59 protein-coding genes, 1 other RNA gene and 13 pseudogenes are annotated in these 57671 nt (G+C 39.6%); 61 read left to right on the forward strand and 12 right to left on the reverse strand.

Translation table 11 applies throughout. The annotated features are described in order from the left end of the window. From JCM19055_RS25735 to JCM19055_RS16195, 9 genes and pseudogenes are all read left to right on the forward strand, one after another. Positions 1-244, forward strand: a pseudogene (locus JCM19055_RS25735) (hypothetical protein); the annotation flags it as partial. Positions 245-444: 200 nt separating this feature from the next. Next, a complete protein-coding gene (locus JCM19055_RS16170; RefSeq protein WP_042360455.1) occupies positions 445-804 on the forward strand; it encodes a hypothetical protein in 360 nt (119 codons plus the stop codon). A gap of 4 nt (positions 805-808) precedes the next feature. Then, complete coding sequence (locus tag JCM19055_RS16175) at positions 809-2050, forward strand: sigma-54-dependent Fis family transcriptional regulator (RefSeq protein ID WP_042360456.1); 1242 nt, start codon at positions 809-811, stop codon at positions 2048-2050. A 192-nt stretch (positions 2051-2242) separates the two neighbouring features. After that, positions 2243-3082, forward strand: coding sequence for a DUF917 domain-containing protein (locus JCM19055_RS16180; protein ID WP_042360457.1), 840 nt, complete (start codon positions 2243-2245; stop codon positions 3080-3082). Beyond that, positions 3006-3284, forward strand: coding sequence for a DUF917 family protein (locus tag JCM19055_RS25740; RefSeq protein ID WP_265182262.1), 279 nt, complete (start codon positions 3006-3008; stop codon positions 3282-3284). Before JCM19055_RS16180 ends, JCM19055_RS25740 begins: the two co-directional genes overlap by 77 nt. A gap of 11 nt (positions 3285-3295) precedes the next feature. Then, positions 3296-3904 (forward strand): hydantoinase/oxoprolinase N-terminal domain-containing protein, encoded by a 609-nt coding sequence (locus JCM19055_RS16185; RefSeq protein WP_042360458.1) that lies wholly within the window; start codon positions 3296-3298, stop codon positions 3902-3904. Continuing rightward, a complete protein-coding gene (locus tag JCM19055_RS16190) occupies positions 3894-4685 on the forward strand; it encodes a hydantoinase/oxoprolinase family protein (RefSeq protein WP_042360459.1) in 792 nt (263 codons plus the stop codon). The genes JCM19055_RS16185 and JCM19055_RS16190 overlap by 11 nt, the downstream gene beginning before the upstream one ends. 200 nt (positions 4686-4885) lie before the next feature. Next, positions 4886-5035 (forward strand): hypothetical protein, encoded by a 150-nt coding sequence (locus tag JCM19055_RS27555; RefSeq protein ID WP_193745472.1) that lies wholly within the window; start codon positions 4886-4888, stop codon positions 5033-5035. A gap of 368 nt (positions 5036-5403) precedes the next feature. Then, a complete protein-coding gene (locus tag JCM19055_RS16195) occupies positions 5404-5787 on the forward strand; it encodes a cytochrome c (protein ID WP_042360460.1) in 384 nt (127 codons plus the stop codon). A 37-nt stretch (positions 5788-5824) separates the two neighbouring features. Here JCM19055_RS16195 and JCM19055_RS16200 read toward each other — a convergent pair whose 3' ends face one another. Continuing rightward, entirely contained in the window at positions 5825-6253 is a 429-nt protein-coding gene (locus JCM19055_RS16200; RefSeq protein WP_042360461.1) for a hypothetical protein, read from the reverse strand. 311 nt (positions 6254-6564) lie between these two features. Here JCM19055_RS16200 and JCM19055_RS16205 point away from each other — a divergent pair, with 311 nt between their 5' ends. After that, positions 6565-7458, forward strand: coding sequence for a nucleoside hydrolase (locus JCM19055_RS16205; protein WP_265182263.1), 894 nt, complete (start codon positions 6565-6567; stop codon positions 7456-7458). Between the two features lie 97 nt (positions 7459-7555). Here the strand turns inward: JCM19055_RS16205 and JCM19055_RS16210 are convergent, their stop codons facing one another. Both JCM19055_RS16210 and JCM19055_RS16215 read right to left on the reverse strand, forming a co-directional pair. Then, entirely contained in the window at positions 7556-8863 is a 1308-nt protein-coding gene (locus JCM19055_RS16210) for an alkaline phosphatase (RefSeq protein WP_042360462.1), read from the reverse strand. Positions 8864-9116: 253 nt separating this feature from the next. Next, complete coding sequence (locus JCM19055_RS16215) at positions 9117-9761, reverse strand: FusB/FusC family EF-G-binding protein (RefSeq protein WP_042360463.1); 645 nt, start codon at positions 9759-9761, stop codon at positions 9117-9119. Positions 9762-9953: 192 nt separating this feature from the next. On the opposite strand from JCM19055_RS16215, the gene JCM19055_RS16220 reads away from it, so the two are divergent. Beyond that, positions 9954-11288, forward strand: coding sequence for an amino acid permease (locus tag JCM19055_RS16220; protein WP_081833791.1), 1335 nt, complete (start codon positions 9954-9956; stop codon positions 11286-11288). Positions 11289-11324: 36 nt separating this feature from the next. Here the strand turns inward: JCM19055_RS16220 and JCM19055_RS16225 are convergent, their stop codons facing one another. Then, a complete protein-coding gene (locus JCM19055_RS16225; protein WP_042360465.1) occupies positions 11325-11516 on the reverse strand; it encodes a hypothetical protein in 192 nt (63 codons plus the stop codon). 226 nt (positions 11517-11742) lie between these two features. On the opposite strand from JCM19055_RS16225, the gene JCM19055_RS16230 reads away from it, so the two are divergent. Together JCM19055_RS16230 and JCM19055_RS16235 are read left to right on the forward strand one after the other, a co-directional pair. Beyond that, on the forward strand, positions 11743-12690 hold the full coding sequence (locus tag JCM19055_RS16230) for a cation diffusion facilitator family transporter (RefSeq protein WP_052366445.1): 948 nt from the start codon (positions 11743-11745) through the stop codon (positions 12688-12690). Between the two features lie 25 nt (positions 12691-12715). Continuing rightward, complete coding sequence (locus tag JCM19055_RS16235) at positions 12716-13039, forward strand: DUF3817 domain-containing protein (RefSeq protein WP_042360466.1); 324 nt, start codon at positions 12716-12718, stop codon at positions 13037-13039. A 43-nt stretch (positions 13040-13082) separates the two neighbouring features. Here JCM19055_RS16235 and JCM19055_RS16240 read toward each other — a convergent pair. After that, a pseudogene (locus JCM19055_RS16240) lies at positions 13083-13515 on the reverse strand (Rrf2 family transcriptional regulator). A 169-nt stretch (positions 13516-13684) separates the two neighbouring features. Here JCM19055_RS16240 and JCM19055_RS16245 point away from each other — a divergent pair. Then, a pseudogene (locus tag JCM19055_RS16245) lies at positions 13685-14321 on the forward strand (NAD(P)-dependent oxidoreductase). A gap of 44 nt (positions 14322-14365) precedes the next feature. Here JCM19055_RS16245 and JCM19055_RS16250 read toward each other — a convergent pair. Further along, a pseudogene (locus JCM19055_RS16250) lies at positions 14366-16176 on the reverse strand (UbiD family decarboxylase). 198 nt (positions 16177-16374) lie between these two features. On the opposite strand from JCM19055_RS16250, the gene JCM19055_RS16255 reads away from it, so the two are divergent. The 29 genes and pseudogenes from JCM19055_RS16255 (at position 16375) to JCM19055_RS16360 (ending at position 38734) form a co-directional block, all read left to right on the forward strand. Beyond that, positions 16375-17520: a TRAP transporter substrate-binding protein gene (locus tag JCM19055_RS16255; protein ID WP_042360467.1), complete on the forward strand. Its 1146-nt coding sequence runs from the start codon at positions 16375-16377 to the stop codon at positions 17518-17520. A 117-nt stretch (positions 17521-17637) separates the two neighbouring features. Continuing rightward, complete coding sequence (locus JCM19055_RS16260; RefSeq protein ID WP_081833780.1) at positions 17638-18003, forward strand: TRAP transporter small permease subunit; 366 nt, start codon at positions 17638-17640, stop codon at positions 18001-18003. 2 nt (positions 18004-18005) lie between these two features. Continuing rightward, positions 18006-18170 (forward strand): hypothetical protein, encoded by a 165-nt coding sequence (locus tag JCM19055_RS27560; RefSeq protein ID WP_193745473.1) that lies wholly within the window; start codon positions 18006-18008, stop codon positions 18168-18170. After that, on the forward strand, positions 18133-19323 hold the full coding sequence (locus tag JCM19055_RS16265) for a TRAP transporter large permease subunit (RefSeq protein WP_081833781.1): 1191 nt from the start codon (positions 18133-18135) through the stop codon (positions 19321-19323). The genes JCM19055_RS27560 and JCM19055_RS16265 overlap by 38 nt, the downstream gene beginning before the upstream one ends. Before the next feature lie 103 nt (positions 19324-19426). Beyond that, positions 19427-20194 carry a 3-hydroxyacyl-CoA dehydrogenase gene (locus tag JCM19055_RS16270; protein WP_042360469.1) on the forward strand — a complete coding sequence of 256 codons (768 nt, stop codon included), beginning with the start codon at positions 19427-19429 and terminating at the stop codon, positions 20192-20194. Between the two features lie 12 nt (positions 20195-20206). Beyond that, a pseudogene (locus JCM19055_RS16275) lies at positions 20207-21350 on the forward strand (acyl-CoA dehydrogenase family protein). A 26-nt stretch (positions 21351-21376) separates the two neighbouring features. Then, positions 21377-22531, forward strand: coding sequence for a thiolase family protein (locus JCM19055_RS16280; RefSeq protein WP_042360470.1), 1155 nt, complete (start codon positions 21377-21379; stop codon positions 22529-22531). 80 nt (positions 22532-22611) lie between these two features. Then, positions 22612-23057 (forward strand): annotated as a pseudogene (locus JCM19055_RS30095) (CoA transferase). Positions 23058-23086: 29 nt separating this feature from the next. After that, on the forward strand, positions 23087-23668 hold the full coding sequence (locus JCM19055_RS30100; RefSeq protein ID WP_265182266.1) for a CoA transferase: 582 nt from the start codon (positions 23087-23089) through the stop codon (positions 23666-23668). A 193-nt stretch (positions 23669-23861) separates the two neighbouring features. After that, a pseudogene (locus tag JCM19055_RS16290) lies at positions 23862-25025 on the forward strand (class I adenylate-forming enzyme family protein); the annotation flags it as partial. Then, positions 25022-25336 (forward strand): hypothetical protein, encoded by a 315-nt coding sequence (locus JCM19055_RS16295; protein ID WP_042360472.1) that lies wholly within the window; start codon positions 25022-25024, stop codon positions 25334-25336. The pseudogene JCM19055_RS16290 and the gene JCM19055_RS16295, both read left to right, overlap by 4 nt. Before the next feature lie 74 nt (positions 25337-25410). Next, entirely contained in the window at positions 25411-26520 is a 1110-nt protein-coding gene (locus tag JCM19055_RS16300; protein WP_052366447.1) for a class I adenylate-forming enzyme family protein, read from the forward strand. A gap of 65 nt (positions 26521-26585) precedes the next feature. Beyond that, on the forward strand, positions 26586-27038 hold the full coding sequence (locus JCM19055_RS24395; RefSeq protein ID WP_052366448.1) for a class I adenylate-forming enzyme family protein: 453 nt from the start codon (positions 26586-26588) through the stop codon (positions 27036-27038). A gap of 232 nt (positions 27039-27270) precedes the next feature. Next, positions 27271-27351, forward strand: a pseudogene (locus JCM19055_RS30105) (TetR/AcrR family transcriptional regulator); the annotation flags it as partial. A gap of 27 nt (positions 27352-27378) precedes the next feature. Beyond that, on the forward strand, positions 27379-27774 hold the full coding sequence (locus tag JCM19055_RS16305) for a TetR/AcrR family transcriptional regulator C-terminal domain-containing protein (RefSeq protein WP_265182284.1): 396 nt from the start codon (positions 27379-27381) through the stop codon (positions 27772-27774). 237 nt (positions 27775-28011) lie between these two features. Next, on the forward strand, positions 28012-28203 hold the full coding sequence (locus JCM19055_RS32060; RefSeq protein WP_370543184.1) for an enoyl-CoA hydratase/isomerase family protein: 192 nt from the start codon (positions 28012-28014) through the stop codon (positions 28201-28203). Next, positions 28200-28673, forward strand: a complete 474-nt coding sequence (locus JCM19055_RS32065) for an enoyl-CoA hydratase/isomerase family protein (RefSeq protein WP_370543185.1) — start codon at positions 28200-28202, stop codon at positions 28671-28673. The genes JCM19055_RS32060 and JCM19055_RS32065 overlap by 4 nt, the downstream gene beginning before the upstream one ends. Positions 28674-28864: 191 nt before the next feature. Continuing rightward, positions 28865-29677, forward strand: a complete 813-nt coding sequence (locus JCM19055_RS16315; RefSeq protein ID WP_042360473.1) for an IclR family transcriptional regulator — start codon at positions 28865-28867, stop codon at positions 29675-29677. A gap of 14 nt (positions 29678-29691) precedes the next feature. Continuing rightward, on the forward strand, positions 29692-30441 hold the full coding sequence (locus JCM19055_RS16320) for an enoyl-CoA hydratase/isomerase family protein (protein WP_042360474.1): 750 nt from the start codon (positions 29692-29694) through the stop codon (positions 30439-30441). Between the two features lie 67 nt (positions 30442-30508). Next, positions 30509-31687: a CaiB/BaiF CoA-transferase family protein gene (locus JCM19055_RS16325; RefSeq protein ID WP_042360475.1), complete on the forward strand. Its 1179-nt coding sequence runs from the start codon at positions 30509-30511 to the stop codon at positions 31685-31687. 16 nt (positions 31688-31703) lie between these two features. Continuing rightward, positions 31704-32873: pseudogene (locus tag JCM19055_RS16330) on the forward strand (acyl-CoA dehydrogenase family protein). After that, positions 32870-34066: a thiolase family protein gene (locus JCM19055_RS16335; protein ID WP_042360476.1), complete on the forward strand. Its 1197-nt coding sequence runs from the start codon at positions 32870-32872 to the stop codon at positions 34064-34066. The pseudogene JCM19055_RS16330 and the gene JCM19055_RS16335 overlap by 4 nt, the downstream one beginning before the upstream one ends. A 3-nt stretch (positions 34067-34069) precedes the next feature. Beyond that, positions 34070-34897, forward strand: coding sequence for a hypothetical protein (locus JCM19055_RS24400; protein WP_052366450.1), 828 nt, complete (start codon positions 34070-34072; stop codon positions 34895-34897). After that, positions 34837-35345, forward strand: a pseudogene (locus JCM19055_RS30110) (acetyl-CoA hydrolase/transferase C-terminal domain-containing protein). The gene JCM19055_RS24400 and the pseudogene JCM19055_RS30110 overlap by 61 nt, the downstream one beginning before the upstream one ends. Before the next feature lie 32 nt (positions 35346-35377). After that, positions 35378-36139, forward strand: coding sequence for an SDR family NAD(P)-dependent oxidoreductase (locus tag JCM19055_RS16345; RefSeq protein WP_042360531.1), 762 nt, complete (start codon positions 35378-35380; stop codon positions 36137-36139). A 108-nt stretch (positions 36140-36247) separates the two neighbouring features. Beyond that, positions 36248-36623, forward strand: a transfer-messenger RNA (tmRNA) gene (gene ssrA, locus JCM19055_RS25745). Between the two features lie 618 nt (positions 36624-37241). Further along, entirely contained in the window at positions 37242-37553 is a 312-nt protein-coding gene (locus JCM19055_RS32070) for a LysE family translocator (RefSeq protein WP_370543186.1), read from the forward strand. Positions 37554-37569: 16 nt separating this feature from the next. After that, on the forward strand, positions 37570-38274 hold the full coding sequence (locus JCM19055_RS16355) for an AraC family ligand binding domain-containing protein (RefSeq protein ID WP_052366453.1): 705 nt from the start codon (positions 37570-37572) through the stop codon (positions 38272-38274). A 78-nt stretch (positions 38275-38352) separates the two neighbouring features. Next, positions 38353-38734, forward strand: a pseudogene (locus JCM19055_RS16360) (MaoC family dehydratase N-terminal domain-containing protein). A 278-nt stretch (positions 38735-39012) separates the two neighbouring features. On the opposite strand, the pseudogene JCM19055_RS16365 reads toward JCM19055_RS16360, so the two are convergent. The 3 genes and pseudogenes from JCM19055_RS16365 to JCM19055_RS24420 all read right to left on the reverse strand — a co-directional run bounded on the left by JCM19055_RS16365 (position 39013) and on the right by JCM19055_RS24420 (position 41005). Then, positions 39013-39883: pseudogene (locus tag JCM19055_RS16365) on the reverse strand (DMT family transporter). Positions 39884-40113: 230 nt separating this feature from the next. Next, positions 40114-40527, reverse strand: a complete 414-nt coding sequence (locus JCM19055_RS24415) for a LysR substrate-binding domain-containing protein (RefSeq protein WP_052366454.1) — start codon at positions 40525-40527, stop codon at positions 40114-40116. After that, on the reverse strand, positions 40478-41005 hold the full coding sequence (locus JCM19055_RS24420) for a LysR family transcriptional regulator (RefSeq protein ID WP_052366455.1): 528 nt from the start codon (positions 41003-41005) through the stop codon (positions 40478-40480). The genes JCM19055_RS24415 and JCM19055_RS24420 overlap by 50 nt, the downstream gene beginning before the upstream one ends. A gap of 157 nt (positions 41006-41162) precedes the next feature. Between JCM19055_RS24420 and JCM19055_RS25750 the strand changes: the two genes are divergently transcribed. The 4 genes and pseudogenes from JCM19055_RS25750 to JCM19055_RS16390 all read left to right on the forward strand — a co-directional run bounded on the left by JCM19055_RS25750 (position 41163) and on the right by JCM19055_RS16390 (position 45729). Next, the gene (locus JCM19055_RS25750) at positions 41163-42089 is read left to right on the forward strand and encodes an MFS transporter (protein WP_081833785.1); all 927 of its coding nucleotides are present in this window, start codon (positions 41163-41165) and stop codon (positions 42087-42089) included. Positions 42090-42534: 445 nt separating this feature from the next. After that, a pseudogene (locus JCM19055_RS16380) lies at positions 42535-43724 on the forward strand (MFS transporter). 128 nt (positions 43725-43852) lie between these two features. Next, positions 43853-44485, forward strand: coding sequence for a carboxylesterase (locus tag JCM19055_RS16385; RefSeq protein WP_052366456.1), 633 nt, complete (start codon positions 43853-43855; stop codon positions 44483-44485). 284 nt (positions 44486-44769) lie between these two features. Continuing rightward, entirely contained in the window at positions 44770-45729 is a 960-nt protein-coding gene (locus JCM19055_RS16390) for an MFS transporter (protein WP_265182267.1), read from the forward strand. Between the two features lie 341 nt (positions 45730-46070). On the opposite strand, the gene JCM19055_RS32075 is transcribed toward JCM19055_RS16390, so the two are convergent. Further along, entirely contained in the window at positions 46071-46319 is a 249-nt protein-coding gene (locus tag JCM19055_RS32075) for a CGNR zinc finger domain-containing protein (protein ID WP_081833786.1), read from the reverse strand. A gap of 388 nt (positions 46320-46707) precedes the next feature. Between JCM19055_RS32075 and JCM19055_RS24425 the strand changes: the two genes are divergently transcribed. From JCM19055_RS24425 to JCM19055_RS24440, 4 genes are read left to right on the forward strand one after another with little or no spacing between them, the layout of a single operon-like run. After that, positions 46708-47055, forward strand: a complete 348-nt coding sequence (locus JCM19055_RS24425) for an MFS transporter (RefSeq protein ID WP_052366457.1) — start codon at positions 46708-46710, stop codon at positions 47053-47055. Further along, positions 46974-47465: an MFS transporter gene (locus tag JCM19055_RS26600; protein WP_152549932.1), complete on the forward strand. Its 492-nt coding sequence runs from the start codon at positions 46974-46976 to the stop codon at positions 47463-47465. Before JCM19055_RS24425 ends, JCM19055_RS26600 begins: the two co-directional genes overlap by 82 nt. Next, positions 47452-47796: an MFS transporter gene (locus JCM19055_RS24435; protein WP_265182268.1), complete on the forward strand. Its 345-nt coding sequence runs from the start codon at positions 47452-47454 to the stop codon at positions 47794-47796. Before JCM19055_RS26600 ends, JCM19055_RS24435 begins: the two co-directional genes overlap by 14 nt. Continuing rightward, a complete protein-coding gene (locus JCM19055_RS24440) occupies positions 47796-47993 on the forward strand; it encodes a hypothetical protein (RefSeq protein ID WP_052366460.1) in 198 nt (65 codons plus the stop codon). Before JCM19055_RS24435 ends, JCM19055_RS24440 begins: the two co-directional genes overlap by 1 nt. A gap of 362 nt (positions 47994-48355) precedes the next feature. Here the strand turns inward: JCM19055_RS24440 and JCM19055_RS16405 are convergent, their stop codons facing one another. Continuing rightward, positions 48356-48730, reverse strand: coding sequence for a hypothetical protein (locus tag JCM19055_RS16405; RefSeq protein ID WP_042360480.1), 375 nt, complete (start codon positions 48728-48730; stop codon positions 48356-48358). A 311-nt stretch (positions 48731-49041) separates the two neighbouring features. Between JCM19055_RS16405 and JCM19055_RS16410 the strand changes: the two genes are divergently transcribed. Next, a complete protein-coding gene (locus tag JCM19055_RS16410; protein WP_042360481.1) occupies positions 49042-49635 on the forward strand; it encodes a hypothetical protein in 594 nt (197 codons plus the stop codon). Between the two features lie 289 nt (positions 49636-49924). Next, the gene (locus JCM19055_RS16415; protein ID WP_042360482.1) at positions 49925-50374 is read left to right on the forward strand and encodes a pyridoxamine 5'-phosphate oxidase family protein; all 450 of its coding nucleotides are present in this window, start codon (positions 49925-49927) and stop codon (positions 50372-50374) included. A gap of 9 nt (positions 50375-50383) precedes the next feature. On the opposite strand, the gene JCM19055_RS16420 is transcribed toward JCM19055_RS16415, so the two are convergent. Further along, positions 50384-50629 carry a hypothetical protein gene (locus JCM19055_RS16420; protein ID WP_042360483.1) on the reverse strand — a complete coding sequence of 82 codons (246 nt, stop codon included), beginning with the start codon at positions 50627-50629 and terminating at the stop codon, positions 50384-50386. 1445 nt (positions 50630-52074) lie between these two features. Here JCM19055_RS16420 and JCM19055_RS16435 point away from each other — a divergent pair. The 8 genes from JCM19055_RS16435 (at position 52075) to JCM19055_RS26605 (ending at position 57546) form a co-directional block, all read left to right on the forward strand. Further along, complete coding sequence (locus tag JCM19055_RS16435) at positions 52075-52632, forward strand: hypothetical protein (RefSeq protein WP_042360486.1); 558 nt, start codon at positions 52075-52077, stop codon at positions 52630-52632. A gap of 16 nt (positions 52633-52648) precedes the next feature. Further along, complete coding sequence (locus JCM19055_RS16440) at positions 52649-53014, forward strand: hypothetical protein (protein ID WP_042360487.1); 366 nt, start codon at positions 52649-52651, stop codon at positions 53012-53014. Positions 53015-53082: 68 nt separating this feature from the next. Beyond that, positions 53083-53205 (forward strand): SEC-C metal-binding domain-containing protein, encoded by a 123-nt coding sequence (locus tag JCM19055_RS32080; RefSeq protein ID WP_081833793.1) that lies wholly within the window; start codon positions 53083-53085, stop codon positions 53203-53205. A gap of 1419 nt (positions 53206-54624) precedes the next feature. Next, complete coding sequence (locus JCM19055_RS16445; RefSeq protein WP_042360488.1) at positions 54625-54993, forward strand: hypothetical protein; 369 nt, start codon at positions 54625-54627, stop codon at positions 54991-54993. Positions 54994-55476: 483 nt separating this feature from the next. Then, positions 55477-55755 (forward strand): hypothetical protein, encoded by a 279-nt coding sequence (locus JCM19055_RS16455; RefSeq protein WP_042360490.1) that lies wholly within the window; start codon positions 55477-55479, stop codon positions 55753-55755. Between the two features lie 201 nt (positions 55756-55956). Further along, positions 55957-56289, forward strand: coding sequence for a hypothetical protein (locus JCM19055_RS16460; RefSeq protein WP_152549934.1), 333 nt, complete (start codon positions 55957-55959; stop codon positions 56287-56289). A gap of 545 nt (positions 56290-56834) precedes the next feature. Further along, complete coding sequence (locus tag JCM19055_RS16470) at positions 56835-57041, forward strand: hypothetical protein (RefSeq protein ID WP_042360493.1); 207 nt, start codon at positions 56835-56837, stop codon at positions 57039-57041. Between the two features lie 322 nt (positions 57042-57363). Continuing rightward, the gene (locus JCM19055_RS26605) at positions 57364-57546 is read left to right on the forward strand and encodes a hypothetical protein (RefSeq protein WP_152549935.1); all 183 of its coding nucleotides are present in this window, start codon (positions 57364-57366) and stop codon (positions 57544-57546) included. Positions 57547-57671: the final 125 nt, after the last annotated feature.

Below are 57671 nucleotides of genomic sequence, written 5' to 3' on the forward strand. Positions count from 1 at the left end.
CACCTTCTGCGCCGCCACCGAATTTTATACCGATGCAGTCTCAGGCAACGCCGTTTGTTGACTCAGGTGCCATTTCATTTTGCCAATTCCGTTTTACGTACATTTGGCTAAGGAATGGGCAGAGCTTTTGGTACTATCCATTTTTGTAGGACAGCGATCGGTTGCAGGGTTCCGTTGGAATGGACGCAATTGGGTCATCTTTGGTATCAATACAAATCAAATTACGTCTTTTACTTGTCAGTAATACTAGCGTAGCTAATGTGAACCATTAAATCATCTAAAAACACACAGACTTCGGTTTGTGTGTTTGTTTTTACATAAGAAAGATGTAATTTGTAAACTTTTGTGTAGAACGTTATTCTTTTTAAAGAAATACAAGTATACTGGAATAGAGTAGAAATGAACAAGTGCGGATTGTAATGCGTTATTTAGGAGAGAGGTTTAATGAAGGCGAATGTGATGGACAATCTTATCAAAATGGTCGACTTAATTACCGAGCTCACGACTGCTCATTATTCGCAAGAACAGCTAGCGTCATTTGTGGACTGTCCAGTGTATCGAGAAGCAGAAGAGGGACGTACCGTTTTCTTAGAGGATCGTCCGTCTTGCTTGAGAGAGCATTGTCTTTGCGATTCGACGTTTATCGTTAAAACGAATAAACAAGGAATGTTAGTCGCGAAAGGGAAACCAAATAGGCTCGAAGAAGCGTTAGACTGCTTTATTGATGCCGGAGAATACTTAGGCTTTCTGTATGATTATGAAGATCTGAAAGTTGAGAATCATAAATTGAAAAAAAGAGCTTAAGCTAATGATAAATGAAACGAATGAAGCCGTGATGGTCGTCGATCATGAAGGAAAAATTCAGAGTGCTTCATTACCTAGTTGTCGCATTTTCCAAGAAACTGAATCTTCAATGATTAATAAATCGATTCGTCTTTGGTCGGGAATCTTATGGGACGAACTTGAGAAGGTTGAGTATTCAGGGAATATTCAGGTGAAAATCCATGATCATGACGTCGATGTGATCGTTCAGACCGTAATTGAAGGTGGATTTAAAGATCGGTACGTGCTGTACCTTCAAGTCAAAGATCGAAGCCAAACACCGATTCATACGAACTATAGTTTTTCGAACATTATCGGAACTTCACTTGCTGTTGAGCGGACGAAACGATTGGCAGAGCGGGTGGCACCGAGTGAGACGACGATCCTACTTCGGGGAGAAAGCGGAACGGGTAAAGAAGTCTTTGCACAATCCATTCATGCCGCAAGTAGACGAAGTGATCAACCGTTTATCGCTATCAATTGTGCCGCAATTCCAGAGGCGCTACTTGAGAGTGAATTGTTTGGATATGATTCTGGAGCATTTACAGGTGCAAATCAGAAAGGAAAACTAGGCAAGTTTGAAGTAGCCAAAGGTGGTACGATCTTTCTTGATGAAGTGGGAGACATGCCGCTTTCACTACAAGCAAAGTTACTTCGGCTTCTTCAGGAACGGAAGTTTGAACGGGTTGGAGGAACGATGAGCATTGACGTTGATGTCCGAATCATTGCTGCGACGCATCAAGATTTAGATGTTCTCGTTCAGCAAGGGAAGTTTCGACAAGACTTATTTTTCCGCTTAAATGTCATTCAGCTCGTCATCCCAAGCTTAAGAGATCGAATTGATGACCTTCCATTATTAACAGAGAGTTTTCTTAAAGAATATTCATTAAGACAAGGCGGACGTAGTAAGCATTTCACGGAGGAAGCATGGCTATTATTGCAACAATATGATTGGCCGGGGAACATTCGTGAGTTAAAGAACGTAATTGCCCATGCGACACAAATTGAAGTTGGTGATCAATTAACTGTCGATAGTCTACCGGTCGCGTTGCGAAAAGGATATAAGAATGTTGTCGCAACCCCTACGCACGCCAGTGAAAAAGAACGGTTATTAGAGCTATTAGATCAATATGGACGGCATACGGCAGCTAAAAAACAAATCGCTTATGAGTTAAATATGAGCTTACCAACGCTTTACCGACGTTTGAAAAAGCATGGCGTTAAATAAAGTGAGAAAACGTGAGAAAACATGATAATTCAAGAGATATATTGTTAAAATCAACCATATTCACTAATTTTAAGTTTATCATTATCAACTTAGATGAACATCTACGTTTGAGAAAACGCCCAAAACACAGGCTTTAGACTCATAAAAAATTGGCATGAATCTTGCTTATTACTATGTAGGGAGGACAGGGGAATGTGGAAGCTTTACAAAAGAGACATATCCGCTGTTGCCATAGGTGCAAAGTTTCTCGGTTGTGGGGGAGGAGGAGACCCATTTATCGTTGAAATGCTCATTAAATCTGTGATGAATGATGAGGAAAGTATTCACGTCCTCGAATGGCAAGATCTCACAGATCAATGGATCGCACCGATTGCGATTATTGGCTCTCCAGAGTTTTATAGTGAACAATTGCCTTCAGGAGATGAAGGTCGTTCATCACTAAAGTTGTATGAAGAGTATACAAATACAGAGCCTCAAGCCTTAATTTCGTTAGAAATTGGTGGGCTAAATGGTATTAGTCCAATTTTGACAGCACTTAGAAGTCGTTTGCCAATCGTAGATGGTGATGGAATGGGCAGGGCATTCCCAAAACTAAAGATGAGTGTTTTAAACTTAGCGGTACCTTTAACGCCAGCAGCCGTGTATACACATAACTATCAAGAGGTCATAGATTTCGTTCCGAATGAGAAAGCGAGTGAATACTTGCACAGTGTCGTTCAGCAAAATGGTGGTTTTGCACATTTAACGAGTTATGTAGGAAATGCAAAAAAAATCTCAACAGCCATGATTCCGGGTACGTTAACCGTCGCAAAAGCGATTGGAGAGATTATAGAGAAGCAAATTGGCGCTTCTGATAAACAAGAACAGCTGCAGAAAATGTTTGGTAATTCGATTTATGGAAAGGTAGAGTGGATTCTTTCTGGCGTTATTGAACAGGTCGAGCGTGATTTTTATGATGGTGTCGTTACAGGTAGATGCCTCGTTCGCGCGCACTCTGTTCAAGATTATCGAATGGTTACCATATTTTTTTGAAAATGAATTTGTTTATGTTGCATCTGAACATGACCGGCTTGCGACAACACCTGATCTAATTGTCGTTTGTGAAATGGAGACGCTTAGGCCACTAATGGCTTCAACGATACAAAAAGGAACTGAGATTACGATTGCAAAGGTTGCATGTCCGTCGATTTTAAAGACGGAAAAGATGCGTAACCTTTACAAGCGTAATGACTAAAAGAGGTGCACATGAGACTAGGAATTGATGTTGGACGTTCGTATACAGACGCCGTATTAACGTCAGAGAATGGAAGGATCTTTGCCAGAACGAAAAGTACACGAGGTGAAGATTCAGTCGAGAATACGAGATTGGCACTAGCAACTATTTTTGGACAAATCAAAGGTAACGAGGCCAGTATAAAAGGAATATTTGTATGTTCTTCACACATCGAGCAGGCGCTTAATGAAGTAGAGCGTTTAGCTAAAACGTACCTCGTGCGTATTTCACCGATGCCATCAATTTTGCAGCCCGCAGTCGATTGGCCAGAGGACCTTCAAGATCATATTGTCGGTACGACTCATCTTTCTTCAACTGAAGACGATCAAGAATGGGAAGAACTGATTGTAAAGATTAATGAAAGTGGCGCGCAATCAATTGCAGTCGTTGGCGTAAATGCACCAATGGATGCAGAATCCGAACGACGCCTCGGTGCAAAAATCACGGTAAGATTGCCTGAACTTGCGGTTAGTTTATCTCATCAATTCGGAAGTATTGGCTTTATTGAACGAGAGAACACAACGTTACTTAACGCGATGCTTAGACCAGCTACGGTACTTTCAAAAAAACTTGTTGCATGAAATTTTATCTGATTACGGTGTACAGGCACCGGTTTGGATTGCCAAACACGATGGAACGCTCATGACAGAGAGCGAGGCGCTCGGTTCGCCAATTAAGACGATCGCTTCAAATCGTGCGATGGCTTTTCAAGGAGCAGGTGAGCTGGCTAGGTTAACGGACTATGTTGTCGTAAACGTAGGAGAGAATGAAGCAGGAGTTGCTGTCGTTAAGAATGGCAAAGTTGATGAAGCGTCATTAGCGATGCGCATTGATGGCATTCGAACGACGATTTCTTTACCAAGTTACGAACATGTAGAAGCAATACCTGAACGACTCAAGGAGTATGAACGATTAGATATAGAGAGACAAAAAATACAGCATCCTAATTATATAGATGATTTTCAATTGTTTTGTTCGAACGTTCGATCCGTTATTGAACGTGTGCAACCTCGTTACGATGAATTGCCGATTGTGCTTGTCGGAAGTCGCAGTGAAACACTGTTCCCGCATTTAGAGTCTAGGTATGAAACGTGGTTACTCCCAGATGCATCCAATTATTCTTGTGCGTACGGCCTTTGCTTTGCGATGGTAGGAAGTGAATCTGATGGAATCTATCATCTAAAAGGTTCGTCAAAACAAGAGGTTATTGAGCGTGAAATGCGTAAGGCTGAGATTTGCTTAAATGAAAAAGCGAGATTTCTTATTCGTGATCAAGAAGTAGAAGAGTATCCGTTTTGTTATTTAGATGGAGAAATATCAAGGATTCGAGTGAGGGTTAAAGGTTCATTACAGCTAAGCTGAGCGAGTGAAAGGGCGTCCCCTTTTGCTCGCTTTTTGCATAGAACAAGAGAAGATGTGATTTGAAGAAGGTCATAATCAGACGTAATTTGACATTCAATATAAAGAATTCATGACAATACTAGTTGTTATTTGCACTAGATTTTGCGGAATACATAGAGTAGTAACTTCATAGCTTCTATATATAACAAGGAGTTAAGAAGGTGGATATTATGATAAAACAATGGAAACTAAAAATTGATCGCTACTTTGATATGGAAGAAGATCGTTACGGACAAGCATGGATGTATGGTTTAGTAAGTGTAGGCGTCTTATTCTTGCTTTTTGTAACACTTATGATCGTTATGGCTTAGTCTAGTAAGCCTTAATTAATAAGTTTTTCCAAAAGCTCACCTTTTCACGTTTATTATGACGAGTTCAGTGGTATTGATAGGAATACACATAGACAATATACCTAATTGTAGAAATGTGGTGAGTGTGAGCCAAATGAATCGCATGATTCGTAGTGATCGAAGTGAAGGGTTAAAGAAGACAGCAAGGCATCGATTGAAAAACGAACGAAGTAAACATCGTGTTGATCATAAGAATTAGACCAACGAAACAGAACGTTGGTTTTTTTTGTTGTGGTTAATTAAAACATTCGTTTAAAGAAATAAGGAATGTGGTAAATACAATGGTAGTGATACTTATTTAATTTATGGAATTGAGGAGGAGGGACCTTATGAAGAAGTGGCTAATCGTATTCGGTGCAGCGGCATTTATGCTTGCTGGATGTAACGAAGATGCAGGTGACGTTCAAGAGCCTGTTGGGGACTCATTTGAAGATAGTGGTGGTCCATCAAGCGCAAGTGAAGAAGGAGAAGACGGTGAAGGTAGTGAAGGTGAAACCGTTGACTCTGGTGAAGGTGCCTCTTTGTATGAAGAGAACTGTTTAAGCTGTCACGGCCAAGATATGCAAGGTGAATCTGGTCCAGGAATTGCTGGAATGGGTGAAGATGAAGTAATCAATGCCATTGCAGAAGGGCCGGGTAGTATGCCTGAGAACCTCGTTGAGGGCGAAGATGCTGAAGCCGTTGCGGCATACGTAGCGGAAGGCGGAGAATAAATAGAAAGCTTTCGCAAAAGGATTGCGAAAGCTTTTTTTAATGTGTACGCATCGGAATTCGTTCAAAGATTCGGTAGGAAACAACATATTTAGAATTAACTAAACAGTTTGGCGATAACGGAATAAATCCTTCACGGCGTTCTGAAAGAAGTTGGCGCAACATGTTCGCTGTATTCTCTTGAGTGTCCTTGCTATGATAAAGCACTTCTTCATTGCTAATCATCTTAAATGTGACATCGCTCTTCACGTGATCACTCGGCTCATAGAGCACGCCGCTTTCATAGATTTCAATATGGGTGACTTGATCTTTATCAAGGTATAAGGTTTCGTCTAATTCGATAAAACGGTCAGTTGTATCTAGCCATTCTTTTGCAATTGCAGAAGCTGTAAAAATTGATTCCGCTTGAATAAGATGACCAATGGAATGACCTGAAGTCATATAGTAATTCACTTCATAACTGTTCATTGCAACCCCCTAAGTAAAACCTATAAAAAAATAAAAACGAATTAATATATCTCGCTTACGAGACTTTATAACAAATAATAGCATGAAAGTAGTCTCATGATCCTGATTCTTTTCTACTGATTTTGATGAACGTAGTCACTTTGTTTCGTCCTTAAGTCTGTAAAAACAATAGATAAGCTCACTAGTCGTATACAGTGTTGTAATGAAAAGTAAACGCTACCATATTGCATGGTAGAATAAATAGGAACGAGATCGAGAAAGTGGGGTTCCTATGAAGAAAAAAGTAATCTTAGATTGCGATCCTGGACACGATGATGCGATTGCAATTTTTTTTAGCGGCAGGAAATGATGCCATTGACTTACTAGCTATTACGACGGTAAGTGGTAATGCTAGAATCGAAGATACGACGAGAAACGCACTCGTCGCTTGTGAACTAGCTGGACTTGACGATGTTCCTGTGGCAGCAGGAGCAAGTGAACCGCTCGTCCGAGAACAAGTCATATCGGTGGATATCCACGGAACATCAGGAATGGATGGTCCAGACGTTCGACCACCTAAAAAGCAAGCGATAGAACACCATGCGGTCGATTACCTCATCGATACGATTCATCGTGAAGAAGAGAAGATCACACTCGTCGCAACAGGTCCGTTAACGAATGTCGCCCAAGCGATCAAGAAGGATCGGTCGATCGTTGAGAAATTGGAAGAGATCGTGATCATGGGTGGGGGATCATTTGGCAACAAAACACCTGCTGCTGAATTTAATATCTATGTCGATGCAGAAGCTGCTAAGGTTGTTTTTGAAAGTGGTGCGAAGCTGACGATGGTTGGATTAGATCTTACTCATCAAGCGTTGGCCCAAGACCGAGAAATTGCTGCAATCGAAAACATTGATGGAGAAGTAGCAGCATTTACTGTGGAATTATTGAAATTTTTCCGTTCGACCTACTTAGATGTGTTTGAGATTGACGGAGGGCCAATCCATGATGCATGCTGTATTGCATATTGTATCAATCCAGAAGTGTTCACGAAGAAACACCTTCATGTAGACATTGAAGTGAAAGCTGAACATACATACGGGATGACGGTCATTGATTATCATCATGTGTTAGAAAAAGAACCAAATGCACACGTTGCAATGGAACTGAATCAAGACATATTCTGGGACATGCTTTATTCCTCACTAAGAAACTTAAACAAATAGAATCGTAAACGGTTTTGTAAGCGGCTGTTGTGATTACGCCTTCGTCACAACAGCCGCATTTCTAACGGATCGTTTCATTACAAGGATAAAAGCGTTGCTAATCAGCACGTTTCTCGGGTTGAAGTTGTAGTATCTCACGCATCTTTGCTGGAATCTCAGTGTTATCCTGTGTTGTAGCAAACTGAGAAGCGCCGGGACCGTAACTATACAAAGGGACATTTGCGGCTTCATGAGCGTGAGTTGTCCAACCAATCGCTGCCCGTTCACTGATGAGGGTAGCGATTTCTTTATGCATCGAATCCGAGTGTTCTACGCGATCAACTTCGTCCTCTGTGACATCTTCAATTCCTGCGTATACTTCTAGTACTTCTTGAACATCCATCTTCTCTTTTTTAATGTAATCTTCTAATGCATCTACAGAACGTGTGACGTTTTGAATAACTTCAGGATAGAAATGGTAGTCGTCATCATAACCAAGAGCCATACCGCCAGTGCTATGATCAGCCGTCACGACAATAAGTGTATTCTCATCTTGTTCAGCGAAGTCATAAGCAACCTGTACCGCTCGGTCAAATGCGAGCGTTTCTTGTATCATATCTGCTGGAGAATTGTCGTGTCCCGCATGATCAATACGCCCGCCTTCAACGACTAAAAAAAAGCCATCTTCCGTTTTATTAAGCTGTTCGATTGCAACTTCGGTCATCAATTCCAGCGAAGGCTCTTTTGTATCTTCTTGGTCTAGTTCAAAGGAGAGGTGGCTATCATGAAACAAACCTAATAGTTTATTCGTCCCGTCAATTCGTTGCAAGTCATCGACGTCCTCAATGAACGCGTAGCCAAGTTGGTTTGCTTCGGCGATTAAGTCGCGTTCATCGTCCCGGTCGTCAAAATAGGTGCGTCCACCGCCAAATAAGACATCAGTCTCGTCATCGAGCAATTGTGGTGCAATGTCTTCTTCGCTTTTTCGACGATCAATGTGGGCTGTGAATGCTGCAGGCGTTGCATGTGTAAGACGTGCTGTAGTGACCATTCCAGTTGCTTTGCCATTCGATTTAGCTTCTGTAAAAATGGACGACACCTCTTCATAAGTTCCGTCTTCGGTTGGTGCTTTGCCGATGACACCGTTGTCCGTTTTATAACCAGTAGCGAGTGCCGTTCCTGCTGCTGCAGAGTCGGTAACAAGGTGGTCGTTGGAATGTGTTCGAACGAGACCGATATAAGGAAATTGATCGACGGCAAGCTCACCGTAATCATTACCATCACCGAGCGTATACGAAGCAGCGGTTAATTGGTCTGTTCCCATCCCATCTCCAATCATCAGAATAATGTTATCAACCGTTTCTGTTTCTTGCTCATCGGTTTGGAAGAACGATAATCCGATGACGGAACTTACAACGAATGCCAATGAAACTACTGCTTTTATGAGTGAAAATCGCAAAGCAAATCACCCCCACGATGAACTAGAATCTTCATTAATGAAATGAATGTAGCATGAGAACATGAGAATTGCATGAGAAGCGTGTTAAAAATAATTTTTTTTAGCTTATGCAAAGGGGTGGGAAGTCTATCCTGTTGACGGCTTTGAGGAAGGGAGTAAATTGCAAGGCGGAAATTTCAAATGAAAAAAAACGAGGAGAACACCCCTCGTTTCTCAAACGCTACGATTGTTTTGTCATCTTCGAAATGAACGTGTACAAATGGTCAAGTGCACGAATGTTCTCGTTGCATTCGCGCGTGTCGGAACAGACGTATTGAGAATACGACGTGTAGTTTCCTTCATCACCGCGTTCTTTGTACGAAGTGGTGAATTGTCGTGTTGGTGCATGATGATTACAAATCGAACAGACTCCGTGCACAGTGCGTGTATGTAAACGACCTTCGATTCCCACGTGTTTATGATCAACATAGGCAATAATATAGCGTTTTTGCTGCCCGGTGTCGTCCCAGCTAATGTAGGAAGAGAATTTTCGTTCTGACTCTTGAATGGAAATGCGACCTAACTTTGCTTTTGGAAATAATTGCGTGATTTGTGTGTTGTTAATCGCAGGAAAAGGGATGATTAGTAAGGCTAATTGGTCCAAAAATAGTTGTGCATCCCCTTCATCGTTTAGTTGAGTAGTAAGCGTAATTAATCTTTCCTGTTCAGTGGATAGCGATACGAACTGATCAGTAATTCGCTCAATCGCTAGAGATTGGACAGCTTTGATTACATCGTTGTCTATTAAGGTTGCTTGATTGTAGACAAGCTTATTCACTTGGTATTTCCATTCGTTGTACTGATCGTTGCGAATGAAGGCTTCCATATACATACGTCCTTTCTAGAACTCGAGGCGAGTATAACGCATTTTTTTTATGTAGATGTACAACAAATAATCATGCAAATTATTTGGAATATTTATTATACTGATAAAAAGGAGGCAAGATTATGGAAGAAAAGCAAAAACTAAAAAAAAGTATTGAGCAAGACGGATGCCATTGTATTATCATTCGGTGCAATGATCGGTTGGGGATGGGTTGTCCTTTCTGGTGGCTGGGTTACTGATGCTGGAGTAATCGGAGCGATGCTTGCATTCTTAATCGGTGGAGTGCTCGTGCTTTGTGTAGGTTTTACATATTCAGAGCTGGCGTCATCCATGCCTAAAGTCGGTGGTGAGCATTCATATGCGCTACGCGGAATTGGTCCTCGGGGTTCATTTATCGCTTCATGGGCGATTGCGCTCGGGTACGTATCAGTTGTAGCTTTCGAAGCTGTTGCCTTACCTAACGTTGTTGAGTACTTGTTCCCGAACTACAAAGTTGGTTACATGTATAGTGTGACAGGATACGATGTGTACTTTACTTGGGTATTAGTCGGTGTTGCAGGTTCATTGTTTATCGCCTGGATCAATTATATAGGAATTAAATTTGCTTCATTCGTACAGATGATTCTCACGCTAATGATTGTGCTCGTTGGTTTATTGTTAATTTTTGGGGGAGCTGTCAATGGAGACATTGCAAATGCAGATCCATTATGGGTGACGAGTACGACGGGACTATTGGCGGTTATGATTATGACGCCATTCCTTTTTGTCGGCTTCGATGTAATCCCTCAAGCGGCTGAAGAGATGAACGTAAAACCTCGTTCGATTGGAAAGCTACTTATAGCATCTTTGATTTGTGCGATTGTGTTTTACTTAGCGGTTATCTATGCGGTGGGATTCGGTCTAGGTTCAGCAGAAAGGGAGCAATCGGTGTTGCCGACTGCAGATGCAATGGTCAACCTGTTTGGCGGTGAGATATTCGGAACCATTCTCGTTTTAGGTGGGATCGCAGGAATCTTGACGAGCTGGAATGCCTTTATTATTGGGGGAAGTCGAATCATCTTTGCGATGGCGGATACGAAGATGTTGCCCCAATGGTTTGCAAAAGTTCACCCGAAATACGGTACGCCATCCAATGCTATTTGGTTTATCGGCATATTGTCGGCGGTCAGTCCATTCTTCGGTGCACCGATGCTCGGTTGGCTTGTTGATGCAGGCGGTCTGACAATCGTCGTTGCGTATTTAATGGTTGCGGTATCGTTTTTATTCTTACGTAAAAATGAACCTGCGATGGTTCGTCCATTTAAAGCGGGTCGTTCTTCAATCTTCGGTTGGTTGGCACTCGTCATGAGTATTTTCTTCGCTGTTCAATATCTACCAGGAATGCCTGCTGGTCTTGGGTGGCATGAATGGGTCATTTTACTAGGTTGGTGGATGATCGGGGCATACTTTGCAATTACTCGTTACAATCAATACAAAACACTGACGTATGAAGATGATATTCATGATTTGGATGAGCGAATTAGTTAATTGTATCGCAAAAAGCATGAGGAATCGTTCAATTCCTCATGCTTTTTTTCGTTTGAAATTGTAAGCAATCCCAACCATCATTGCAAATAGAAGCAGAACGAGTGTAATCATGTTGAAGTTCCCTGATCCTATGAACGTTAACGTTGAGAACAAGAGACTGACGAAGATGATGAGCAATAAGGTTATGCCATATACGGCTAATGGGATGCTAAGTAGAATCTTTTTCATCTTCCCACCTCCTTGAATAGTAACGTTCATTGTATCATCTGTAATTGCAAAATATCGTTCATATTTAAACTAGTTTGTTCAATGTTTAACAAACTTTAGACAAAGGGTAGAAAATCTGCTATAATGATTGATATTCAGTCACCTTGGGCGCTGACCGCTTGGGGTGGCTCTATTTATTCACAAAAAAATGACTGATATTCAGTCATGAGAAATAGAGGTAGAAACAATGAATAGGGATACAACCTCAAAAATATTACTTCTTTCCGCTTCCACAGCTTTTGTGTTTGCGGTCGTGGGAATTATTTGGGGAATCATCAGTGCATCACAAATGATTCTTTTTGATGGCATCTATTCAATAATTAGTTTGTTCATGTCACTAATCGCATTAATTGCATCGCAATACGTGCGAAAAGAGGACACAAAAAGGTTTCCTTTCGGTAAAGCATCGATCGAACCGATGGTCGTCATTATACAAGCAATCGTGATTAGCGTTCTTTGTGTTGCTGCAGTGTCTTCATCGATTATGGCATTGGCTAGTGGTGGACGAGATGTGGCTCTCGGGAGTGCACTTTTATATGGAATCTTCTCTCTTGTCGTCTGTTTTGTCATTCAACAAGTGATGAGAAGAAATCGACACCACTCTGAATTTATAAAGGCAGAATCAGCACAATGGTTGATGGATACGTTATTAAGTCTCGCTGTTGTGGTCGGTTTTATTAGTGCAATCTTTTTGCAAAACACAAGCCTTAGTTGGTTTGTTCCTTATATTGATCCGATTATGGTATTGCTTGCAGGTGTCTATTTCATGACGGTTCCTATTTCTTTAATTCGAAGAAATGGTCGAGAACTGCTTCACATGTCCTCTGATGCTAAGACGGATCAACAAGTGAAGAACGTAGTCACGGAACTTGAAGCAATGTATGGCATTAAAGAGACCCACATCCGTTCTTCAAAAGTAGGCAGAACGCTTTATATTGATTTTCACTTTTTACTTGATGATCAGTCGAAGATTACGTGTGTCGACGATATTGATCAGTTCCGGGAGCAACTGTATGATCGGTTGTCGAATGTAAAACAATCGAAATGGATGAACGTTAACTTCACGAAGCAAAAAAAAGTGGGCATTATAAAAAGGTTCACGGAATTGTCCCCTCTCTCGGCAAATGAAATCTAGTAAAGTGAATAGGGAGGGGGCGCATATGAAAAACTTTCAGCTTAAATGGTTTCGAAGAGTAGGATTGGTTGAGGGATTGTCACTCATTACGCTATTATTTATTGCTATGCCACTTAAATATATGTTCGGCGTTGACCAAGCAGTCTCTATTGTCGGGATGGCGCATGGAGTGCTGTTCTTGCTCTACATGTCATTTGTATTTCTTGTCACACTTACAGTGCGTTGGTCTTTGAAGTGGTTTCTCGGGGCAAGTGTGGTCGCAATTATTCCGTTTGGGAACTTCGTGTTCGATGCCAAATTAAAAAAAGCAGACTTTGCACAACCAGAATCGGTTGTAGAAAAAGTATAGAAAAAACAGCCCTTGGGCTGTTTTTTTGTGTCTATCGTGAGATCTATGATTGTACGTCTTTTCTTAAGTCGTTGATCACATCTTTAATCGTCATCGTTTTTAGTTCATCCTCCATTGCTCGTTGAGCCCGGTGGAAATAATGCTCCACAGATCCTTGGATGTTTTGACCGACAACACAGTTTGGATTAGGGTTGTTGTGAACACTAAATAGCTCATTATCTTTTACCACATGCACCGCATGGTACACATCAAGTAAAGTAATGTCTGCGTAATCTCGAGCGAACTGAATTCCTGCAACTCCTGGTTGGACGGTGATGAGGTCAGCTTTTTTTTAGCATTCCCATAATCTTACGAATAACAGCTGCATTTGTATTGACGCTTTCTGCAATGGATTCAGATGTATTGACGGTATTCTTATTTAGTTCAATGAGAGACAAAATGTGTATTCCTACGGAGAATCTACTACTAATTGACATAAAGTCACCTGCTTTCAAGACAAATGCTTATCGTAAAGTAGTTCCTATTATAGCGCAGAAAAAGGCAAGATGCTTCTTGTTAATAAATACAAGTTGACGAATCACCAACATGTAACTATCATGAATACATGTAATGATAATGATTACAAATTGTGAAGGAGTCGTTCAAATGAAAGTGGCGATTATCGGAGCAAGTGGTAAAGCTGGACGTTTAATTATGAAAGAAGCATTAAAACGAGGTCATGAAAGTACGGCAATTGTTAGAGATCGTTCTAAAATAAAAGAAAATGTAGTCATTCTTGAAAAGGACGTATTCGAACTTACGTCTAAAGACTTGGAACCATTTGATGTAGTCGTTAGCGCATATGGTGCGGCATTCGGTGAAGAAGACAAGTATGTTCAAGTCGGTAAAGCTCTGGTTGAAGCGCTAGCTGGAACAACAGCACGGTTCATCGTTGTTGGAGGAGCAGGAAGCTTGTATGTGGATAAGCAAAAAAACAATGCAACTTATGGACACAGCAGAATTCCCTGAATTTGCGTTAGCTACGGCTAAAGGACAAAGTGAAAACTTGGGCGTTTTACAAAACACAACAAACGTCACGTGGACATTTATCAGCCCGGCAGCTTTCTTTGACCCAGATGGAAATAGAACAGGTGCCTATGAAAAAGGTGGAGACATACTCATCGTAAATTCAACAGGCGAAAGCTACATTAGCTATGAAGATTATGCGATTGCAGTCGTCGATGAAATTGAACAAGAGAAGCACGTGAACGAACGCTTTGCGGTCGTCGGGGAAAAAGCGTAATCATAATAAAGCCCAGTTCCTAATCTTAGGAACTGGGCTTTAAATTAGTTCGTTGTTAACGGAAAGTAGCGATCGATCTTCTCTTTGATCGACTCGTCTTCAATGAGTGGCGGTGCATGATGAGGTTTTAGACGGGCATCGATGATGGCGTTGTCACAACCCCAATGTTTGTGCTTCGTGAAACTATTGATTCCGTGCATGTCGTGAGAAGGATTGCTTCTCGTAAATGTGACCCATAAAAAGTTTGAGAGTGTTTCGCTTACAAATGAACTGTCATCAGCAACGACAATCAGTGGACATCCATCTAAGTCTTGATGATTTGCTAATTGCTTTGTAACACGTTCAATCTGCTTCTCAGCTTCCTCTTCATTACCATAATCACCAAGTTCAATGCTCACAACCCCTGGAATGACGAGTTGTGGATTGTGGATATCTTTGTTTTCTTTTAAAGATTTCGGGACCTCTGTGGATAAGTCGCGCAATTTATCCCCATAGGCGGCAAAGATAACTTTGCTTCCGCTATTAAGACCTGTGCCTGAATAATCGAGCGTATCAATGGTCGTATTCGTTTGGAAATGCAGATCGCGAGATAAGTCAATTCGTTCGAGCACGTACTGCATAAATTTTGCTTCGTCGTGCGTACTGATGTCATCATCAGCCGTAATAAACAAATACTTCGCTAAGCTCAGTTGACCAAACCCGAGAATACGGTTAGCGATTGTTAGTAATTCCATCGGTTTTTTTGACTGGTTGGAATGGTGTATAACGTTCACTTCCGATTGCGAAAAGAAGTGGATGAACACCTGCAGCGTCAACCGCATGGACTTCTTTTACACCAGGCAGTTCTTGCTTTACAGCATCGCCAGTTAATTCATGGATCACGTCACCAAAGCTCGTATCTTCTTGTGGCGGACGACCGACGACGGTAAACGGATAGATCGCGTCTTTTCGTGCGTATACTTTGTGCACGTGCATCACTGGAAATTCGTGCGTTAAGCTATAGTAACCAAGGTGGTCGCCAAACGGACCTTCCGGCTTCGTATCATCAGGATAAATCTCACCCGTAATCACAAAGTCAGCGTCGTGGCTAATCATAAACCCGTCTTCATAACTGTGACGGAAACGTCGGCCAGATAGGAGGCCTGCAAATAGCATTTCACTTAAACCTTCTGGTAGTGGCATGACCGCAGCTACCGTGTGTGCAGGTGGACCCCCAACGAAAATACTTACTTTTAACGGTTCGCCTTTTTTTGACCGCTTTGGCTTGATGAACGCCAATTCCACGATGAATCTGATAGTGAAGCCCGACTTCTTTGTTAGGCACGTACTCATTGCCGTTAAGCTGGACACGATACATGCCGACGTTGGCATTCATAATCCCAGGCTTGTCCGGATCTTCAGAATACACTTGAGGAAGTGTAATAAATGCTCCGCCATCATCTGGCCAAGATTTAATCATCGGCAAGTCAGATAGTGAAACCTCTTCTAACTTGGAATGTTTCACACTCGGCAACCGCATCGGTAATGCTTTAACGGCAGAGACGCCTGTTGTTGCGTTTTTAAATGGATGTTTCAGAGCACTCATCGGATCGTCTCGCATCGCGATGACATCGTTCACACCATCCCACGTTTTACGGAAAAGAAACTTTGTTCTCTCCACGGAACCGTACAAGTTTGCTACGGCGCGGTACTTAGAGCCTTTTACATTTTCAAAGAGGATGGCAGGACCATTTTCTTCGTACGCTCTTCGTTGAATGGCCGCCATTTCTAAATCAGGGTCGACTTCTTCTTTTATACGTATTAAATCACCGTTTTTTTCTAAATCTAGCAATGCTTCTTCAAGGGTATGATACATCGTCTTTTCAGCCTCTCTATGAAGAAATTGAACACTACAATCATATCACGAGTCAGTGGGAGTGGTCATGATCAACACAAGTTAGGAAAGTGAAAATTTAAATAATTAAAATAATTAGACATTTGAATATACGTTCAGTAATATAATGGAAATATAAAATTTGAAAGCGATTACAAAATAGAGGAAGGTGGGGATTGTTTGCGCTGGTTGTTAGTAAGTATCGTCCTTAGCAGTCTAGTTCTGGCTGGGTGTAACTCGTCGGTAGCGTCAGAAGAAGAGGAAGGCGAAGAGACGTACCACCTCGTATTGAATTCTTCACAGCACCCTCCGTATTTTGATTGGGAGCCGAAGTATTATGCGGTTGAGGAGTTTACACAGCTAGTTGAAGAGCGTACGAACAATCAAGTGACGTTTGATATTTATTATAGCAATCAACTGGCAGGGCAAAGGGAGTCCGCAGACGCGCTTGCGCGTGGAACGTATGACATGCAAGAAGTGAATGGGGCGTTTTGGACGGAGCGTATTCCTGAATTGTACGTTGTCTCGTTAATGTTTTGGAATTATGGTGAAGAGCACACGTTGCATATGATGCGTAATACAGAGTTCGGTGAACTATATGAACAATCATTAGAAGACTACGGGATTAAGCTGATGCACTTTTGGCCAGCGAGTGTGACCGGTTATATGTCTTCAACACCGCTAGCTTCCATGTCTGACATGAACGGACTGATTATGAATCAAACGAGTAATTTGGCAATGGACTATCACCAACAGGTAGGTGCTGGGATTGCGACAATGCCGACGGTCGAGCAGTATGAGGGGTTAATGCGAGGGACGCTCGATGCGATCCAATTCCCATTCTATTCGTTGGAGACGTATCGTTACGTAGAAGTTGTTGACTATATTTCGTTACCGACGTTAAACCCTGCAATTTCGATGGTAACGATCAATCAAGATTCTTGGGATGATCTACCCGAAGACATTCAAGAGATTATGATTGAAACGTCACAAGAAGTCGAAATGAAAGCTGCCGAAGCATCAAAAGCGATGACGGAGCGAGCGTTTGAATTTGCGAATGAGAATGATGTTACATGTGTAGGAATGGATCGTGAGGACTTCGAGAATATGCGAAGTGCAGTCAAGACGCATTTGTGGGGGAAGTATGCGTCGATTAATGAGCGGACAGAACGAATGGTTGACGTATTAGAAGAGGAAACTGAACGTTGGTTAGAAGCAAATCCAGAATTCAAGCAGTATTTCGATCCATACTTAACGGATTATTCTGGAGGTGAAGAAGATGAACGTAATCATTCAAATAATGAAAGCAATAACTATTGTGAATAAATCAATGCCGTGGTTCATTGGTTCTTTAATCGCCATTGTAAGTTTCTTACTTGCTTTAGATGTTGTGTTGAGATACTTCTTTAGTGCGCCAACCGTATGGGCATTTGACTTATCCACATGGTCAACGGGCGTTGTCGCATTTTACTCGGTGGGTACGCACTTGCTAAGGGGCATCACGTCAGAGTGGATATCCTCTTTGAGCGGTTTTCCACACGAGCAAAAAGTATCGTCGACATCATTGGTGGGATGTTTCTGCTCTTAATTGCGGGTACGTTAGTCGTTGTTGGTTTCTCGTACGTGATTCATTATTTTCAGATTGGAGCAATCTCATCAGGTGGGATGGAAATGCCTCTTTGGGTTCAATGGTCGATTGTTCCGATTGGTGGACTTTTAATCGGTTTACAAGGAATTGTGAAATTGATCAATGACTTCGCGATGATCATGAGAGGCAAGCCTTTGTATGTGACAGAGGAGGAGGAATAACGATGGAGATTTGGATCATTGCATTGCTACTGTTTCTGTCATTGTTAACGTTCCTTCTACTTGGTGTTCACGTAGCTTTTGCTCTTGGTGGCATCTCTATTCTATTCGGTTTGATTTTTTTGGAATGGGTTGCCGAGTTTAGACGGCTTTGTACTCGGAACATATGAACGGACGACACAGGCGATATTAACAGCACTACCGTTGTATATTTTTATGGCTGCGGTGCTCATGTATAGTGATTTGGCAGATGATATGTATGAGGCAATTTACCGTTGGTTTGGCGGGGTTAAAGGGGGATTGGCGGCAGGGACGTCTATTGTAGCTGCGGTTTTTGCATCGATGGTTGGTGTCGCTTCAGTAGCAACGGCGGCGGTTGGAATGGTCGCTAGACCTTCGATGTTGAAGCGTAAATACGATGATCAGCTTACGTTAGGTGTTATAATGGCTGGAGGTGTACTAGGTGCGTTAATTCCACCGAGTATCGTCATGATTGTCTATGCTGCTGAAGCGAGTGTTTCGGCGGCTGCGTTGTTTATGGCAGGTATTGTACCGGGGATTATGGCTTGTTTGCTTTTTATCGTGTATTCACTTATCCTTTGTTACTTCCGACCTGAGAAAGGTCCGAGTGTTGAAGCAGATATGCGATATACGTTAAGGGAGAAGTTCCAATCGTTAAAATCAATTGTTTTACCTGGTTTGGTCATTTTACTCGTTCTTGGATCCATTTACTTAGGGGTGGCTACACCTACTGAAGCAGGTGCAGTTGGTGCTGTAGGAGCCGTCTTTGCTGCAGGCGTACGTAAAAAGCTTACTTTTGTAAACATCAAACAGATCTTCATGATGACCGCAAAGCTTTGTGGAATTGTGTTTTGGATTCTGATCGGAGCAGTGGCTTATGCGCGAATTGTGACGGTGACAGGTACAGGAGAATGGTTAGGAAGTATGATTACTGATGCAGGACTTAACCGCTGGGTCGTACTCATCCTCATTTTACTCTTCTTCTTAGTGTTAGGGATGTTTATTGATACGGTTGCGGTCTTACTGATCACTGCACCACTCTTTCTACCAGTTTTAGGTGCTTTTGACTTTAATATGGTTTGGTTTGGTATTCTGTTTACAATAGCAGTATGCATCGGGAATTTAACGCCACCGTTTGGGATTAGTATCTTCATTATGAAAGGTGTAGCACCAGATATTAAAACGACGACATTGTATCGTGCCGTATGGCCATTTGTTTTTATTTTATTGTTCTGTATGATTCTCGTCTTGTTGTTCCCTGAGATTGCAATGTTTGTGCCTACACAAATGCTCGGACAATAAGTTGAATTTTCTAAAACTTAACTTGACATTCAAAAAGTAAACATTTAGAATTCTAACTAATTATAAGCACATTTTGCTACTTGAGATCGAAAGGGGTATTCAAATGGAAATTGCTAAGAAGACAATTGTCGTAACAGGTGGAGCGTCTGGCCTTGGAGAAGCGGTTGTGCGCCAATTTGTTGAAGCGGGAGGAACCGCTGTTATTCTAGATGTAAATGAAGAAAAGGGCGGGGCGTTAGCAGACTCGCTAGAAGATAAAGCTGTTTTCGTAAAGACAGACGTCACGAATGAGGAAAGTGTTGAAAGCGCTTTAAAAGTCGCGGTTGATCACTTCGGTCAGATCGACGTACTTATGAACTGTGCTGGTATTGGTGGCGCGATGAAGACGTTTGGACGTCAAGGTGTGCATGATCTCGCACATTTCTCGAAGATTATTAACATCAACTTGATCGGTACATTTAACGTTTTACGGTTAGCTGCTGAGAAGATGAGTGAAAACAATCCAACTGACCAAGGAGAGCGTGGCGTCATTATTAATACAGCCTCTGTTGCAGCGACAGATGGGCAGATTGGTCAGGCGGCTTATAGTGCGTCAAAAGGCGGCATTGTCGGAATGACACTACCGATTGCAAGAGATTTATCGACGCTTGGCATCCGTGTGATGACCATCGCTCCAGGAATCTTTGAAACGCCACTTATGGCAAATGCGCCTGAAAAAGTGAAGAAGGCACTCGGTGAAATGGTGCCATTCCCACCGCGCTTAGGTGAGCCACCAGAATTTGCCCAACTCGCACTCAGCATTATTCAAAACCCAATGTTAAATGGAGAAACGATCCGCTTAGACGGTGCAATTCGTATGCAACCAAAATAATGAGGTGAGACGATGAAGCGAACGGTATTTAAAGAGGAGCATGAATTATTCCGTAAGTCGATTCAAAGGTTTCTAGATGAAGAAGCGATGCCCTATTACAAGGATTGGGAGAAAGAGAAGCAAGTCCCTCGCTCGTTTTGGAAGAAGATGGGCGAGCAAGGATTTCTCGCACCTCAAGTCGCTGAGAAGTATGGTGGTATGGGCACGAACTTCTTATATAACGCATTGCTCTCAGAAGAATACAACCGCGTAGGCAGTGGTTTAGGTGGGGTTGGTGTTCATAGTGACATCACCGTTCCTTATATAGAGCCTTTGGCAGTGAAGAAATTAAAGAGCATTACTTACCGAAGCTCGTAAGCGGTGAGATGATCTGTGGAATTGCGATGACTGAACCAGGAACAGGTTCGGATTTGGCGAACGTCAAAACGACGGCAGTTCTTGAAGGCGATCATTATATCGTCAACGGTGAGAAAACCTTTATTACTAACGGTTATTACGGTGATCTGTTCGTCGTCGTTTGTAAAACCGATCCAAATGCTGAACCCGCACGTCGTGGAATTAGCCTTCTACTCGTGGAAGCAGAGTACGATGGATTTTCACGTGGGAAGAAGTTAGAGAAACTAGGTCAGCACGCCAACGATACGAGCGAGCTAGTCTTTGAAAATGTGAAAGTACCGAAAGAGAACCTGCTAGGAGAAGAGAACAAGGCTTCTACTATTTAATGGAAAAGCTACAACAAGAACGTTTAATGCTATCGATTTCTAGTATTAACACAGCGAAGATCGTGCTTGATCAAACGATTGATTATGTAAAAGAGCGAAAAGCATTTGGTACACCAATCTCTAAGTTTCAAAATACTCAATTTAAAATTGCGGAAATGAAATCAGAAATTGAAATTGGTCGTACATTTGTTGATCGTCTCATTGAAGAGCATACAGCAGGCAACAAAGTTGTAAACGAAGTCTCGATGGCAAAATGGTGGGTGACGAGCTTGTATAAGCGAGTCGTGAACGAGTGTTTACAGTTGCATGGTGGGTATGGCTATACCGAAGAGTACGATGTAGCCAGACGTTATCGTGATGCTGCGGTGACTTCGATCTATGCTGGTTCAAATGAAATTATGAAAGTAATTATTGCAAAGAATGAAGGATTATAAATCAGAAGATTAAAGGAGGTCATTTCATGAGAGAAGTCGTTATTGTAGAAGCCGTACGTACGCCTGTTGGTAAGAATCGGGGGGCATTAAGCGGAACCCGGGCCGATGAGTTAGCGGCGTTGCCGATTAAAGAAGTCGTGAACCGAGCGGGGATTGATCCGGGACTTGTTGAAGATGTGATTTTAGGGTGTGTAAGCCAAATCGGTGAGCAAGCTTTAGACGTCGCTCGTAGTGCAACGTTAATTGCAGGGTTTCCGATTGAAGTTCCAGGAACGACCGTTGATCGTCAGTGTGGTTCGAGCCAGCAAGCAGTAAGCTTCGCGGCACAGGCAATACTGAGTGGTGATATGGACGTTGTCATTGCGGGTGGTGTTGAGAGCATGTCCCGTGTTCCGATTGGTTCAACGAGACAAGGTGTGAAGCCTAGCCCGAAATTATCTGAAAGGTTCGAATTGATCCATCAAGGGTTGTCTGCAGACCGGATCGCAGATCAGTGGGGATTTACTCGGGAACAGATGGATGAATACGCCTTTGAAAGTCATCGTCGTGCGGTGGAAGCGCAAGACCGTGGCGGCTTCCAAAGTGAAATTATGCCGATTGAGGTAACACTCCCTGATGGGACGACGGCGACAATAACAGAAGATGAAGGGCCTAGAAGAAATTCAAGTGTCGAAAAACTAGCTACATTAAAACCAGCTTTTGCCGAAGATGGCAAAATAACAGCGGGGAACTCAAGTCAGATTAGTGATGGCTCAAACGCCTTGTTACTCATGAGTAAAGAGAAAGCAGAAGAACTCGGGTTAAAGCCGCGCTTTAAAATTGTTGCGCGCTCGGTAACCGGCTCTGACCCCACGCTTATGCTAACGGGCCCAATTCCTGCTACTCATAAAGTGTTGGAAAAAGCGAATCTATCAATTGAAGAGATTGATCATTTTGAAGTGAATGAGGCCTTTGCAAGTGTCCCGATGTGTTGGCTGGAAGAGTTCAAAGTTGATCCGAAAAAGCTAAATCCAATTGGTGGTGCAATTGCGCTTGGGCATCCACTTGGAGCGAGCGGTGGACGATTAATGATTAGCATGATGAATGAGCTAGAACGAACAGGTGGAAGATACGGTCTTCAAACGATGTGTGAAGGAAATGGGATGGCAAACGCGACAATTATCGAACGAATCGTGGATTGATAAGGAGGACTTAAATGCCGCTTACATCTGTAAAAGTACTGGATTTAACTCGTCTTCTTCCTGGGCCGTATTGTACGATGATGCTTGCGGATTTTGGAGCTGAAGTGATTAAAGTTGAAAGCCTGATGTGGGAGATTATGCACGGGAAAGCCCGCCTATTGTTGACGGCGATGGTGCGATGTTCCATAGCCTCAATCGCAATAAGAAAAGTGTGACACTGGACTTGAAAAGCGATGAGGGTAGGGATCAGTTTCTAACGCTTGTTAAAGAGGCAGACGTTCTCGTCGAAGGATTTCGTCCTGGCGTGATGGAGCGTCTTTCATTAGGTTATGAAGAAGTAAAACGAGTGAATGTTCGCATTGTGTATTGTTCGATTACAGGATACGGTCAGACAGGTCCTTATGCAAAAAAAGCCGGTCACGATGTGAATTTTATTAGTACAGCCGGATTGTTGAATCTAATCGGTGATGAGACAAAGCCACAAATCCCTGCCGCGCAAATTGGGATATTGGTGGTGGAGGATTAACGGCTGCAGTTGGAATTTTAGTCGCTCTGTTGGAACGAGAGCGTTCAGGTGAAGGGCAATATGTCGATATTTCAATGATGGACGGTGCGGTCTCTTGGATGCAAACATTCTTGCCTCATTTTCTTATGGGAGGCAAGGAGCCTAGCCGAGGCAACATGGTCTTAAGTGGTAAACTTGCTTGTTATGAAACGTATGAAACAAAAGACGGTCGTTGGTTTGCGGTAGGCGCACTTGAACCGAAGTTCTGGAAGAACTTCTGTGAAAAGCTTGGACGACTGGACCTCATAGAACAACATCGTGCATCAAGTGACGTACAGCGCCGTGTGAAACATGAAGTACAGTCAGAATTCTATAAACGAGACTTTCTTGAATGGCAGAACGTCTTTTTAGATGCGGATGCTTGTGTCACACCAGTTCTTACGTTAGACGAGATGGTCGATGATCCACAAATCAATGATCGTCAAATGATTCTTCCATATGGAGCAATGAAAACGATCGGATTCCCGATCAAACTTTCCCGTACACCTGCGAAATTAAAAGAATTGGCTCCGAAACTAGGCCAACATAATCAAGAGGTGTTAGCAGCTCAAGAACAACTAAGAGAAACGTAGACGGTTGCGAATTTGAATCATCAACCGTGTACGTGCAAAAGGTCGGTGCCAATCATGTATGGCAGCGACCTTTTCAGCAAAATCGTGTTGGCACAATCACTTCATAAGAAACTCATTTGTTTTTATAGAAAAGGTGGTATGTGATCCATGATTTACTCATTAGTAAAGGGGAACGTGACAAAAAAAGGAAGATCCATTCGTCCACTTTGAGGGAGAAGCGCTACGCTATTCTGAGGTGTTGCGACGAGCAGATGGCTTTGCCCGACACCTAGCCAGCCTCGGAATTAACGCTCGTGATCGGGTGGCATGGCTCGGAACAAATCATCCACATTTCATTGTTTCCTTACTTGCTTGTTCGAAACTAAATGTCACATTCGTTCCGTTGAACTATCGGGGAAAGTATGCGGAATTGCAGCAGATGGTTGAGGACAGTGGCGCAAAAATTATCGTGAGTGAACGTCGTTATCGTGAGCTGGCAGACGACTTAAATACGCACTGTCGTACAATTGAACAGGTTGTTTCGGCAGAGGAAGTGTATGTGGGGCAAGAACCGCTTGCTGTTACGCAAGGCGCTAATGATGATTTGGCATATTTGATTTTTACGAGTGGGACGACATCACAGCCAAAGCCTGTGATGATTACGAACAAAACGATCGCAAACTTTCTTAGGGTGTATCCGAATGCAGACTCAATTGGTAAGACGGTCTCATTGCTTCACGCCCCGAACTTTCACATTGCAGGTTTGTTAAATGCGCTTTTATCCTTAGTAGGAACGAATCATATTGCGATGCTTCGACAATTTAATGCTCGTCAGTGGCTACAAGCTGTAGAAGACGTAAACGTTACGAAAACATTTCTAGCTCCAACGATGATGAAGCTAATCACCGACACGCTTCAAGAGCGTCAGTATGATCTTAGCAGCTTGCAAAGTATTGTGTACGGGTCAGCGAAAGCTCAATTACCGGTACTGGAAGCCTTTATGAATGGTTTACCAGAACAAACAGCAGTCACCCACGTGTATGGCATGACGGAAACGTTGTCCACAATTACGCTATTAGGATCTGACGTGCATGATGAACATCGCAAACGTCCAACTGAACAGACGAAGAGACGCATTCAATCGGTCGGAAAGCCACTTCCTGATGTGGAAATTCAAATTTGGGATCCTGAAGGTCAAGTGTTACCGGCTTATGAAGTAGGAACGGTTGTGGCTCGTACATCGCGAACGATGCAAGGGTATTACAATCGTCCAGAGGCGACGGCAAAAGCATTACAAGGCGGTTGGTACGTATCGAGTGACGCGGGATATCTAGATGAAGAAGGGTACTTGTATGTTGAAGGACTCTTGACGACATGATTATTCGTGGTGGTGAGAACATTGCCCCGAATGAAATTGAGGAAGTCTTATTGTTGCATGAAGGCGTATACGACGTTTCGGTCGTACCTCGTGTCAGCGAAACGTGGGGGCAAGAAATTGTAGCGGTCATCGTGCCAAGTCACGCGAAGAACACCTACAGTGAAAAAGAACTCCAAGAGCATGTAAGGCAACACTTGTCTAGTTTCAAAGTTCCTTCTGCATGTCATTTTGTTGATGAGTTGCCTCGTAACGCCACCGGTAAGATATTGAAGCAACCTTTAATTAAGGCAGTAGAAAACTTAAAAATGTAAGCGTTAACATATGAAGATTGAATGTCGTGTGAGCGAACGGTTATGTGAAAAAAATTCGATGGAGGCGATGAACGATGACACAGCTGACGTATCCGCAACAGCCTGTGCACCACATATTAAAAGGGAGTGCAAGGCGCTATGGGGAGCGGCTCGTGTTAATTGACCAAGAAGAACATCTCACCTATGAACAGCTTTATAAAGATAGCCTGAAATTCGCTCGTGCCCTCGTAAGGCTTGGTATTGAAAAAGGCGATGTTGTTTGTGTGCATCTTCCGAACTGCTCATCGTTTCTTGTTGCTTATTACGGGACGTTGATGAGTGGGGCGACATTTACACCGGCCAATCCCTTATTATCTGAAGATGAGTTGTCTCATCAATTAAACGATGCGAGAGCACGAGTAATCATTACATCGAACTCAGCAGTGTCTTTTAAAGAGACATTGATCGAACACATCATCTATGTCAGTGATGAAGGTGTAGAAGGTTTGAATTTCAAACAACTGCTTCAACAAGAGGAAGCCACCCCGGTTGCAATTGACGTAGATGTGGAGAGTGATTTGGCGCATATTGCATACACGGGAGGTACAACTGGAAGAAGTAAAGGCGTTATGCTTACGCACGCGAATGTTGTCACAAACGTTGTTCAGTCGTGTTGCTTTACAAACGGAGGCGTAGCGGAAGTTGAAGATGAAGCGATCGTATTAAATGAATTACCAGGTGATAAGGAGAAGTATGCCATACCGTTTGGTACAGGAAGGTTACTAAATGTAACGCCTTGGTACCATGCCATGGGAACGGTCGGTTATTTGAACAATGTGCTACTGCAAGGTTCAACGATTATTTTAATAAAGCGGTTTGAGCCCAAATCATTTCTAGAGGCGATTGCTTACCACCAAGTGACATCGGTCGGTGGAGCAGCGCCGATGTTTCATGCACTCATTAATGTTCCAGGCATTGAGAAGATGGACCTTAGTAGTGTGAAGCAAGTTCGTTCAGGAGCATCGCCAATTTCTAAAGTTGCATTAGAGAAGTTAAAAGGCATTTTCCGTAATGCAACAGTTACCGAAGCATACGGGTTGAGCGAGGCGACGATGATGTTAACATCGAACCCTGCAGAAATTGGAGGAAAGACGAAAGCGGGCTCTGTAGGAATTCTACGTACGATACAAAGATTCGCATTGTAAAAGAAGACGGAAGTGAAGCGGCGACAGGAGAAGTTGGTGAAGTAGCTGGCAAAGGACCACAAATCATGCAAGGGTATTTGAATAATCCGGAAGAAACAGCGATCGCCTTACGTGATGGCTGGCTTTACACCGGTGATTTAGGTTACGTAGACGATGAAGGGTACGTATACATTGTCGATCGCAAGAAAGACTTGATCTTATATAAAGGATACAACGTCTATCCGAAGGAACTTGAAGAGATTCTGTACCGACACCCAGAAGTTGCAACAGTCGCAGTTGTCGGTGTCCTTCATGAAATTAACGGTGAAATCCCAGTCGCATTTGTCGTGTTGAAAAACGATCAACCAACAGAACCGATGAAACAGGCGTTAATGGGCTACGTAAACGATCAAGTAACACCGTATAAAAAAATCCGTGAGGTCGCGTTCGTCAAGGAATTACCGACAAGCGGGGCAGGGAAGGTTTTGAAACGAGCGTTAAGAGATCGCGCAAGTGAGTGGCTGAAATTAAACCAATAAGTGTTCATTTATACTTGTCTACGTGGTCTGCTCACGAGCAGTTTAAGGGGAAACAGCTGTGGTCGTAAAATAAATAGAAATTTCAAAAGATTAATTTGACATTTAAAAATTGAACCCATAGAATTTATGTCAATAAGGTGTGATGATATGTCATTGAGAGAGCGAAAGAAAGAGAAGAAGATCAATGAAATTATGAATTCTGCCATGGGTTTAATCTCAAAAAAAAGGATATCATGCAACGACGATGGATGATATTGCAAGTGAGTTACTCATGACGAAGGGGTCGTTGTATTACTATTTCAAGGATAAAGAAGACCTTGTCTTTTATTGTACGAAGCAGTTGCTCGGTGAGAGTATTCAGCAGGCAGAAGAAATTGAGCGATTAGACGTGAACAGTCACGAGAAATTGCACAAAGCCATCGTTGTCCACATGGAATACTTATTAACCGAAAGGTCAGGCTTTGAAATTGGGTCAAAGCCGAGGTCGTTCTTTTCTGGAGAGAAGCTAGACCACGTCGTGAAACTCCGGCACGATTATGCATCGTGTATGGACCGTATGATTGAAGAAGGTATGGCGTCTGGAGAGTTTGAGCAAGGTGATGTGAAAGTAAAACGGAACCTTTTATTAGGTGCGATGAATTACTCAATTTCTTGGTACTCACTCTCGGGCCCATTAGACATTACCGAGACGGCCCATAAAAGTGCTGAACATTTAATGAAGATGTTTGTGAAGTAACGGAAGGGAGGAACGGGAAGTTTCATCATGTGATTTTGAAAGCGCAGTCACTCGAGCGATGGATCGGAAATTGAGGTCATAATATACGACGCAATAACAACGAGCGTTGAATTAAAGAGGAGATGTTACGATGTACGAAGTGATTTCTTTGGAGAAAAAAGGTCCAATTGCAATTGTAACGATCGATAACCCACCGATGAATCCACTCAATATTCAAGTACGTACTGACTGATTTCTATGGTTCGTGATCTTGAGCAAGACGATGATGTTGTCACGCTCATCATTCGAGGAGCTGGAGACAAAGCATTTGTCGCTGGAGCGGACATCAAAGAGTTTCCGCAACGCTTAAAGCAACAACAGCAATCACCAGATCAAGAAAGTGTCTTTGAAGTGGTTGCGAATACACCAAACCTACGATTGCTATGTTGAATGGTTATACGTTAGGCGGTGGGTTAGAACTTGCACTAGCGTGTGACTTGCGTGTTGCTGAAGATCATGTGAAAGTTGGCTTCCCTGAAATTAAGCTCGGTTTACTTCCAGGTGGTGGCGGGACGCAACGCTTACCGAAGATCGTCGGACCATCAAAAGCGAAGGAAATTATGTTTACAGGTTCTCAAATTGAAGCCGAAGAAGCGCTAGCACTCGGTCTTGTGACGGAAGTCGTACCAAAAGGTGAAGGTATGGAGAAAGCAGAGCTTCTCGCAACGAAAATCTCCCGGCACTCGTTACAAGCACTCTCGCGAATTAAAAGCTGTGTAAACGTAGGAGAAGAACAACCGTTGAGTGAAAGCTTGCAATATGAACGGCAAATGTTCCAAGAGTTGTTTAGTACCGAAGATGCCAAAGAAGGCATTAGTGCATTCATTGAAAAACGTCGACCAGTCTTTACACATAAATAATCACAAGGCGAAGTCAAACGTCATTGACTTCGCCTTTAGTATAAAAGAAGAAATCGTCTAAATTTTATTGACAAAATAAGTTTTTATATATAAAATTTTCTGTAAGCGATTACAGTTAAGGGTAGTTTGTTTCGACAAGAAATCACGTTGTAGTCGCATGAGAGTCCCGGTGATTTTTACATAGGGGCGGATTGAAGGAGGTACTCCACCGTTGCTTACTGGAGATCAGAAGAAAAAAACAAAAAGCAAAGTATAGTGTACCTGCTGTAGATAGTGCATTTAGAATCTTAAGGTTACTAAGTCGCAAGAAGTTCAGTGACAGTACAGTAACAGAAATCGCAAACGCGTTAGAACTGCAGCCGACAACGTGCTTTCGAATTCTACAACAATTAAAAGAAAGCTCGATTGTAACCTTCCATGAGAAGTCAAAGCGTTATCGCTTAGGGCCTTACCTCGTCGTACTTGGTGAGCGGGCGAAGGAGAATTCTCTCGACTTGGCGTTAGTATTGCCGTACCTTGAGAAGATTTCTGAGAATACGGGTCTTACATCTGTGATCGTAAGTCGGGTAGGCAAGATGAAGACAACAATCGTTGCGAAAGTAGAAGGTGGAGACTTTGGCGTTCATGTATCAGTCGGTCGTCATTTTTCAATTGAAGCAGGTGCCTATGGAAAGTGTTTACTCGCTTACATGCCGCCAGAGGAACAACAAGACATTTTCCGAGAGCTTCATGAGAGTGATACGTTTGAAGACGTCTCAAAGATTCAACAAGAACTACCAAGTGTCGTAGAGAAGGGATATGCGACAAACTACGGAGAGTCGATTGAAGGAATCTTTGGTGTTGCAGCACCGATTTTTAATGTGAATCACGATGTCGAGATGAGCATTTGTTTGTTTGGGATGACAGCAAGGTTGAAACAAGATGAACTTGAAGAGCTCGGAAGTTATTTACATAGTATTTCTAAAGAAATCAGTCGCAAGATTCAAGGGGCTGAACAATTCTAAAAGGAGTCGATGCTATGCAGCCGTCATTCATTGTTAAAGAGAAAGTAGGTACGGTTTTAAGGATTGCGCTAAATGTACCAGATACAAGAAATGCACTTTCCATGGAGTTACGTTCTGAACTGTTGCAAGCGTTAGAGGACGCTGAACGTGATGAAGACGTTCGAGTCATCATTTTAACTGGAGAAGGAAAAGCATTCTCCGCAGGTGGAGATCTAAAAGCGTTAAAAGGAATGACAACACTTAAAGGTCGACAGCGATTGCAACAGTCACAACCACTAATCTTTAAGATGCTAGATATCGAGAAGCCGATTATCGCTTCGGTGAATGGACCGGCTGCCGGCGCTGGATTTAGCCTCGTACTTCTTTGTGATTATGTGATCGCTTCTGAACAGGCGTTTTTCGTTCAGTCGTTTGTTCATGTGGGGCTCGTTCCAGATTTTGCGGCGCTTCACTTTTTGCCGACACTAATTGGCAAGCAAAAGGCAAAAGAATTGATGTTCTTAGGAGAGCGTGTGACCGCACAAGAAGCTGAACAATTAGGCATTGTGAATCGAGTTGTCGCTCACGACTCTCTGCAAGAGGAAACGTATGAAGTTGCCAAACGGTTGGCGAGTAAATCGCCAGTATCGATTGGCCTTACGAAGAAATTACTGAATTCTCATATGAATCGGGATTTAAAAACGTTGCTAGAACTTGAAGCGAGTGCTCAAGACTTATGTTTCCAGTCAGATGATTTTAAAGAAGGTGTATCGGCGTTTTTTTGAAAAGCGTCAACCTGAATTTAAAGGAATGTAGTAGATCGCACATTCATGCCAATGAAAAGATGATTCGATGGAAGCTTTGTTACGAGGAATTAAAGTGCTGGACTTAACGCGGTTACTTCCAGGTCCATATTGCACGATGTTTCTATCTGATCACGGAGCGGATGTTATCAAAGTGGAAGAGCCAACGCTCGGTGATTACGGAAGAAGCACTGAACCAATTGTTGACGGATATAGTGCAAGGCACTTGTCAGTGAACCGCAACAAACGTAGCCTCTCACTGAATTTAAAGAGTGAAGAAGGAAAAGAAATCTTCTTAAAGCTCGTTCAAGATGCAGATGTCGTTGTGGAGAGCTTTCGACCAGGTGTGATGAAGAAGCTCGGATTGTCATATGAAGAACTGACGGCGTACAAAGAAGACCTCATTGTCTGCTCAATCTCAGGTTTTGGTCAAGACGGACCTTACGTGAAACGCGCAGGTCATGACCTTAATTACATTGGGTATGCTGGCATCTTAGGATTAATGGGTGAAAAGGGACAGACACCACCTCCTCCGAGCGTACAAGTGGCCGATCTTGGTGGCGGTTCATTAATGGCCCTTTCTGCCATTCTAATGGCTTTGTTTTCGAGGGAAAGAACGGGCAAAGGACAATACATTGATATATCGATGTTGGATGGTGCGTTGTCTTGGCTTTCTGCAATCGCTGGAGGTCACCTTGAAAAAGGAGATCTTCCTCAACAAGGAGAGTTCAGATTGTCGGGAGTGAAGGCAAGTTATTCCGTGTATGAAACGAAAGATGCCAAGTACATGGCGGTCGCTCCGATGGAAGAAAAGTTCTGGCGTCGCTTTTGTGAACTGATTGGTCGTGAGGACCTCATTGAACACCTTCATGATTCTCTTGAAGGTCAAAAGCAAATGAAAGAAGACCTCCAACAACTCTTCTACACGAAAACGCAAAAAGAATGGACCGATTTACTTGCGCATGAAGAAACATGTGTAAGCCCTGTAAATGATATTGAAGAAGTGTTGCGTGACCCACAAGTTGAAGCACGGAACATGATTATCGAGACAGAGCATCCTGAGCTTGGAACGTTAAAGCAACTGGCATCACCACTTAAATTTTCTGGTGCCGATGCGCAAATAGAACGAGAAGCACCAACGCTTGGACAACATACCGATGAAATTCTATCGGAACTTGGGTATTCAAAGGAAACGATTCAGCACCTACGACAAACCAAACTAATTTAATGGAGGTTTTTTTTCAATGACAGTTGTATTTTCAGAAGAAGTTAAAATGCTAAAAGATACCGTGAGAGGTTCATAACGAATACCGTTGAGCCGGTCGCTCATGAGATTGAAGAAAATGACCATATTCCAGCAGAAGTGATGAAGAAAAGTAAGGAACTTGGGCTGTTCGGATTAAGTATTCCAGCTGAATATGACGGTCTTGGCATTACGATGTATGACAAGTGCGGGATTTACGAAGAACTCGGAAAGACCGTGAACGGTTTTACTACGGTTATTGGAGCACATACAGGAATCGGTAGTGTCGGCATTGTTGAATTAGGGAACGAAGCGCAAAAACGCAAATACTTACCCCCGATGGCAAGTGGTGATTGGATCGGTGCATTCGCACTTACTGAACCGAGTGCAGGCTCAAACGCTGCCAACTTAAAAACGACAGCTGTGAAAAAAAAGGAGACCACTACATTCTTAATGGTTCCAAGCACTTTATTACGAACGGTACGATCGGTGACATATTTACCGTTATGGCAGTTACAGATGCAGAAAAAGGTGCAAAAGGGATTACATCGTTTATCGTTGAAAAAGACTTCCCTGGATTTATCGTTGGAAAAGTCGAAGAGAAAATGGGTCTGCACGGTTCACAATCAGTTGAATTATTTTTCGAAGATTGCGAAGTGCCTGTCGAAAACGTACTCGGTGAAGAAGGTCAAGGTTATGTGAACGCGTTGAAAATCCTTGCAAACGGACGTACTGGTTTAGCGGCAAGAAACCTAGGTTCTTGCATTAAGTTGTTGGATCTTTCAATGAAGTATTCCCTTGAGCGAATTCAATTCGGCAAGCCAATTTTCGAGCAGCAAATCATTCAACATTACTTAGCGGACATGGCAACAGACATTGAAGCACTATCAGCAATGACGTACAAAATTGCCAAAGACACTGATGAAGGCAAAAAAAAGTCATTAAAGAAGCGGCAATGGTCAAGCTTTACGGATCAGAAGTGTACAGCCGTGTCGCTGATTTGGCGGTACAAATTCATGGCGGTATGGGTTACATGCGTGAATTCTCAATCGAGCGTTACTATCGTGATGCGCGCATTACAAGAATCTACGAAGGAACGTCTGAAATCCAGAAAAACATTATTGCGGCTCAGTTGAAAAAAAGAATATTCATAAGAGGTGATTGTGGATGAGAGAAGTTGTTGTAGTGGATGGTGTCCGTACGGCAATAGGTCGTATGGGTGGAACGTTAAAATCAGTTGAACCAGATTATCTAGCGGCACATGTCATGAAAGAACTACTCGAACGCAATCAATTTGATGGGAATGATGTGGATCATGTCATTCTCGGGCACGTCAAACAGAGCACAGAACAACCGAACATTGCTAGAAAAGCAGCACTAAGAGCAGAGATACCGATTGAAGTTCCTGCGTATACGGTTCATCGCCAGTGTGGTTCTGGTTTGCAGTCAATTAATAACGCTGCTCAAGAGATTATGAGTGGGTTAGGAGAAGTGATCGTAGCGGGTGGTGTTGAGAGCATGAGTTCAGCACCGTATTACATTCGTGGCGCACGTTTCGGGCTTCAAGCTGGCAACAGTGTGATCGTTGATCCGAATACCGAAAGCCAACCGAAGGCGCAACCAGAAGAAGTGTATGGCCACCACTTAACGATGGGCTTAACCGCGGAGAATTTAGCGGAGCAGTACGATATCTCCCGTACAGAACAAGACGAATTTGCACTGCGTAGCCAAGAGCTTGCAAAGTTAGCAATTGAGCGTGGCGAATTCAAAGATGAAATCACACCGTTTGAAGTGAAAGAACGAAAGCAGACGATCTTGTTCCAAGAAGACGAACATCCACGGGCGACGAACCTTGAGAAGCTCGGCAAGCTAAACGCCGTCTTTAAACAAGGTGGAACGGTCACGGCTGGGAACTCGAGTGGTCGAAACGATGCGGCCGCAGCAACGCTCGTTATGTCAAAAGAAGAAGCAGAGCGCCGTGGACTGCAACCGAAGCTACGCGTTGTTGCGCAAGCAAGCGCGGGTGTCCGTCCAGATTATATGGGGATCGGTCCTGTACCATCAACACACAAAGCACTAAAACAAGCTGGTCTCACGTTAGACGATATTGATTTGATTGAGTTAAACGAAGCATTTGCAGCGCAAGCATTAAGCGTCGTGAAAGAACTCGGAGCAGATCTAAACCGTGTGAACGTAAACGGCGGTGCAATCGCGCTCGGTCATCCACTAGGTGCAACGTGCAACATTCTTACGATTAAATTAATGAACGAAATGAAAGTAAGAGGAAGTCGCTACGGCTTAGTAACGGCGTGTATCGGTGGAGGACTTGGAATCACGACAATTTTTGAAAACTTACAGGTGTAAGTGATGATTCCATATACGCCAATCGATCAAGCAATCGCACAGATCCCGAAAAGTGGGACCGTCGTTCTTCCAGGTCTTTCAGGGGAACCATTACACCTCCTCGACGCACTCGTGTCAGATCGTGAACGCTTTACAGGTTTGACGATTTACCATATGCCACTTGCAACGCCATGTCATTATGCAAATCCGTTGTATAAGGAACATTTTCAGATTCGTTCGTTTTTATTAAACGGTCAAGTGAAAGAAGCAGTTAAACAGAACATGGCTGAGTATGTGCCGATGAACCTATCAAACGTTCCAGGTTATATAGAGACTCTACAGCCAGATGTTGCGTTCATTATGTGCACAGAGCCGAACGCCGAAAGGCATGTAAGCTTAGGCGTTTCCTGTGATTATACGCTGGCTGCACTTTGGGCGGCAGACGTTGTGATTGCCGAAGTGAACCCGTCGCTACCATGGACAGACGGTGCGCCTGTCATTTCTACGGAAGAGATCAACTACTTCGTAAAAGGTGAAGGGCAATTAAACGAGCTGTCGGCCGCGGTGCCAGGTGAACTTGAGCAACAAATCGCAACACATGTGGCGGCGCTCGTACCTGACAAAGCGACGATTCAAGTAGGAATTGGCTCTTTAGCAAATGCGGTCGTCGCATCGTTGCATGATAAACAAGAGCTCGGTGTTCATACAGGGACATTCCCAGAAGCGATGATTCAATTAATCAACGATGGGGTCGTCACAAATGAACATAAAGAAGTGGATCAAGCAAAGTCGTGGCCACGTGCCTCGTCGGTTCAAAGGAACTGTACGCCTTTGCCGATTGCAATCCCCTGATAGCGTTGCAACCGTCCAACTACACGCACCATACCGCAACAATTGCTAAGCTTTCCAATTTCATTGCCATTAACTCTGGGATTGAAGTCGATCTTGTCGGCAACATCAACGCAGAAATGATTAATGAAACGTTTGTTGCAGGTGTGGGTGGACAAATGGACTTCATGCGCGGTGCGATGGCGTCTCATGGTGGAAAGTCAATCATGCTTTACCGTCAACGGCAAGTCGCGGCAAGCGATCAAGAATTGTCATGAACGTCCAAGGGTTTACTTCTACGAAATCGGACGTTCATTACGTCGTTACAGAGTACGGGATTGCCTCGTTATTCGGGAAGAGCACGAGTGAACGTGCAGAGGCATTAATCGACATTGCCCACCCGGACTTTCGGGAGGCACTTCGACAAGAGTTTTATGAACAGGTTGGACAACATGAACCAAAGAGCGTGTAAAGAGAGAGATTGGAGAAGGAGAGATTTTCGTGATGAAACGTTTTGATACACGCGTGGCTGTCGTAACAGGCGCGAGTCAAGGAATCGGTGCAAAAACGGCAGAGATGTACGCATTGGAAGGCGCATCGGTTGCGCTGTTTGATGTGAATGTTGAAAAAGCCGAAGAAGTTGTAAAGCAAATTGAAGAGCAAGGCGGCACAGCCATGGCCGTACGTTGTGATGTGAGTAACAAAGACGAAGTCGAAGGTGCGATGAAACAAGTCGCTGAACGTTACGGCCGCATCGATATTCTCGTAAACAATGCTGGAGTGACCCGAGACAGTCTGTTGTTCAAATTGGAAGAAGATGACTTCGATCTTGTTATCGATACACATCTAAAAGGTGCGTATCTCTGCTCAAAAGCGGCACAAGCGTACATGGTAAAGCAAAAGTACGGCAAGATCGTGATGCTTTCTTCACGTTCAGCACTCGGTAACCGAGGGCAAACGAACTATTCTGCTGCCAAAGCAGGGCTTCAAGGAATGGCCAGAACCCTTGGCATCGAGCTAGGCCCATTCGGCATTAACGTCAACGCGGTTGCACCGGGCTTTATTGAAACCGATATGACAAAAGCCATTTCAGAGAAAACAGGCATTCCGTATGATGATGTGAAACAAGGCGCGATTGATCAGAACAATATTAAACGCGTAGGAACGCCAGAAGACGTCGCCAATACTATTCTATTCTTAAGCTCAGACCAAGCAGGCTATGTGACAGGCCAAGTCATTTACGTTGCCGGCCGCGTCGTCGGATAAACGTAAACCATCCGTAGTACATTTCTGCGGATGGTTATATAATTGACACATGTTTTATTTAGTGATAGTATATACTATCCAGAGGGTAACCTCTGCCTCATACACCATGGGGACGATACGGATTCGACAGGAATAGGTCGAGCTTAGACCGCGAGTCGAGCTGGGTAGGCTCGTAAAAATGCCCACGCCTATAATTGGCAAAGCTAAAGAAACTTTCGCAACACCAGCTCTAGCAGCTGCGTAAATAACGTTGCGGATCCTTCCTTCTATCGCCCATGTGGAAGCTTCGAAGGGTCTCACTTATTAGTGGGCTTCGCTGTCTGACCCCCGTCTGAGGTCAGCAGAAGAGACTAAACAGACTAGCGTTCATCTAAGCCTGTTGCTAGGCCGAAATGATCGCGAAATGATAATATAGCAACTACGCTCGTAGACGTTTAAGTATCGTTATTTCTGGACGCGGGTTCAACTCCCGCCGTCTCCACCATACATAGAGATGGTGGTTTTTTTTGTGGATTTGTCACTTGAACCATAAGTTTGCCAAAACGGCAAGCTTATGGTTCTTTTTACTTTTGGCAATTTTATGGTTGCAAACAAGGATAATTTATATGAATTTTACTTTAAGGATGGGATCTCATTTACTCGAGAAATCTTCAACAATCGGGCCAGATTGTTGAATTAACACCGGATAAAATAATTCCCTAATACGTTGATGAGGAATAATACTAACCCTGAAGGGCCCGTTGAGCGTTATCTCTCTGCAATAATATACTATTTGCTGATGAATTAATCGTGTTTAAATATGGAAATAGGACATATCAGCAAGGAGTAACAAGTATGAGCCTCATTCCATTTATTTTGTATTGCTTTATTGTCACAGCTACGCCTGGTCCTACAAACATTTTAATCTTATCAGCTGTACAGAATTACAGCATAAAAGCCGCATTACGTTTTACGTATGGATCAGTTTTAGCTTTTGGAATACTCTTGGTAAGCTCAGCTGTTCTTAATACAGTGTTTATAAACATTCTTCCTAATATCATCATTTACATGCAATTTTTTTGGCACTCTATATATGTTGTATCTAGCCTATCAGATCTATAAAATGGATGTAACCAAGGCAAGTACTTCTAAAAATAGCGCAACATTTTATACAGGATTTTTATTACAGTTTTTGAATCCAAAAACTGTTATTTTTACTTTAACGGTTATCCCGAGTTATGTACTACCATACTATAATGGCTTTGTTCCATTGACACTTAACATTTTAGGAATTACAGTCATTGCTTTTATTGCATTTTTGCTCTGGATCTTATGCGGAGCCATATTTAAAGAGTTATTAAGAAAATACAGTACAATAACAAATAGTATCATGGCGTTATTTTTGGTCTACGCTGCGGTGATGATTTGGTTCTAATGGGTGGTGATTTTTTTTGAATACATTTAATTACAAAAACAGTTATGGACTTACAGCTCTCTCAGCAACTCTTGCGGATTTCTCTTATAGCAAGCATTCCCACAATGATTATGCGTTGGGTGTCACCAAGCGTGGTATTCAGCACTATGAACTAGACGGAGAGCTACAACTCTCACACCCAGGTGGTGTTATGCAGTTTAATCCTGAACAAGTGCATGATGGTCGTGCTCATGATAAAAACGGTTTAGAATACATTATGGTATATATTTCACCAAAAATGTTAACAGAAGCAATTGGAGTTAATGATGGTTTTAAATTTACGGAGCCAGTCATTTATGACAAAGTGATTCAAAGCTTGATAACGCAATTAACCTATGGAATCTTTCATCAACATAGCGAGATACGATGCTTAGAATTACTTACCGAACTTGCTTCACAGCTAAATCCTATGAAAAGCAAGATAATCGGTAAACAAGATTCTTTGATTCAAGAGATTAAGGAATCTCTCCATGAAAAAGTAAAGGAAGCACTTGTTATAGATGAACTGAGTAAAGAGTATGGCATGTCAAAATTTCAGTTCATTCGTTTTTTTAAAGAACAAACAAAAACCACACCTTATCAATATTTTTTTGAATCGGAAACTAGAAGAAATCAAAAAAACAACTTGAGAATGAAAGTGATGTATACTCAATCATCACTGATTACAATTTTGTTGATCTAGCTCATATAAATCGTCAATTTAAAAGAATGTTTGGCATAACAGCAAATGAGTACATAAAACAAATTGGGAGATGTTGAAATGAAGCTTTATGAAGGGGAATCTATATCATTTAAGCGCAGTTTTACGAAAGAGGATGTAGAACTTTTCACAAAAAATCTCTATGGATAAAGGAGAACATCACGTCATCCCTGATCAAGAAGGGAGACTGGTTATTCAAGGGTTACTCACTGCCACAATGCCAACAAAGATTGGTGGCGAGAACAATGTGTTAGCCCGAACGATGACATTTGATTTTAAGAAACCTGTTTACTCAGAAGACACTATCCTTTGCAAAGTAACTATTAATAAATTAGAAGAAAAAGAAAATGGAAGGACTTCCATTTCAGCATCTTTTACTTGTATAAATCAACATGATCTGGAAGTTTTGGAAGGAACTTTTACTGGAGTAATCATGCAATGATATTTATGTTAAAGGGCGCAATCCTGTAATAAGAATTGTACCTAGTAGTGCTATTTTTTTTCTTCAATAAAAAGTGGCTATTATCTAAACAACCGTTTTATATGTGGCTTTATGGGTTTCAAAATTGTTTCTTGCAATGGTTCAATCACAGATTGAATCGGAGCTAATTTCTATAATATATTGAATATTCATTTATAGTTGTGACATCTAATCTAACAGAAGGACTTAGACAATCTAGTAAAAAAAGAGACAGTCTTAAACTGCCTCTTTTTTTTAACTTATGCAATTGGTCTCTTACATTTTATTTCACTTACAAATGTAGAACTCAGTAGTAACAATCCACCAATAATTTGTAGTATCGTGAACTGTTCTTGCAATATTATTCCAGATATTAATATTGCAACGAACGGGTCAACATAGCTTAACATTGCTATACTTTGTCCTTTTAAATGCTCCATACCAGAAAAGAACAACCAAAAACCTATACCTGTATTTACAATACCTAGTATTAGGATGAATGGAATTGATGAGGAAGAAACATATAGAAAATCGAATCCTTCTGTCAAAAGGACGTATGGTAATAAAATTAAAGCCGTAACACCTAACTGAATAACAGTTACTTCTAAACGGTTTAGGTGCTTAATAAATTTATTTAATAACATTAATCCTGCATAAAAAGCAGCAGCAACAATGCCAAAAGAAATACCCAATATATCGTTAGTTCCCGTTGCGGTTAATCCATTCCCGACAATCAAAATTAAACCCAAAATTGCAACTAGAATACATAATAATTTTTTTTAAATTGAGCTTTTCTTTTAATACAACTGGCGAAAGTAGCATTACAAAAACAGGTGCGGCATAGTAACCAAGTGTAGCATTCGTAAGTGTCGTATAGTCATAAGATGCGTATAGGAAAATCCAATTACCTGCTAAAGCAATTCCTGACACAAAGAGGATTAATGCATAACGTTTAATTTTAGACCAAGAAAAGTTTTTTCTCTTAATCTTATATAGAAAGGTTAGAAATAAACAACCAATAGCACTACTTAATAAAGCTGTTTCACTCGAAGTTAAATCAATGAAACGAACAACTAAACCGATCGTTCCAAAAATCATCATTGACAATATAAACTGTATGCTAGATTTCATTTTCTACTCCTTTAAATCTGCGAAACAGTTTATATTTCGCAGAATATTAATCTGATTTGAATATAAGATTAAAGAGTAGAAATGGTGGTGGTGACGTTGCTAAACGAACAATTGGGTTAATTGTATTTGATAAAGGCATATGAAAAGTCCTCCTCTTAATTGTTTTGATCTCCAGAGTATATAGAGTTTCGTCAATAAGTCAACAAGGTTAAATATAAACTTATAAGAGGTTAAAGTTGTTCTTCAGATCTAAAGGTTCTAATTATTTCGTTGAGGAACTTCTGAGATATAGGTGATACTAAATCAGTTTGATTATAAATGACCCCTACAACTCTTTTATAATGTAATGATGGCAAATCAATTTGTTTAATGTATTTATTGCCTTCTAACTTGGGTAAAAAAGAAATGCCTAAGTTCGAGGAGATTAACCCCGCGATTGTGTCGATTTCTTCGCCTTCAAAACTGATTTTTGGTTTAAATGGCAACTCTTCAAAGATTTTATCTGTAATGCTCCTAATCCCGTATCCCTGCTTTAAAATAACGAACTCTTCATTAGCTAATTCTTCAATTGAAACTTCAGGTGATGATGTGAGTTTATGATGATTTGAAACGGTTAAAAAAAAGTTTTTCTTCCCATAAATCAATACTTTTGTAATTCCTTCCTAATTCTTCTCCTGTTAATGTAGTAAAACAAAAGTCTAGATCTCCATTGTAAAGTGAATCAATTAAGATTGTTTTGTTTGCTTGTTTTAATTTAAAAGTGGTTTTAGGGTATTTGGCTTTAAAGCCTGCTAACAAAGAAGGAAGCTTATTAATTCCAAGTGTATGGAAAAACCCAATCGAGATTTCTCCTTGGTTAGGGTGAAGTTGTTCTTCTATATTTTTTTTAGCAATTTCCATTTCTTTCTGGATCGAGAAGGCATGTTCTCTGAACATACGACCATACTTATTTAACTTGATTCGTTTGTTTTCACGTATAAATAGGGGCACTCTTAATTCTTCCTCAAGTTTGGAAATAGAACGACTTAAAGCAGGTTGTGTAATACTCAGCTCTTGTGAAGCTTTTGTCATATGTTCATATTCCGCAACTTTAAGAAAATATTTGATATATTGCCATTCCAATTTGTTTCACCTCATTACAAAAAGTTATTAACTATATATTTATTATACATTAGAATTTATTGATAAAATGCTCTACCATACAACTACATGCCATATAACGTTGGAGGTAAGGCTATGAATATAACAAAAACATTAGTTGCTATGACGGCAGGGGCTTTTGTTATTTATACAAGTTTATACTGGGTTCAGCCGCTTATCATGTTTTTTTTCTGAACGTTTCAATCAATCGCCTGCTTCCGCCAGTTTGGTACTTTCACTGACTACAATAGCCATAGCATTTTCTCTATTACTCGCTCCTCTTGTTTCAAATGAACTGGGTAGAAAACGTACGATGGTTCTCGCATTAGTTTTGACCTCATCGCTTAATTCAATAAGTTTGATTGTAGATAATTTTTATTGGCTATTATTAATTAGATTACTCATAGGCATATGCATTTCAGGATTTTTAGCATCGGTTATTACCTATCTAAAAGAAGAAGTAGAAAGAAACAAGTTGGGAATGGTTGTTGGAATCTACGTTGGGGGAACAGCACTAGGTGGGGTTTTAGCTAGGATTATAAGTAGTTCAATGATAGGTTATGTTGAACTTAATACACTTGCATTTATTATTGGTATCGTTACAATGTTGGCTTCAATATTCTTTTGGTTATTACTTCCCTCATCTAAACATTTTATTAAACGAAAGTATTCAATTCGTAATCTTGGCACTGGTTTTATCGAGTGTTTACTTAACAAAAGAATTCTAAGCATTTATATTTGTACTTTCTTTACAATTGGTATCTATACATCAGTCTTAAATTACATTTCATACCCTTTGGCTGAACCACCGTTCCTCCTTAATCAATCATTTATTGGTCTCATTTACATAGCAACATTATCTGGAGTGATTGGTTCAATTTTATTCGGACGATTTGTAGAACGCGTTTTCGATATTTCACTTTATCGAATTGCATTAACTATAATGACTGTGGGGGTCATACTAACAACTTCATCTTTTTTTATGGCTTGTAATTACTGGATTGCTGTTACTTGCTTTTGGTATATTTGCAAGCAATACCATTGCGAGCAATTGGATTGCGAATAATTCACATGAGCCTTATAAAGCCGAAGCTAACTCATTGTACTCAATTTTCTATTATGTCGGATCAAGCGTAATCGGATGGGTAAGTGGTTATATTTTTCAATATTTGGGTTGGTCTCTCTTCATGATATTAATAAGCATTATTTTAACTCTTTTAATATATACACTACGCAATCTAGGGAGAGACAACAATTCACACCTACTATTAGATGTAAATCGATAATGAAGAGTCGTTTAAGCTAGTTGCAATGTTGAAACTTTTTTTGATGCGGTTTCAACAAGTTGCATTTGGGCAAGCGTGTAAATAATTTAATTGTTTATAGCTCAATTATTACTGTCATGTTCATTACTTAAAATCATTATCATAATAATTATTATGCATTATTAATCATAAAAGTATGGTGATAAGATAATAACAACACATGGTTTTAAAAGAAGGTTAAAATATATGTCAATAACAGTTGGCACACCCTCATTTAAAAGGGTAACGTTGGCTTTTTTTGCTGCGGGCTTTAATACATTTGCTATCCTTTTTTTTGTACTCAAGCGTTAATAGACGAATTTAGCCGTGATTTTAATATAACTCCTGCAACAGCAAGCTTAACAATGTCAGTAACAACTTTAACTCTTGCCTTTGCTTTAATTCTATTCGGAAGCATATCAGAAGTTATTGGACGAAAGAACATCATGTCTTTATCTATGTTGTTATCGTCTCTCATTTGTTTTGCGACTGCATTCTCCCTAACGTTTGAAGCAGTTATTATTTATAGGATTATACAGGGCATTGTATTAGCGGGTGTTCCGGCAATTGCAATGGCTTATCTGAATGAAGAAATCGGTTCTAAGAGTGTTGGAACTGCAATGGGTCTTTACATTAGCGCAAATGCAATTGGAGCGATTTTTGGAAGGGTTTTAGCAGGTTATTTGGGAGAATATTTTGGTTGGAATTTTGCTATTGGAACAATTGGCGTAATTAGTCTAGTTTCAAGTATTGTTTTTGTAAGTACTTTACCAGCCTCTAAAAATTTTGTAAAAAGACAACCTGAAATCAATAAACTATTTAAATCTCTCATTGATCACCTTAGAAACAAACATTTGTTGTCATTATTTTTTATAGGATTTATTTTACAAGGCAGCAATATGGCCATTTATAATTACATTTTTTTTGTATTTATCGAGCCGCCTTTTTCAGTAGATCGAGCAATTGCCAACTCCCTTTTCTTAGTTATCGTTCTTGGTGTCATTAGTTCCACTTGGATCGGCAGAATTGTGGATTCATATGGATTTGAAAAAGCTTATTTAATAGGTATTGGAAGTATTTTGTTAGGCTTATCATTTACACTCAGTAATCAGCTTATCATTGTGATTTTTGGTTTAGCTTTATTTACTTTCTCATTCTTTGCTGCTCATTCTATATCAAGCAGTTTAGTAGGTCGTCTAGCTATAAATAATAAAGCCCAGGCCTCTTCCTTGTATTTGTTTTTTTATTATTCGGGTTCAAGTGTATTAGGTACACTAGGAGGGGCGGTTTTTGCCTACTATGATTGGAACGGCTTAGTTATTCTAATTACTTTCTTTCTTATAATCGCATTTATATTAGCGTTATTTGTTATTCGAAGCTATAAAACGAATGTTTGAAAATAAAAATTCTGGACTCTAAGGAAGTTATTAAATGAATATCATTACACCAAAACAAATTTTTTTTAGAAGAAGGGGGAGACTGTGCAGCTCTTCTTCTTCACTCATTTACGGGAAGCACAAAAGATATGAATAAACTGTCTAAACGTCTTCATCAAGAAGGGTTTACTTGTTATGCACCATTGTACAGTGGTCATGGTTTACCACCAGAAGTATTTTCTAAATATACAACTCAATATTGGTGGGAAGAGGTTGTAAATGCCTATGAAGTCTTAGAGAAGAAAGGTTATAAAACCATATTTATTATCGGTATTTCGCTAGGAGCTATATTCGCATTAAATCTTGCCATGATAAAGAAAGCTACGAAATTAATTATTATGTCGACACCGAAGTCAAGAACAATTAACGATTTAGAAAATCGATTTATACAATATGCTAAAAACTATAATCAATTAACAGGTGTCCAAAATAGTGATAACGATAGCTATAAAAATTTAATGCCAAACCAGTTTTATGAAGATTTTACGAAATTAATTGATCATACAATAGCTGAAGTAGACAAAATAAAAATACCTACATTTGTGTTAAATGGACTCAAAGACGATCGACTATATGTAGAGAGCGCAAGCTATATCTATACTCATCTTTCTAGTAACAGGAAACAACTTAAGGGGTATGTTAATGCAGGACATCTTATGACATTGAGTAAGGATCGACATGATATAGAAACCGATATTATAACTTTTATAAATGAGAACTGAAGATAAATTGACTTAGTTGTTCAGAAAAAGGAGCAATATTTCTTGACTATATCTAATGAGTCTAACATGAAAGACCGTTATTATACTTGGTTGCTGGTGCTAGCTATCGTTTTAGTCGCAGCTACATTACGCTCACCCATAACATCAGTAAGCCCAATGATTCCAATAATTCGCGATGAGTTAGAAGTTTCTAATGTATCAATCGGTTTGGTAAATACAATCCCTTTAATACTGCTCGCAGTTTTTTTCACCATTCGTTCCAAGTATTTCTAAAAAGTTTGGTATTGAAAAAAACATTGCTTTTTGGTATGGCCATTTTAAGTATTGCCGTTTTCTTAAGAGCAGTTGGCGGTATAATAACTTTATTAATTTCTACAGTGGGTGTTGGGGTTGCAATAGCTCTTGGCAACATACTAATACCTGCATTAATAAAAACCAGTTTCCCTTTACGTGTGGGGATAATGACGGCGATGTATACATTGTCCATGAATGTAATAGGAGCTTTAGCATCTGGCATTGTTGTGCCTATTGCCAATGCTTCTGATACTTGGAGGCTTCCGTTACAGATTTGGAGTATTTTACCTCTGCTTGCTGGAGCCGTTTTATTTCTTCTTTTTATAAAAACACGCAATATTACGTCAATAAAACATAACAAAAAAACTGGATCAAACGCACTGTTAAGGTCTCCTGTCGCATGGGCTGTAACTCTTTTTATGGGCACTCAATCCCTTATTACGTACAGTGTCTATACTTGGCTTCCAGACATTGCAATAGATAAAGGCTTTGAAGCGAATGAAGCTGGATGGTTAATTGCACTTTTTCAAATTGGACTTATCCCTACTAATTTAATTGTTCCTATTTTGGCTGCAAGGTTTACTAATCAGCGTATCTTAGGTTGTACGTCAGGTCTTTTTCTACTAATTGGAGTATTAGGATTAATAGTTTCAGAAACAGCTTTGATATACCCTTCGATATTATTTATCGGTGTTGGAGCTGGAGGTGCTTTTACTCTAACAATGCTATTGTTTATATTACGTACAACTACAATCAATGAATCTTCTCAACTATCTAGTATGGCACAATCAATAGGCTTTCTTGTAGCAGCTACTGGACCAATCTTTTTGGGTTACCTGGAAGAATTTACACAAGGCTGGTTAATACCACTCTTAGTATTAACGCTATCAGCAGTAGGGTGCACAATTTCTGGGTATGTGGCAGGGGAAGCCAAGAAGGTTAACACTTAATTTAGTCTATAAATTATAATTGAAATTCAACATGTTAAAGAGGCGAAACACTCTCTGATGGATGCGCCTTTTGACAGATCATTAAATTAAGATTTATTCTTAGAGTTCTTTAAAGAATCGTATGATTGGATAAGAATATTAACTTTAGTGCTATGGATTGGAGAGTTGTTTTACCCAGTTATCTGGCTAAATGAAGGAAACATTTTTCAATTAAAGGGCGCAATCCTGCATAAAAGGATTGCGCTTTTCTATATAAGAACCAGATTAATTAAGGTCTTTTAACCAACTAAAGCAGAAATATCATGAAGAGTAAAAGCTGTTTTGGGTTTTAATTATTGTTTTTAGTTTGAATGACGATGTTTACGGACTCTTAATAAATTTCCGCAAGTATCATTGGTACACCATTGTTTACGACCATTCTTGGTGTTGTCGTAAAAAACCCATCTACAATCTTCATTTTGACAAAACTTAATTTTTTTTATGTTGGTTTTGAGTAAATAACATGGAAAAAGACATAGCAACTTCTGAAATGAATGAATCCCAATCAGACTCTGAAGAAACCCAATGTATTTTAAACTCTTGATCTTCATATATCAAAGAGGGTTTCCGTTCCACTTTTTCCATAAAAGAATTTAATTTAGAAAGGTCCTCTTTTAGAATATCTTCGTTATGTGTCGCTTTTTTTAATTAGCCCCCTCATGAGATCACGCAAGGCCTGTAACTCTTTAATGATGTGATCATTTGGGTACTGTAAGTGACTCAAACCCCAATCTTTCATGAAATAAGACACCCATTTAGGGTTCGTTAAACGATCCTCAGAATTTCCAGTACTCCTGTAGTCATACCACATTGTATTGATAACATCTAAACAGATTAAATTCTGGTTTTTCAAATAAAACGCCCTCCACTATTGCTTTTGTCTAGTTTAACATGTAATGTTCTAAATAAAAATAAAGCATTACAAATGAGGTTGATAACTTGTCAGAACAAAAAGAAAGCCTTTGGAGACACACTGATTTTCTGAAATTTTGGACAGGTGAAACATTAGCGATGTTTGGTTCCACAATTGCTTCTTTTGTTTTTCCGTTAATTGCAGCAATAACGTTGTCCGCAACCCCGATGCAAATGGGGATATTAAATGCTTCACAGTTCGCTCCATTTTTAATTGTGACGTTATTTGCTGGGGTATGGATTGATCGAGTAAGAAGAAAACCACTGATGATTATGGCAAATATATTTCGAGGATGCCTTTACTTGTATATTCCAATAAGTTATTACTTTGGTTTATTACAAATGGAGAGTCTCTATGTTGTCGCTTTTTTTTAATTGGGACACTCACTGTATTGTTTGATGTATCCTATCAATCGTACTTGCCTTCCTTAGTTCAGAAGAAGTCTCTGGTTGAAGCTAATAGCAGATTAGAAATGAGTAGATCATTAGCACAAATTAGTGGACCGGGATTAGGAGGGGGACTAGTCAGTGTAATTGCTGCTCCATTTGCAATGCTAATTCACTCAATTACACTAATTAGCTCGGCAATTTTCTTGATATTAATAAAAACAAAAGAAGATGCCCCAATCAAGGAAGAAAAGGTCACACCTATTTTTAGAGATATAAAAAGGGGTCTGTCTTTCGTAATTTCTAATCATTATATAAGAGCCATTTCTGGTGAGGCAGCTACGTTTAATTTTTTTCAATCAGATTACTTGGGCAGTTCTTATCTTGTATTTAACTAGAGAATTAAAAATTGAACCAACGATGCTAGGTGTTATTATGGCTACATCAAGTATAGGAGCTATTGTGGGTACTTTATTGGCTAACAAATTAATTAAGTATTTTAAGGTCGGTAAAGTTATTGTATGGAGTATGGTCATAGCTTGTGGCGCACCTTTGCTTGTACCTTTGGCTTCAGGGCCTCAATCCATTATAATTCCTATAATACTTATTTCTTTCTTCTTAGGTGGTATAGGAGTTGTTGTTTCAAATATACACGTTATCAGTATGAGACAAACGGTAACTCCTGATTACATGCTAGGAAAGATGAACGCTAGTTATCGTTTTTTTTAGTGACTGGAGTTGCTCCACTTGGAGCGTTATTAGGAGGAGTTTTAGGGACTGCACTTGGATTGAGAATGACGTTATTTATCGGCGCAATTGGAACAATGATTGCAGTTTTATGGGTGCTGTTCTCTCCGGTGCCTAGTGTAGAAAAATTGAAGGAAATCGAAGAGAATGATATCTCGAAACAACGTAAATCTAGTTAGAATTTGTTCAGCAATCGGGCGCTATCATCTAATAAGCAGTATTGATAATGTGTTTGGAAGTTTATATGAAGATATTACGGAATACATCTTTTGGGATTTTAGGTTTTCTCTTACTACTAGCTATATTCATTGAAATTAAAGATGGTTATCTTTTATTATTTTTTTGGCTTAGGCGCGCTTTTTCAATCTATTGTACTCACCAAAGATCCTGAAATTAGAGTTAATAAAACTTCAAATTATATAATCCTTATCATTTCCGTGATCATTATACTGTTAGCTATTCTTTCTTTTTAACCCTTAATTAAAGCTATTATCTATATTGCGCGATCCTATAATGAAAGAGGTTGCGCTTTTGAGTTAATTTATGTAGAAATAATTTTGCGTTTAGTTACCTCCAGTACTTTCAAGGAAACATAGAATGATAATCCTGCACATAAGAAGAGCGAATTTTCCCACTCTATAGGGGAATTATTGAAGAATAAAAGCATCAATCCACCTAGACCACCAGCAATGGAATAATTCACCCATCGAATTCCTTTATTTATATGTTCTATAATGAATGAAGCAGGTACAGCTAGTAGCAAGTAAGCTGGCAATGAATAAATGTAGAAGGTTAGAGAATAGTCTAAAGTAAAAGATGGGAAAGTACTATTTGAGATGAACTTTGGTATTTGATAAATACCAATGAAAAAGGAAAATACAAAAGGGGATAGCATGGCAGCAAATATCTTTAACATAGGATCACCTCCACTGTTGATGCTAGCATGAACGATCAAGTTTAGACAATGAAATTGAGTGTTCATTTGATCAGCAAACGGGCGCGATCCTGCAATAAGGGTCGCGCTTATCTTTGTGAAGGGCCATATTGTTGAAAAGGCTTTAGTAAGTAAAGTCAATGAAATAGAAGTTATAGTGTTATGAAAAGTTCAAACCATAAAATGCAACAATTGGTTATACATCCGTATGTGTCTCCAATAATAGGTTAGTGTGTACTAACTGTAGTTAAGTGATAGTATGGAAGTAAGCGACTAAATATAAGGAGGTAATCATGAGCTTTAAAAAGCCAACCGATTATTATGACGACAGGGTTGCAGGGATTGATGAGGAAATTTGTTCCTTACTACAGAAGCGCAAGGAAATATCTAACGGTATTCCAGGGTATCCTCAATTAGAACGTATCTCCGATTGGTCATCAAAATATGATCTTGTAGAGCGTTTTCTCCAGGTAGTTTTTCGTAATATATATAACGAAGAAGGCTTTATTCCTGAGATAGTACCAGAAGGCTTTAGAAAACATATTACGGTGATGCAAGTAGAAGATATTAATGATGTATTGTTTTCTGTAACATATGTAAGGCAATTTCAGAATGCAAGTGTCGTGAATCTTAACCTTGATTGGGACTATAGCAACGATGATTCAGTTGACATACCGTTTAAGTATTTCACCATAGACATGTCTTTTGGCAATCATTATAAGGTGCGTCAATTGGATGGTGGTGGTAATTCAGGTCATAGATCTTACAAATTTATTGTAACTCCACCCCTTCCCGATGATTTTTCTGGATATAGAATGGAAGTTGAAAATACTGATAAAAAAGAAAATCAAAATGCAGGGTTAAACATTGTTTGGAAAAAGAAATAAAAATGAGCTAGCTACATTCGGCAGCAATGCAGACGAGAAGAATTCAATAGTTATTATGGAGCGAGAAAATTATGAGCCTTTTATTTTCTGAATTATTAAAGTATACAACTCAATAAAAGGGCGCGAACCTGTAATAAGGATGGCGTTTACTTTGTGAGACATTATTTTGGAATAAATGTTTTGACTAATTAACACCCATTCATTTCATTTTGAATAATCTATATAATGCGCGGAATTTTAAAAAGGTAAAGAAAATTAGCGGAATTTTAGATTGGAAGGGTGTTTAATTTTGGAGATCATAAGAGATAGAAGCAGTAGTTTCAACTTAAATGAATTTCTGCAGAAACCTTTGTTCGCTCACCTATCAACGCTAACGAAGGAAAATCATCCAAGGGAATCACCAGTATGGTTTCATTGGGAAGATGAATGTATCTGGATTATTGGGACCCCTTCATCAGACAGTTTTCCAGGAAGGATAGAAGGGAATTCTAAGTGTGCCATAGGTATAGTTGATTTAGATCACACCACAGGTAAAGTGCTGCATGCAGGGTTTAGAGGGAATGCTACGGTGCAGCCATTTGACAAAGAAATAGCAGAGCGATTGCTGTCACGTTATCTCGGTATTAAAGAAGAAAAATGGGACCCTAGGTTCAGGAATTTAGATAAAGCTAATATTTTGGTACGTTTTGTTCCAGAAACGGTTGTGGTTCGTGATCAATCCTTTGTACCAAGTACTTGATTAGCATTATCATTCTTCTTCACCTATAGGGCGCAATCTGCAATGGGGACTGGATTTAAAAAGCAAAGTTGAATCAACTTTGCTTTTATTTACCATTATAATCCTACCTAGAAAAGTACCAACGAAACCACCTATAGAAACCCCTACTGTAGTCATAATGGTGGCAGAACCGTAAATTAAATAGGATAATGATAAAAATAGTAGTCCACTTAATATTCCTGCAATTGACGCTGAAACTAATGTTTTTCTTCTCATGTAAATCTCCTCCTGCAAGATTTTATATCAAAGACAAACAAGTAGTATTAATTAAGGCTTTTTCTCTATTAGAATTTGCAATTAACCGACTACAGTAATATCTACCTAAGGATTTGATTACAGTCGCGCTCTCCCCATCCCTGTAAGGAATAGGCTTCGCTTATCGTATTTCCTTGTATAACGTAGAGTACTATATAAGAATTATATTTGATATGGAGTTATGAATATGAGAAAAATACTTAAGGAAAATAATAGAGTATATAAATTTCTTGCTTTTGTTTTTGCTGCTTTTGGCATCTCTTTTTTTAATTTTTGGTATTACGTGGGTTTACTATGGCATAGAAGTAATGAGTTTAATTTATTTTGGTATTTTCTTTATTGTACTATCTATTGTATTTCAAGTGTTGAAGAGTAGGTCTTCTTCTTAAGTGTAGTGTGAAAATTAACTTTCAGTAGTGAAAATAGTTGAAATATGAGTCAACTATAAACTGACCGTGATCTTGTGATATAGCAACAGGCTCACATATTTCTGGAGGGTTGTCATGACCAGTATAAAGTTGGGTTCACATCGCCTTCTTTATATTGTTAGTTTTCTTATCAGTATTCTCTTTTATATACATCTTCGGATCAGGGTTTGGTGGAAGTTTGAATATAGTTGTATTCATCATGCTGGCAATTTCTTCTACCGTATGGTCTTATACATACGTCAAACAAATCAACCTAAACAGACCTTATTATTATGTTATTTCAGGCTCGACTATTGCTTATAACATGTTTTTATCAACATTATTTTGGTATCCAGAAAGTTGGCTTTATATTGGTACGCCGATAATCAGACACAAGCGACCCTCATGTTGAAATCTTAATATCTATGGCTAGACCATAAATGGTATGGAATCGAGGCGCTTAAAATCATTAGGAGATAATATGTATAATTACGTAGATCATATAAAAAGCCTCTACCGAGAGCGGTATATAGAGTTTGGTTTAGTAAGACAATTTAATGAAATAACTCAACAGGATATTAAAGATTTTAACTCTGAGTTCAAATATGTTATCTACTATGTATTGAAGCAAAAACCTAGTTATTATTTCAATGATAATATAAGAAGAAATACAGTTGAAACATTTGATAAATGGTGTTCTTCTAGAACTGAAAAAGTGGTAATAGACAGTATAATGCTGGAAAGTTTTTTTTATTGCTTTTGATACATACAGGCAAATCACTGAGGTCATTCAAGATTTAGCTAATGTTAATATCAATAAGAAATTAAAAACAAGAATGTATCAAATTCCTACATATATATCTATAGTAGAAGGGTGTTTAACAAATTTATATAAATTTATTGCATCGTTTCTAACACAAGTTACAGAAAAAGATTATAGGTCTCAAAATAAATTGGGTCCTTTAATTCAAGTTTTAGAAAAAAAATGGATTCAAAGAATTGACTGATACCGTGGATGTAGATATTAGAAATGCAATTAATCATGGTTCTGTTATTATTTCGGAATCCAGTGTAACATTTAGGTTCGTAAAAGATAAAACAATTAAATCTAAAAACCTTACTTATTACACTTTTAACGAAATAATAGAAAATGTTTATGATACTTGTAGTGCAATATTATTGGGTGTAGTTGAATTTATTGATAACAATTATGAGTCCATTGTTAATAATGACAGTAAGGTAATTGCATTTCATCTAACCGAGCTAGAATTAAGCTTACCAGGTTTTGTATGTCGAGGGTTAGATGATGAAAGTATTAACCATACACAATTAAACATTAATATTGAAACGGAGAATACTGATAGGAACTACTTGCTACAGTCGTCAATTGAGGTTGCAATGTTAGTTTATAACCAATATCCAAACTATGAAAAGTATCTTATTAATTTTCATAATGAAAGGATAGTTTTGACCTTTGTCAGATTTAATAAACAAGAAATAGAGGATATGTTAAGAGGGGATTTAGCATTTGATACTTGCTTAAAAAAATCTTCTTAGTCGTAAAGACATAAGTATGCCAATACCCTCTGATGAAGAAATCGATTTAAATGAAATCAAATTCTATATTTATCCTAGCATTGATGCGAAGCGATATTCTGTAAGGAATGTAGAAAATGCAAGTATAGAGAATAGGAAGAGATTTAGAGCTAACGTATATATTGGAGATGAGGGAGAAAAATCTAATATTATTGGTTTTATTCAAGAAGCAGTCGATTGGGTAAAGGAATTAAGAAATATGCCAATACCAAGTATTAGAACGAAAAATGGTAAAATGGAAGCAGATTCAGTATATCTAAATGTATATAGAAAAGATAACCGAAATGATAGGTTTTATCTTCTAATAATAACAATTTTATATGTTCCGTGGATTATAACCTAGATGGTAAAACGACATTGGATTATAAAAGATCTCCTTGGAAACACTTGTACCATGAAAAAATTGCTCTAATGAATATAGCGTGGGCAAGGCAAAAATATATTATTGGCAATAATAAACCTATTAAAGTTGGTAGAAACGATGTATGCTTTTGCGGTAGTGGTAAAAAGTACAAACGATGTCATGGGAGATAATTGCAGAAAAAAAGATGACTATTATTAATAATTTTTAAAATAAGAGTTAATTCATACAAAGTTTAAGAAGAGTCTAATTCAAGCAAGACAAAAATTATTCTTACATGGGGTGGATGCATTACTTTCTTAATATTACTATTATACGGAGTACCTTTTGTCTTTGATTTGTTATTTTAAAGGGATGTATTTTTCCGTTATAGGGCGCGGTTCAAGAATACTGAATGATCGCTCCCGCGTGTAGAAACGTTATCAATAGCAATTTAGAGAGGAGGAGGATTATGAAGATCTTATGGTTAGTGCTTACATTGATACCTGTTCCTTTTTTTGTTCCACTTCTACGAAACTGAGCAATTTTCAAGAGGGGAAGATGCACCTTCTTTGTTATTGAGTCTGTTTTTGTTATTATTTGTGCTATTTGTAGGTGTAGTATCTATAAAAGTCAAACTTCGTAGCATGATTTTAGTGTATATCGTTACAATTTTCATATCGGTGTTGTTAGGAGCAATATTTATAACAATTCCAAATGAGTCTTGGTTTAACCCATTCGGAAGAGGTTTAACGATAATGTTCACTGGAATAGCATTATTTGTTGGCCAATTTATCGTTCGTTCTGTTTCACTTTTAGTGTTTCGAAAAATGAGCAGTTAGGAATTGAATAAACAGCTTGGATTAAATCTTTATTTAATAGGATTTTTAGGTTTATTCCAGAATTGGGCGCGATCCTGCAATGAGGATGCTGATTGAAATATACTAATTTTCTTTGATAAAAAACGTTCAATGTAAAAGCGGCTATTATCTAAGCAACCGTTTTCTAAGTGGCTTACTGGGCTTCAGTTTTAAGTCTTGCTGTAGGCAGAGGTTGCATCAGTGCTCACTTTTAATATTTATTGAATATTTAATCATTTATGATAACATAATAAACAAAGTCTTATTTTAAAGGTAAGATACCATGAACAGAATTGGGATTGTAGCTTGTATGCTTTTAGCTAGTGTTTTTTTTCTTTATTGCGGGATTTCTTAGGGATACTTTTGAATACGCTACCCCGATAGGTTTTCCTGTTGCAACAGTATTTTTAATAGCTGCGGGATACTTTATGATCAGACAGCTTAAAGAAACGAATTCACAATGAAAGCGTTCAAATCACAGGAAAAGTAGGTGAGGACTAATTTAGTTATCGCCTGCTTTTTTATATACGGAAAAAACCCTAATCTTTGATAATATCATGGGTCTTTCGTTTATCATATATATCGTTGGTAAAAAAAGAGCTTAGTGTAGCTTTACTTATATGATATGTTTTTCAATTAATGGGCGCTTTAATGTAAGTGAATGTAGTAGTCAAAAACAATAAATTAATATCATTTAATATTCTTTATAATGTAGCATGCTATTTAAACTGAAATATGTATAGGGGGTCTAATATGAAAAGAATAGGTTTATTAATATTAACGTTTCTCTTTCTGGCTGGTTGTAGTGAAATAATGGAGAAAAGCTATGAGGGTGATGTATGGAATGTGGAGTTTGAAGCAGATCAAACTGTTGAAGCAGAGGAAACGAGTTCTATAACATTCACGTATTTACCGAATAATCCAGAAGATGTAGATACTTTCGGTTTTGTTTCAAGTACAGGTATAACTAAACTTGGGATTCCCCTAGATCAAAACGGTATGCACACAGATAATAGCGGTTGTAGAGGATGTGCACAAACCGTTGATAATCCAATAGATATTGATATGACTTGGGTTACAGTGGATGGAGAAGAATTTGAAAAGTCCATCACATTGAATTAAACACATCATGCTCTTTCATGTAATTATCCAAGTTTAATTACTTTAACCATAGGTGCTACTGTTTAATTTTATAGATTAACACGTTGTGGTTTTGTGTAACTTATATGGATCATTATGTATATCAATAAGAGTACAACAAAGAAGCATAAATAATTGATAGTTATAAAATCATTTATGCAAAATAATCAAGCCAAATCCACCATATAGAAAATACAAAAAGCAATGAAATCGAGATATAATTAAAAATAATGAAACCTCTGGAAAGAGTGTTTTCTTTTTTTCCCAATTATATTTTGTACTAATAAAAACACACCGAAAATTAAAGGGATTGTAAAAAAATAAGCTAAAAGAACTTCCTGAAATTAAAAGTGTGAGGTCAATTATTACAAAAATAACCATAAGCACACCTAGTATGTTGCTTACCTTCTTCATAATATACACCTCCTCCCAATTATTACCATTACATTATAAAGAGGTCAATAGATGCTCCTGCAATTTGGTGAAAAGTCACAGATCGGTTCAACAACTGGCAACTTTGTTGGAAGAGAAATTAATATTGAAAAAGCGGCATTCAATCAATCGGGGTTAGAGATTGGAGAATTCATGGCTATCTTGAGCATACAGTATGGTGTGCATCTGGAAAGATTTAATTTAAATATGCTATTAAACAATTGGGCGTTTTGTTTAATTAAGGGAGACATCGTTTCTCAGAAGTTTGTAACATCAACAATATATACTGGCCTATGTTTTTGGAATTCATAAACTTGAAATGATGCTGTACAATAAATGCAAATGTTTTAGAAATCTTTGTCTGTTGTTTACATTTTAAATGTTCACATATCTTTCTGGAGGTCTATCCATGACCAAATATGCTTGGGTCCATATTGGCTTTTTTTTATATTGTTAGTGTTCTTGTCTGTATTTAGTTTTTTTTATATTTTTGGATCTGGATTTGGTGGAAGTTTGAATGCATCTGTATTTATCATGCTGGCAATCATTTCAATCCTATGGTCTTATACGTACATTAAACAAATCAACCTAAGCAAACCTCATTATTATGTTATTTCAAGCTCAATCATTGTTTACAGTATTTTTCTCTCTACATTGTTTTGGTATCCAGAGAATTGGCTTTATATTGGAACGCCTATAATTATGCTTGCAGGATGGTATATTTTAATCTTACTTGCGGATAAAAAGTATGCAACGCATTGGTCAGTATTACTTTTGGTAATTGTTATTTCAATTTATTATGCGTGGGACATTACAAGGTTTTATTACGAAGGGATCGGGATTTGAAGATTAATTTCTACAAGAAAGTATTGAGTTAGATAAAGAACAGCAGTATGACTACGGATTCTTTTAACCGTAGCATTACATGTAATACACGGAACAGAGATAACAGCATGGACATTATGGCATCATCTATGAAAGTAATTATGGGTAACAATATCTGTATTAAAGATTACAGCAGAGTTCATGATGTTTTTTACGTGAAATTCTTGCCAATCACGGATACAGAATTAGCTGATTTAGGGACAATTAAATTACAATAGTCTGGAGGGATAAAATGTTTCTATACCATGTATATAGTCACAATGATTCCACGACGACGAAAATTTACGACGCACTAATCAATGGATTAAACATCGAAAATGCTTCTATTTGGGGTGGGAATCCAAAAGCTAATCTATACCCAAACATTGTTAATAACATACAAAGTAGAACATCTGATGAGTGGTTAGACCTTAACAATTCGTTTACTTTAGAAGCATCCTCAATACCTTTTAAGAATTATCTAATGTTCCCTTTTGAAGATCAAAAAAATATATGTATTTGATTACATGATTGCCGAAGACTACTTAGATGAATATTATGAAAAAGAAGTTGCGGAGAGACTAGGCGAAAGCACAGAAGGATTTAAAACGGAAAATCTGCCTAGTAAAGAAACACTAGTGAAAATGTATTGGGATAGCAGAATAGCATTAAAGGACTATATTGCCAATCCCAGGTATGAAAAGCCTGAATACGTCTGCTTCCAAAAAAATTAACTCAAAGCAATTAAAAGGGTATATTGATGGAAAACTTATAACAAATTATTGAGTAAACTTATCAAAATAAGGAGGTGCTGTTCCCAAGGTCTAATTTATGTCCTTATGGGACAGCACCTTTTTCAGACAAAAATAAATCGCGATTTGGGGATACACATGAAAGAAATGTCCGTTTACTCACTCTTTATCTAGGGAAATTACAATAATGGTTAATAATTCCAAATTTATTGTGATTTATGGAGATGGAGGGTTTCTGTGGGGAGACATTTTTTTAGCATCGATATTTATAGTTATTTCCACACTCTTGTGGGTTACACCATACATGCTTACAGTAATTTACGGAGCAAACCTAGAGCCGATCCAAACTATGAACGAAGATCAGTTTGAACGTTTATTGGGGATAATGCGAGTAGAAATGTTCCAGACAGGGGCGATTATAGCTTTAGTTATGGGAATCTTGATGCTTTTATGGGCGGAATTCATTGCATTACGAAATAAAGAATAGCGTAGGTGATTAACCTCTAACCACGCTACTGCAATAAGGACAGTTGACTTTTAAATGAAAAATTAAATAGGGTAATTTTCAATCAATCATCTTTGTTGTATGGACAGATGATTAGGAGCGGATGA

Source organism: Geomicrobium sp. JCM 19055, from assembly GCF_000698185.1.
GTDB lineage: Bacteria > Bacillota > Bacilli > Bacillales > Marinococcaceae > Geomicrobium_A > Geomicrobium_A sediminis.

Coding starts and splice junctions, on each gene's coding strand:
- JCM19055_RS16405 (WP_042360480.1), bottom strand. CDS start 48,730: ATGTTAAAGATATTTGCTGCCATGCTATCCCCTTTTGTATTTTCCTTT.
- JCM19055_RS16205 (WP_265182263.1), top strand. CDS start 6,565: ATGATGCGATTGCAATTTTTTTTAGCGGCAGGAAATGATGCCATTGAC.
- JCM19055_RS16180 (WP_042360457.1), top strand. CDS start 2,243: ATGTGGAAGCTTTACAAAAGAGACATATCCGCTGTTGCCATAGGTGCA.
- JCM19055_RS16470 (WP_042360493.1), top strand. CDS start 56,835: ATGATTGCCGAAGACTACTTAGATGAATATTATGAAAAAGAAGTTGCG.
- JCM19055_RS24400 (WP_052366450.1), top strand. CDS start 34,070: ATGATTCCATATACGCCAATCGATCAAGCAATCGCACAGATCCCGAAA.
- JCM19055_RS16230 (WP_052366445.1), top strand. CDS start 11,743: ATGAATAGGGATACAACCTCAAAAATATTACTTCTTTCCGCTTCCACA.
- JCM19055_RS16445 (WP_042360488.1), top strand. CDS start 54,625: ATGAAAAGAATAGGTTTATTAATATTAACGTTTCTCTTTCTGGCTGGT.
- JCM19055_RS26600 (WP_152549932.1), top strand. CDS start 46,974: ATGCCTTTACTTGTATATTCCAATAAGTTATTACTTTGGTTTATTACA.
- JCM19055_RS16335 (WP_042360476.1), top strand. CDS start 32,870: ATGAGAGAAGTTGTTGTAGTGGATGGTGTCCGTACGGCAATAGGTCGT.
- JCM19055_RS16280 (WP_042360470.1), top strand. CDS start 21,377: ATGAGAGAAGTCGTTATTGTAGAAGCCGTACGTACGCCTGTTGGTAAG.
- JCM19055_RS16270 (WP_042360469.1), top strand. CDS start 19,427: ATGGAAATTGCTAAGAAGACAATTGTCGTAACAGGTGGAGCGTCTGGC.
- JCM19055_RS16420 (WP_042360483.1), bottom strand. CDS start 50,629: ATGAGAAGAAAAACATTAGTTTCAGCGTCAATTGCAGGAATATTAAGT.
- JCM19055_RS16185 (WP_042360458.1), top strand. CDS start 3,296: ATGAGACTAGGAATTGATGTTGGACGTTCGTATACAGACGCCGTATTA.
- JCM19055_RS16170 (WP_042360455.1), top strand. CDS start 445: ATGAAGGCGAATGTGATGGACAATCTTATCAAAATGGTCGACTTAATT.
- JCM19055_RS16410 (WP_042360481.1), top strand. CDS start 49,042: ATGAGCTTTAAAAAGCCAACCGATTATTATGACGACAGGGTTGCAGGG.
- JCM19055_RS32060 (WP_370543184.1), top strand. CDS start 28,012: ATGGTTCGTGATCTTGAGCAAGACGATGATGTTGTCACGCTCATCATT.
- JCM19055_RS16345 (WP_042360531.1), top strand. CDS start 35,378: ATGAAACGTTTTGATACACGCGTGGCTGTCGTAACAGGCGCGAGTCAA.
- JCM19055_RS16215 (WP_042360463.1), bottom strand. CDS start 9,761: ATGGAAGCCTTCATTCGCAACGATCAGTACAACGAATGGAAATACCAA.
- JCM19055_RS16175 (WP_042360456.1), top strand. CDS start 809: ATGATAAATGAAACGAATGAAGCCGTGATGGTCGTCGATCATGAAGGA.
- JCM19055_RS16385 (WP_052366456.1), top strand. CDS start 43,853: ATGAATAAACTGTCTAAACGTCTTCATCAAGAAGGGTTTACTTGTTAT.
- JCM19055_RS16325 (WP_042360475.1), top strand. CDS start 30,509: ATGGAAGCTTTGTTACGAGGAATTAAAGTGCTGGACTTAACGCGGTTA.
- JCM19055_RS16440 (WP_042360487.1), top strand. CDS start 52,649: ATGCCAATACCCTCTGATGAAGAAATCGATTTAAATGAAATCAAATTC.
- JCM19055_RS16295 (WP_042360472.1), top strand. CDS start 25,022: ATGATTATTCGTGGTGGTGAGAACATTGCCCCGAATGAAATTGAGGAA.
- JCM19055_RS16195 (WP_042360460.1), top strand. CDS start 5,404: ATGAAGAAGTGGCTAATCGTATTCGGTGCAGCGGCATTTATGCTTGCT.
- JCM19055_RS16320 (WP_042360474.1), top strand. CDS start 29,692: ATGCAGCCGTCATTCATTGTTAAAGAGAAAGTAGGTACGGTTTTAAGG.
- JCM19055_RS16200 (WP_042360461.1), bottom strand. CDS start 6,253: ATGAACAGTTATGAAGTGAATTACTATATGACTTCAGGTCATTCCATT.
- JCM19055_RS32070 (WP_370543186.1), top strand. CDS start 37,242: ATGGATGTAACCAAGGCAAGTACTTCTAAAAATAGCGCAACATTTTAT.
- JCM19055_RS16235 (WP_042360466.1), top strand. CDS start 12,716: ATGAAAAACTTTCAGCTTAAATGGTTTCGAAGAGTAGGATTGGTTGAG.
- JCM19055_RS27560 (WP_193745473.1), top strand. CDS start 18,006: ATGGAGATTTGGATCATTGCATTGCTACTGTTTCTGTCATTGTTAACG.
- JCM19055_RS26605 (WP_152549935.1), top strand. CDS start 57,364: ATGCTTACAGTAATTTACGGAGCAAACCTAGAGCCGATCCAAACTATG.
- JCM19055_RS32080 (WP_081833793.1), top strand. CDS start 53,083: ATGAATATAGCGTGGGCAAGGCAAAAATATATTATTGGCAATAATAAA.
- JCM19055_RS24395 (WP_052366448.1), top strand. CDS start 26,586: ATGCAAGGGTATTTGAATAATCCGGAAGAAACAGCGATCGCCTTACGT.
- JCM19055_RS25740 (WP_265182262.1), top strand. CDS start 3,006: ATGGTGTCGTTACAGGTAGATGCCTCGTTCGCGCGCACTCTGTTCAAG.
- JCM19055_RS16300 (WP_052366447.1), top strand. CDS start 25,411: ATGACACAGCTGACGTATCCGCAACAGCCTGTGCACCACATATTAAAA.
- JCM19055_RS16225 (WP_042360465.1), bottom strand. CDS start 11,516: ATGAAAAAGATTCTACTTAGCATCCCATTAGCCGTATATGGCATAACC.
- JCM19055_RS32075 (WP_081833786.1), bottom strand. CDS start 46,319: ATGAAGATCAAGAGTTTAAAATACATTGGGTTTCTTCAGAGTCTGATT.
- JCM19055_RS16455 (WP_042360490.1), top strand. CDS start 55,477: ATGCTCCTGCAATTTGGTGAAAAGTCACAGATCGGTTCAACAACTGGC.
- JCM19055_RS16260 (WP_081833780.1), top strand. CDS start 17,638: ATGGTCAACGGGCGTTGTCGCATTTTACTCGGTGGGTACGCACTTGCT.
- JCM19055_RS16220 (WP_081833791.1), top strand. CDS start 9,954: ATGATCGGTTGGGGATGGGTTGTCCTTTCTGGTGGCTGGGTTACTGAT.